50 protein-coding genes (1 of these 50 running past the window's edge) are annotated in these 57,671 nt (G+C 68.6%); 27 read left to right on the forward strand and 23 right to left on the reverse strand.

The window, feature by feature from the left end; genetic code table 11:
- Positions 1-169 precede the first annotated feature (169 nt).
- Positions 170-1,234, forward strand: a complete 1,065-nt coding sequence (gene dapE / locus K883_RS15165; protein WP_008254596.1) for a succinyl-diaminopimelate desuccinylase — start codon at positions 170-172, stop codon at positions 1,232-1,234.
- Here dapE and K883_RS15170 read toward each other — a convergent pair.
- A complete protein-coding gene (locus tag K883_RS15170; protein ID WP_036454856.1) occupies positions 1,231-3,348 on the reverse strand; it encodes an ATPase AAA in 2,118 nt (705 codons plus the stop codon). The two genes, dapE and K883_RS15170, sit on opposite strands and share 4 nt — an antisense overlap.
- Positions 3,349-3,435: 87 nt before the next feature.
- Here K883_RS15170 and K883_RS15175 point away from each other — a divergent pair, with 87 nt between their 5' ends.
- The 7 genes from K883_RS15175 to K883_RS26840 all read left to right on the forward strand — a co-directional run bounded on the left by K883_RS15175 (position 3,436) and on the right by K883_RS26840 (position 9,197).
- On the forward strand, positions 3,436-3,999 hold the full coding sequence (locus K883_RS15175) for a TIGR00730 family Rossman fold protein (RefSeq protein ID WP_008254600.1): 564 nt from the start codon (positions 3,436-3,438) through the stop codon (positions 3,997-3,999).
- 75 nt (positions 4,000-4,074) lie between these two features.
- Positions 4,075-5,853, forward strand: coding sequence for a long-chain-acyl-CoA synthetase FadD6 (gene fadD6 / locus K883_RS15180; RefSeq protein ID WP_008254603.1), 1,779 nt, complete (start codon positions 4,075-4,077; stop codon positions 5,851-5,853).
- 178 nt (positions 5,854-6,031) lie between these two features.
- Positions 6,032-6,856 carry a dihydropteroate synthase gene (gene folP, locus K883_RS15185; RefSeq protein ID WP_225325637.1) on the forward strand — a complete coding sequence of 275 codons (825 nt, stop codon included), beginning with the start codon at positions 6,032-6,034 and terminating at the stop codon, positions 6,854-6,856.
- Positions 6,853-7,851: a glucosyl-3-phosphoglycerate synthase gene (locus K883_RS15190; RefSeq protein ID WP_014379457.1), complete on the forward strand. Its 999-nt coding sequence runs from the start codon at positions 6,853-6,855 to the stop codon at positions 7,849-7,851. The genes folP and K883_RS15190 overlap by 4 nt, the downstream gene beginning before the upstream one ends.
- Positions 7,852-7,910: 59 nt before the next feature.
- Entirely contained in the window at positions 7,911-8,273 is a 363-nt protein-coding gene (locus tag K883_RS15195; RefSeq protein ID WP_008254608.1) for a DivIVA domain-containing protein, read from the forward strand.
- A gap of 2 nt (positions 8,274-8,275) precedes the next feature.
- Entirely contained in the window at positions 8,276-8,857 is a 582-nt protein-coding gene (locus tag K883_RS15200) for a DNA-3-methyladenine glycosylase I (RefSeq protein ID WP_020821914.1), read from the forward strand.
- Between the two features lie 166 nt (positions 8,858-9,023).
- Positions 9,024-9,197, forward strand: a complete 174-nt coding sequence (locus K883_RS26840; RefSeq protein WP_003878471.1) for a DUF3117 domain-containing protein — start codon at positions 9,024-9,026, stop codon at positions 9,195-9,197.
- A gap of 27 nt (positions 9,198-9,224) precedes the next feature.
- On the opposite strand, the gene glgA is transcribed toward K883_RS26840, so the two are convergent.
- Positions 9,225-10,397 (reverse strand): glycogen synthase, encoded by a 1,173-nt coding sequence (glgA, locus tag K883_RS15205; protein WP_020821915.1) that lies wholly within the window; start codon positions 10,395-10,397, stop codon positions 9,225-9,227.
- A gap of 156 nt (positions 10,398-10,553) precedes the next feature.
- Between glgA and glgC the strand changes: the two genes are divergently transcribed.
- Complete coding sequence (gene glgC, locus K883_RS15210) at positions 10,554-11,768, forward strand: glucose-1-phosphate adenylyltransferase (protein WP_008254617.1); 1,215 nt, start codon at positions 10,554-10,556, stop codon at positions 11,766-11,768.
- A gap of 113 nt (positions 11,769-11,881) precedes the next feature.
- Here the strand turns inward: glgC and K883_RS15215 are convergent, their stop codons facing one another.
- From K883_RS15215 to K883_RS15235, 5 genes are all read right to left on the reverse strand, one after another.
- Positions 11,882-12,556 carry a methyltransferase family protein gene (locus K883_RS15215; RefSeq protein ID WP_009956312.1) on the reverse strand — a complete coding sequence of 225 codons (675 nt, stop codon included), beginning with the start codon at positions 12,554-12,556 and terminating at the stop codon, positions 11,882-11,884.
- 7 nt (positions 12,557-12,563) lie between these two features.
- Positions 12,564-14,207: an ABC transporter permease gene (locus tag K883_RS15220; RefSeq protein ID WP_020821916.1), complete on the reverse strand. Its 1,644-nt coding sequence runs from the start codon at positions 14,205-14,207 to the stop codon at positions 12,564-12,566.
- Positions 14,204-15,169: an ABC transporter ATP-binding protein gene (locus K883_RS15225; protein ID WP_014941451.1), complete on the reverse strand. Its 966-nt coding sequence runs from the start codon at positions 15,167-15,169 to the stop codon at positions 14,204-14,206. Before K883_RS15225 ends, K883_RS15220 begins: the two co-directional genes overlap by 4 nt.
- On the reverse strand, positions 15,159-15,797 hold the full coding sequence (locus K883_RS15230) for a TetR/AcrR family transcriptional regulator (RefSeq protein ID WP_009956308.1): 639 nt from the start codon (positions 15,795-15,797) through the stop codon (positions 15,159-15,161). The genes K883_RS15225 and K883_RS15230 overlap by 11 nt, the downstream gene beginning before the upstream one ends.
- A gap of 72 nt (positions 15,798-15,869) precedes the next feature.
- Complete coding sequence (locus tag K883_RS15235; RefSeq protein ID WP_009956306.1) at positions 15,870-16,538, reverse strand: O-methyltransferase; 669 nt, start codon at positions 16,536-16,538, stop codon at positions 15,870-15,872.
- Between the two features lie 201 nt (positions 16,539-16,739).
- Between K883_RS15235 and sigE the strand changes: the two genes are divergently transcribed.
- The 4 genes from sigE (at position 16,740) to tatB (ending at position 20,121) form a co-directional block, all read left to right on the forward strand.
- Positions 16,740-17,495, forward strand: a complete 756-nt coding sequence (sigE, locus tag K883_RS15240) for an RNA polymerase sigma factor SigE (RefSeq protein ID WP_014384063.1) — start codon at positions 16,740-16,742, stop codon at positions 17,493-17,495.
- A gap of 141 nt (positions 17,496-17,636) precedes the next feature.
- Complete coding sequence (gene rseA, locus K883_RS15245) at positions 17,637-18,032, forward strand: anti-sigma E factor RseA (protein ID WP_020821917.1); 396 nt, start codon at positions 17,637-17,639, stop codon at positions 18,030-18,032.
- Between the two features lie 154 nt (positions 18,033-18,186).
- Positions 18,187-19,701, forward strand: coding sequence for a serine protease HtrA (locus K883_RS15250; protein ID WP_014384064.1), 1,515 nt, complete (start codon positions 18,187-18,189; stop codon positions 19,699-19,701).
- Complete coding sequence (tatB, locus tag K883_RS15255; protein ID WP_020821919.1) at positions 19,702-20,121, forward strand: Sec-independent protein translocase protein TatB; 420 nt, start codon at positions 19,702-19,704, stop codon at positions 20,119-20,121.
- 7 nt (positions 20,122-20,128) lie between these two features.
- Here the strand turns inward: tatB and K883_RS15260 are convergent, their stop codons facing one another.
- The 5 genes from K883_RS15260 to K883_RS15280 all read right to left on the reverse strand — a co-directional run bounded on the left by K883_RS15260 (position 20,129) and on the right by K883_RS15280 (position 25,363).
- Positions 20,129-21,283 carry an Mrp/NBP35 family ATP-binding protein gene (locus tag K883_RS15260; RefSeq protein WP_008254633.1) on the reverse strand — a complete coding sequence of 385 codons (1,155 nt, stop codon included), beginning with the start codon at positions 21,281-21,283 and terminating at the stop codon, positions 20,129-20,131.
- Between the two features lie 167 nt (positions 21,284-21,450).
- Entirely contained in the window at positions 21,451-22,773 is a 1,323-nt protein-coding gene (locus tag K883_RS15265) for a lytic transglycosylase domain-containing protein (RefSeq protein WP_179945071.1), read from the reverse strand.
- 104 nt (positions 22,774-22,877) lie between these two features.
- Positions 22,878-23,420 (reverse strand): DUF1003 domain-containing protein, encoded by a 543-nt coding sequence (locus K883_RS15270; protein WP_008254638.1) that lies wholly within the window; start codon positions 23,418-23,420, stop codon positions 22,878-22,880.
- Positions 23,417-24,724, reverse strand: a complete 1,308-nt coding sequence (locus K883_RS15275) for a magnesium transporter MgtE N-terminal domain-containing protein (RefSeq protein WP_020821921.1) — start codon at positions 24,722-24,724, stop codon at positions 23,417-23,419. Before K883_RS15275 ends, K883_RS15270 begins: the two co-directional genes overlap by 4 nt.
- A 60-nt stretch (positions 24,725-24,784) precedes the next feature.
- The gene (locus K883_RS15280; RefSeq protein ID WP_036454862.1) at positions 24,785-25,363 is read right to left on the reverse strand and encodes a DUF4190 domain-containing protein; all 579 of its coding nucleotides are present in this window, start codon (positions 25,361-25,363) and stop codon (positions 24,785-24,787) included.
- Between the two features lie 183 nt (positions 25,364-25,546).
- Between K883_RS15280 and K883_RS15285 the strand changes: the two genes are divergently transcribed.
- From K883_RS15285 to K883_RS15310, 6 genes are read left to right on the forward strand one after another with little or no spacing between them, the layout of a single operon-like run.
- On the forward strand, positions 25,547-26,074 hold the full coding sequence (locus tag K883_RS15285; protein WP_008254647.1) for a YflT domain-containing protein: 528 nt from the start codon (positions 25,547-25,549) through the stop codon (positions 26,072-26,074).
- 23 nt (positions 26,075-26,097) lie between these two features.
- Entirely contained in the window at positions 26,098-27,510 is a 1,413-nt protein-coding gene (locus K883_RS15290; protein WP_020821923.1) for an extracellular solute-binding protein, read from the forward strand.
- Between the two features lie 50 nt (positions 27,511-27,560).
- On the forward strand, positions 27,561-28,445 hold the full coding sequence (locus K883_RS15295; protein WP_020821924.1) for a carbohydrate ABC transporter permease: 885 nt from the start codon (positions 27,561-27,563) through the stop codon (positions 28,443-28,445).
- The gene (locus K883_RS15300) at positions 28,435-29,274 is read left to right on the forward strand and encodes a carbohydrate ABC transporter permease (protein WP_014711072.1); all 840 of its coding nucleotides are present in this window, start codon (positions 28,435-28,437) and stop codon (positions 29,272-29,274) included. The genes K883_RS15295 and K883_RS15300 overlap by 11 nt, the downstream gene beginning before the upstream one ends.
- Positions 29,275-29,278: 4 nt before the next feature.
- A complete protein-coding gene (locus K883_RS15305; protein WP_020821925.1) occupies positions 29,279-30,457 on the forward strand; it encodes an ABC transporter ATP-binding protein in 1,179 nt (392 codons plus the stop codon).
- Positions 30,454-31,047, forward strand: a complete 594-nt coding sequence (locus K883_RS15310; RefSeq protein WP_020821926.1) for a suppressor of fused domain protein — start codon at positions 30,454-30,456, stop codon at positions 31,045-31,047. Before K883_RS15305 ends, K883_RS15310 begins: the two co-directional genes overlap by 4 nt.
- 82 nt (positions 31,048-31,129) lie before the next feature.
- On the opposite strand, the gene K883_RS15315 is transcribed toward K883_RS15310, so the two are convergent.
- Positions 31,130-32,023: a type IV toxin-antitoxin system AbiEi family antitoxin domain-containing protein gene (locus K883_RS15315; RefSeq protein WP_008254658.1), complete on the reverse strand. Its 894-nt coding sequence runs from the start codon at positions 32,021-32,023 to the stop codon at positions 31,130-31,132.
- 136 nt (positions 32,024-32,159) lie between these two features.
- On the reverse strand, positions 32,160-33,254 hold the full coding sequence (gene corA, locus K883_RS15320) for a magnesium/cobalt transporter CorA (RefSeq protein WP_036455550.1): 1,095 nt from the start codon (positions 33,252-33,254) through the stop codon (positions 32,160-32,162).
- 180 nt (positions 33,255-33,434) lie between these two features.
- On the opposite strand from corA, the gene K883_RS15325 reads away from it, so the two are divergent.
- From K883_RS15325 to K883_RS15335, 3 genes are all read left to right on the forward strand, one after another.
- Positions 33,435-34,424: a malate dehydrogenase gene (locus K883_RS15325; protein WP_014711077.1), complete on the forward strand. Its 990-nt coding sequence runs from the start codon at positions 33,435-33,437 to the stop codon at positions 34,422-34,424.
- Between the two features lie 74 nt (positions 34,425-34,498).
- Positions 34,499-35,698: an NAD(P)-dependent malic enzyme gene (locus tag K883_RS15330; protein ID WP_020821929.1), complete on the forward strand. Its 1,200-nt coding sequence runs from the start codon at positions 34,499-34,501 to the stop codon at positions 35,696-35,698.
- Complete coding sequence (locus tag K883_RS15335; protein ID WP_020821930.1) at positions 35,695-36,567, forward strand: glycine betaine ABC transporter substrate-binding protein; 873 nt, start codon at positions 35,695-35,697, stop codon at positions 36,565-36,567. Before K883_RS15330 ends, K883_RS15335 begins: the two co-directional genes overlap by 4 nt.
- Before the next feature lie 5 nt (positions 36,568-36,572).
- Here the strand turns inward: K883_RS15335 and K883_RS15340 are convergent, their stop codons facing one another.
- The 4 genes from K883_RS15340 to K883_RS15355 form a co-directional block, all read right to left on the reverse strand.
- On the reverse strand, positions 36,573-37,424 hold the full coding sequence (locus K883_RS15340) for an SDR family NAD(P)-dependent oxidoreductase (RefSeq protein WP_020821931.1): 852 nt from the start codon (positions 37,422-37,424) through the stop codon (positions 36,573-36,575).
- 111 nt (positions 37,425-37,535) lie between these two features.
- The gene (locus K883_RS15345) at positions 37,536-38,363 is read right to left on the reverse strand and encodes an SDR family NAD(P)-dependent oxidoreductase (protein ID WP_014711081.1); all 828 of its coding nucleotides are present in this window, start codon (positions 38,361-38,363) and stop codon (positions 37,536-37,538) included.
- An 81-nt stretch (positions 38,364-38,444) separates the two neighbouring features.
- A complete protein-coding gene (locus tag K883_RS15350; RefSeq protein WP_036454866.1) occupies positions 38,445-42,167 on the reverse strand; it encodes a multifunctional oxoglutarate decarboxylase/oxoglutarate dehydrogenase thiamine pyrophosphate-binding subunit/dihydrolipoyllysine-residue succinyltransferase subunit in 3,723 nt (1,240 codons plus the stop codon).
- Between the two features lie 292 nt (positions 42,168-42,459).
- Positions 42,460-43,239, reverse strand: coding sequence for a hypothetical protein (locus K883_RS15355; protein WP_029385054.1), 780 nt, complete (start codon positions 43,237-43,239; stop codon positions 42,460-42,462).
- Positions 43,240-43,512: 273 nt separating this feature from the next.
- Between K883_RS15355 and K883_RS15360 the strand changes: the two genes are divergently transcribed.
- Entirely contained in the window at positions 43,513-45,525 is a 2,013-nt protein-coding gene (locus K883_RS15360) for an MFS transporter (protein ID WP_170320557.1), read from the forward strand.
- 5 nt (positions 45,526-45,530) lie between these two features.
- Here the strand turns inward: K883_RS15360 and K883_RS15365 are convergent, their stop codons facing one another.
- Together K883_RS15365 and K883_RS15370 are read right to left on the reverse strand one after the other, a co-directional pair.
- On the reverse strand, positions 45,531-48,953 hold the full coding sequence (locus K883_RS15365) for a TM0106 family RecB-like putative nuclease (RefSeq protein WP_008254681.1): 3,423 nt from the start codon (positions 48,951-48,953) through the stop codon (positions 45,531-45,533).
- Positions 48,954-49,013: 60 nt separating this feature from the next.
- On the reverse strand, positions 49,014-49,616 hold the full coding sequence (locus K883_RS15370) for an LppP/LprE family lipoprotein (RefSeq protein WP_036429163.1): 603 nt from the start codon (positions 49,614-49,616) through the stop codon (positions 49,014-49,016).
- Positions 49,617-49,715: 99 nt separating this feature from the next.
- On the opposite strand from K883_RS15370, the gene K883_RS15375 reads away from it, so the two are divergent.
- Both K883_RS15375 and K883_RS15380 read left to right on the forward strand, forming a co-directional pair.
- Entirely contained in the window at positions 49,716-51,419 is a 1,704-nt protein-coding gene (locus K883_RS15375) for a DEAD/DEAH box helicase (protein ID WP_008254685.1), read from the forward strand.
- Positions 51,416-52,555, forward strand: coding sequence for an acyltransferase family protein (locus K883_RS15380; protein ID WP_008254687.1), 1,140 nt, complete (start codon positions 51,416-51,418; stop codon positions 52,553-52,555). Before K883_RS15375 ends, K883_RS15380 begins: the two co-directional genes overlap by 4 nt.
- 200 nt (positions 52,556-52,755) lie before the next feature.
- On the opposite strand, the gene K883_RS15385 is transcribed toward K883_RS15380, so the two are convergent.
- The 3 genes from K883_RS15385 to K883_RS15395 all read right to left on the reverse strand — a co-directional run bounded on the left by K883_RS15385 (position 52,756) and on the right by K883_RS15395 (position 56,060).
- Entirely contained in the window at positions 52,756-53,337 is a 582-nt protein-coding gene (locus K883_RS15385) for a TetR/AcrR family transcriptional regulator (RefSeq protein ID WP_020821934.1), read from the reverse strand.
- Complete coding sequence (locus tag K883_RS15390; RefSeq protein ID WP_162143677.1) at positions 53,337-54,578, reverse strand: cytochrome P450; 1,242 nt, start codon at positions 54,576-54,578, stop codon at positions 53,337-53,339. Before K883_RS15390 ends, K883_RS15385 begins: the two co-directional genes overlap by 1 nt.
- Positions 54,579-54,692: 114 nt before the next feature.
- Entirely contained in the window at positions 54,693-56,060 is a 1,368-nt protein-coding gene (locus K883_RS15395) for an FAD-binding oxidoreductase (protein ID WP_008254690.1), read from the reverse strand.
- Positions 56,061-56,125: 65 nt separating this feature from the next.
- Here K883_RS15395 and K883_RS15400 point away from each other — a divergent pair, with 65 nt between their 5' ends.
- Together K883_RS15400 and K883_RS15405 are read left to right on the forward strand one after the other, a co-directional pair.
- A complete protein-coding gene (locus tag K883_RS15400) occupies positions 56,126-56,962 on the forward strand; it encodes a uracil-DNA glycosylase (RefSeq protein ID WP_014379570.1) in 837 nt (278 codons plus the stop codon).
- Positions 56,959-57,671, forward strand: partial view of an FAD-binding protein gene (locus K883_RS15405; protein ID WP_020821936.1) — the 5' portion only. The gene runs 418 nt beyond the window's last position; only the first 713 of its 1,131 coding nucleotides appear in the window; the start codon lies at positions 56,959-56,961; the stop codon falls past the right edge of the window. Before K883_RS15400 ends, K883_RS15405 begins: the two co-directional genes overlap by 4 nt.

Here is a 57,671-nt window from a genome sequence, read left to right on the forward strand (position 1 = left end):
GTGGCGACCCGCCGCGCCCGGCTCCGCCGCGCTTGCGATCGCCACTGGGTCAGATGGTGGCGACCCGCCGCGCCCGGCTCCGCCGCGCTTGCGATCGCCACTGGGTCAGATGGTGGCGACCCGCCGCGCCCGGCTCCGCCGCGCTTGCGATCGCCACTACCCTGAGACCGTGCTGGACTTACGCGGGGATCCGATCGCGCTGACCGCGGCGCTGGTCGACATCCCCAGCGAATCGAGGAACGAGGCGCGCCTGGCCGACGAGGTCGAGGCCGCGCTGCGCGCTCAGACCTCCGGCTTCGAGATCGTCCGCAACGGCAACGCCGTGTTGGCGCGAACCCGACACCAGCGGCCGTCGCGGGTGCTGCTGGCCGGCCACCTGGACACCGTCCCGGTGGCCGGAAACCTGCCCAGCCGTCACGAGGGCGGCGAGCTGCACGGCTGCGGCACCGCCGACATGAAATCCGGGGACGCCGTGTTCCTCCATCTCGCCGCCACCGTCGCCGAACCCGTGCACGATCTGACGCTGGTGATGTACGACTGCGAGGAAATCGATGCGGCGGCAAACGGTTTGGGCCGCATCGAACGGGAACTGCCGGACTGGCTGGCCGCCGACGTGGCCATCCTGGGCGAACCGACGGGCGGCTACATCGAAGCCGGTTGCCAGGGCACCCTGCGCGTGGTCGTCAGCGCCACCGGGACCCGCGCCCACTCGGCGCGATCCTGGTTGGGGGACAACGCCATTCACAAACTGGGTGCCGTGCTCGAACGGCTGGCCGCATACCAGGCGCGCAGCGTGGACATCGACGGCTGCACATACCGCGAGGGCTTGTCGGCCGTGCGCATCGACGGCGGGGTGGCGGGCAACGTCATTCCCGATGCGGCCGCGGTGACGGTCAACTTCCGCTTTGCCCCGGACCGGTCGGCGCCCGACGCGCTGCAACACGTGCACGACGTGCTCGCCGGACTGGACGTGCACATCGAACAGACCGACGCCGCGGCCGGGGCGATGCCCGGGCTGTCCCAGCCCGCCGCCAAGGCGTTGGTCGAGGCGGCGGGCGGCAACGTGCGGGCCAAGTACGGCTGGACCGACGTCGCGCGGTTCGCCGCGCTGGGTATACCGGCGGTCAACTTCGGCCCCGGCGACCCGAATTTGGCGCACCGGCGCGACGAACGCGTGGCGGTCGCCAACATCACCGCGGCGGTGGACATGCTGCGCCGCTACCTGGCCGGCTAGCCGCCGCAGCGTCGAGCCTGCGCGGCGGCGTCGGCGGCGGCCGCGTGCATCCCGATCGAGGTCAGCTCGTCCGACACCGCCCGCAACGCCTCGGCATCGCCCGCAGTGAGCGCGCGGGCGTGGGCCAACGCGATTCTGCCCACGACACAATCGATCTCGTCGCAGAGCCGGGCCAACGGATCGCCGGCCCGGCTGTCGCCCAACCGCACGGCCTCGTGCCAGACGCGCACCGCCACGGCCCGCTGACCGCCGCGCTCGGCCGCGCGGGCGGCCTCGCGCGCGGCGGCCACCGCGCCGTGCGAGTCGCGCAGCAACGCCAGCCGCCACGCGCGCGCCACCCCGAGCTCGGGGGCGAACAATGCCGACTTGGTTCCGTGCCGGGATTCGGCCCTGCTCAACGCTTTTGCCGCGGCGGCGGTATCTCCGAGCTGGGACAGCGCGGTGGCCAGCAGCGTCAGCGACAGCGGCCCCCACGAATAGCCGGTGCGTTCCAGGGTGGCGGTCGCCGGGATCAAAATATCTGCCGCGGAAGCGAATTCGCCGCCGGCAAGCAGCACATGCGCCAGCAGCACCTCGCCGATCGCGCGGCCCGGCTGCTGCAGTTCGGCGAAATCGGTGAACTGCCGGGCCAATTGGCGGGCCTCGTCGAGCCTGCCCGCCATCAACAACGTGGTCGTCTGGCCCAGCCCGATGGTGAAGCGCAGCAGCCCGGGATGTTCGGCTCCCAGGGCGCGCTGCGCCAACGGCTCGACGTCACCGAACCGGCCCCGCCGCGCCGCGCACAACGCGGCCGCGCTGCCGGCCCAGGCCACCGCCTGGTCGTCGGCCGACGCCGAGGCCAGCACCTCCTCGGCGACCTTGACCGCGTGCCCGACGTTGCCCGCGTTCATCGCGAAGGTCGCGCTCAGCGCGTCCAGCGTGGTCCGCGGCCCGGCATCCGCGACGCGATTGCGGACGGTCCGCAAGAACGCCGTCGCACGCTCCGGCTCGCTCAGCATCCAGAACTGGTTCGCCGCCCGCAGCAACGCCCACTCCATCAGGGCGGCTTCGGTCAATCCGGCGGAGTCGACGTCGGCCAACAGCGCATCGGCCTCGCGGCCGCGGCCCTGCCATCCCAGCGCGTGCGCGAGCGCGAGCCGCGCCGCCAGCCCGCCGGAGCGCTCGAGCGCCGAGCGGGCCAGCCGCTCGCCCAGCGCCATGTCACCCAGCCTCAGCGCCTGCTGCGCGGCGGCGACGACGTCGGCGGGCCGTCGGCGCGCGTCGCTGTCCAGCGCCAACGACATCACCCGCAGCCGGTCGCTGAGATGCTCGGATGGACGCTGCGACAGCAACGTGACCAGCTCGGTGCGTCGTTGTCGCGCGTCGTCGGGGTCCAGCGCGGCCAGCGTCCGCTCGGCGAACAGCGGGTGGGCCGTGTAGACGACGGGGTCCTCGGAGGCCCCGCCCCGCACCCGGGTCTCGGCGGCGCCCCACTTGACCGCCTCGGCCACCGCGCCGTCGCCGGCCAGCACGGTCAGGTCGGCGAGCGACAGCGGCTCGCACACGGCGAGATACTCCAGCACCGACCGGGCCGGCGCGGGCAACTCGGCGAGGAAGGCGTCCACCTCCGCGGGCGGCGTCGTCCCGCCGGGCGGCTCGATATCCATCCGGTCGAGCAGGCCGTCGCTCCACAGCGCGGCGATCGCATCGGGGGAGGCGTCGGCGCGGGCGGTGACGATCAGCCGCACCGCCCCGGCCCGCGCCAGCTGGTAGACGAGCGTGGCCGACAGCACGTCCAGGTGGTGGGCATCGTCGACGACGAGCAGCAGGTCGTCGCCGCCCAGCGAGGCGCGCGCGGCCCGCAGCAGCGCGGCCGGCTTGCCGATGTCGGCGATCTGCACCAGGTGGCTGAAGGCCCCGAAGGGCACCGCGCGTTCGGTCGGGGTGCCGGTGACCCAGCGGACGAGCGTGTCGGGATGTTGACCGGCGAAGTGCTCGGCGGCCACGCGGGCCAAGGTGGATTTGCCGACGCCGTCGGGCCCCAACACCGCCGCTCCCCGGCCCCCCGCGGCCAACGCCGCATCCAGCCGCTCTGAGGCCGTCGCATGTTGGGGGACGTTCCATCGAATCGGCACTGCCGGATTTTATGGCGCGCGGGCCCGCCGGCACGGCGAAAGCCCCACATATGAGCGGTGATCGCAATTGGTCTACCTTTGGCGGATATGCCCGGGGAACGCGATTCAGCCCGCGAGTGGGCGGTGTGTGTGTACTGCGCGTCCGGTCCGCAGCATCCCGAATTGCTCGGTGTCGCTGCAGAACTCGGCGAGTCGATCGCGGAGCGCGGCTGGACGCTGGTGTGGGGCGGTGGCCGCGTTTCGGCGATGGGCGCGGTGGCGAGCGCGGCGCGGGCCCGCGGGGGCCGGACCGTCGGCGTCATCCCCCAGGTCTTGATGCGGCGCGAGATCGCCGACGCGGACGCCGACGAGCTGATCGTCAGCGACACCCTGCACGAGCGCAAGCAGATCATGGAAGACCGCGCCGACGCGTTCATCGCGCTGCCGGGCGGCATCGGCACCCTCGACGAGTTGCTCGACACCTGGACGACGGCCTACCTCGGTCTCCACGACAAACCCATCGTGCTGCTGGACCCCGTCGGCCACTACGAGGGGCTGTGGACGTGGTTGTGCGGCTTGCTCGACACCGGTTACGTCTCCCAGGTGGCGATGGACCGATTGGTGCTGGTCGACAAGGTGGGCGCGGCGCTGGACGCGTGCGCGCCCGGCTGAGCCCGCCGGCCGGTCCCAGCCCCTACTAGGCTGTCCGCCGAGCTTGACTTTTTCCAAACGAATCGAGGGGATCACGTGTCCGATCGTGACGGGGGAGCGCGCACGGCGGTCAAACTGACCGACATCGCATCTCGGGTGCCGGCCGTGCTGGCCGACCTGCCGGTGATCGCGCGCGGCGTGCTGACCGGGCTGGCGGCCCAGCCGGGGTCCAAGAAATCGATCGGCACGGTGTTCGCCGACCGGGCCGCCCGCTACGGCGACCGGATCTTTTTGCGCTTCGGCGACCAGCAACTGACCTACCGCGACGCCAACGCGGCCGCCAACCGGTACGCCGCGGTGCTGGCCGCCCGCGGCGTCGGCCACGGCGACGTCGTCGCCATCATGCTGCGCAACTCGCCCAACGCCGTGCTGGCCATGCTGGCCGCGGTCAAGTGCGGTGCGGTCGCCGGCATGCTCAACTACCACCAGCGCGGCGAGGTCCTCGCGCACAGCCTCGGCCTGCTGGAGGCCAAGGTGCTCATCGCCGAGACCGATCTGGTCAGCGCCGTGGCGGACTGCGGGGGCTCGGGCGGCACCCAGACGCTGACCGTCGAAGACCTCGAACGGTTCGCGGCGAGCGCCCCGGCCACCAACCCGGCGTCGGCGTCGGCCGTGCACGCCCGGGACACCGCGTTCTACATCTTCACCTCGGGCACAACCGGTTTCCCGAAGGCCAGCGTCATGACGCACCTGCGCTGGCTGAAGGCGCTCGCGGCGTTCGGCGGCATCGGGTTGCGGCTCAAGAGCTCGGACACCCTCTACTGCTGCCTGCCGCTGTACCACAACAACGCGCTGACGGTCGCGTTGTCGTCGGTGATCACGTCGGGAGCGACGCTGGCGCTCGGCAAGTCGTTCTCGGCGTCGAAGTTCTGGGACGAGGTCATCGCCAACGACGCGACGGCGTTCATCTACATCGGCGAGGTGTGCCGGTATCTGCTCAACCAACCGGCCAAGCCGACGGACCGAGCGCACAAGGTCAGGGTGATCGCCGGGAACGGCCTGCGCCCGGAGATCTGGGACGAGTTCACGAAACGGTTCGGCATCGCGCGCGTCTGCGAGTTCTACGCCTCCAGCGAGGGCAACGCCGCGTTCATCAACGTCTTCAACGTGCCCCGCTCCACCGGTGTCTTCCCGATGCCGTTGGCCTACGTCGAGTACGACCCCGACACCGGTGCCCCGCTGCGCGGCGACGACGGGCGCGTGCGCCGGGTGCCGGCCGGGGAGCCGGGCCTGTTGCTCAGCCCGGTCAACCGGCTGCAGCCGTTCGACGGCTACACCGATCCGGAGTCCAGCGAAAAAAAGTTGGTGCGCAACGCTTTTCGTGAGGGCGACTGCTGGTTCAACACCGGCGACGTGATGAGCCCGCAGGGCATGGGACACGCGGCGTTCGTCGACCGGCTGGGCGACACGTTCCGCTGGAAAGGCGAAAACGTGGCCACCACCCAGGTCGAGGCCGCACTGGCATCCGATGACTCCGTCGAGGACTGCACGGTCTTCGGGGTCGAGGTGCCGCGCACCGGCGGTCGCGCCGGGATGGCCGCGGTCAAGCTGCGCGACGGCGCCGAGTTCGACGGGCAGTCGTTGGCCCGCGCCGTCTACGAGCAGCTGCCCGGCTACGCGCTGCCGCTGTTCGTGCGCGTGGTCGAGTCGATCGAGCAGACCACGACCTTCAAGAGCCGCAAGGTGGAGTTGCGCGAGCAGGCCTACGGTCCCGACGTCGAGGACCCGCTCTACGTGCTGGCCGGACGCGACGAGGGCTACGTGCCGTTCTACGACGAGTACCCCGACGAGGTGGCCGAGGGTAAACGCCCGTAGGGCCGGCCGCGCCGATCGGTCGGTCGCGAGCGTAACCACACTGCGAGAGGGCGAGTCGGATTTCACGGTGCCGTCACGCTCGCGACCTGGCACTGCACGCTGTTCGGCGACCAGGCACCATAGACGCGTGCAATCGTCGTTCTGCGGCCGTCCCGTGTCAGCCGATCGCGCGCTGATCATGGCGATCGTCAACCGCACCCCGGACTCGTTCTACGACAGGGGCGCGACCTTCAGCGACGAGGCCGCCCGGGCGGCCGTGCACCGGGCCGTGGCCGACGGCGCCGACGTCATCGACGTGGGCGGCGTCAAGGCCGGCCCGGGCCAAGAGGTCGACGCCGACACCGAGATCGCCCGGCTGGTGCCGTTCATCGAATGGTTGCGCGACGCCTATCCCGACCACGTGATCAGCGCCGATACCTGGCGCTCCGAGGTCGCCAAGGTGGCCTGCGCGGCCGGGGCGGACCTGATCAACGACACCTGGGCCGGCGTCGACCCCGCCCTACCGGAGGTGGCCGCGGAGTTCGGGGCGGGTCTGGTCTGTTCGCACACCGGCAACGCGCAGCCGCGCACGCGCCCGTTCCGGGTGAACTACGGAACCGCCACGCGCGGCGTCGTCGACGACGTGATCGCCCAGGTCACCGCCGCCGCCGAGCGGGCGGTCGCGTGCGGGGTGGCGCGCGACCGAGTACTGATCGACCCGACCCACGACTTCGGCAAGAACACCTTCCACGGGCTGCTGCTGTTGCGGCACGTCGGCGATCTCGTCGATACCGGGTGGCCGGTGCTGATGGCTTTGAGTAACAAGGACTTCGTCGGGGAGACTCTGGGTGTGGAATTGACGGAGCGGCTCGAGGGAACGTTGGCGGCCACCGCGCTGGCCGCGGCCGCCGGTGCGCGGATGTTTCGCGTGCACGAGGTCGCCGCCACCCGCCGGGTGCTGGAAATGGTGGCGTCGATCCAGGGGACGCGCCCGCCGACCCGCACGGTGAGGGGGCTCGCATGACGATGTCGGACCTGGTCGCCGGCGATCTGGCCAGCGACGGGATGCTCGCCGCGAGGCCGGGGGACACCTGGCTGGGCGACCGCAGCTGGAACCGTCCGAGCTGGACCGTCGCCGAGCTGGAGGCGGCCAAGGCCGGGCGGACCATCTCGGTGGTGCTGCCGGCCCTCGACGAGGAAGACACCATCGAGTCGGTGATCGACAGCATCTCACCGCTGGTTGATGGGCTGGTCGACGAGCTGATCGTGTTGGACTCCGGCTCCACCGACGACACCGAGATCCGGGCGGTCGCCGCCGGCGCCCGCGTGGTCAGCCGCGAGCAGGCGCTGCCCGAGGTGCCGATACGGCCCGGCAAGGGCGAGGCGTTGTGGCGGTCGCTGGCGGCCACCCGCGGCGACATCGTGGTGTTCGTCGACTCCGACCTGATCAACCCGCACCCGATGTTCGTGCCGTGGCTCGTCGGCCCCCTGCTCACCTGCCCACCCTCCCGCGGGATTCACCTGGTCAAGAGCTTCTACCGGCGGCCCCTCAACGTCGCCGACGTGGGCGGCAGCGCGGGCGCGACCGGCGGCGGGCGGGTCACCGAGCTGGTGGCCCGGCCGTTGCTCGCGGCGCTGCGCCCCGAGCTGGGCGCAGTGCTGCAGCCGCTGGGTGGCGAATACGCGGCCACCCGCGAATTGCTGACGTCGGTGCCGTTCGCCCCGGGCTACGGCGTGGAGATCGGACTGCTGGTGGACACCTTCGACCGGCTGGGGCTGGACGCGATCGCCCAGGTCAACCTGGGCGTGCGGGAGCACCGCAACCGACCGCTGGCCGAGCTGGGCGCGATGAGCCGCCAGGTCATCGCGACCCTGCTGTCGCGCTGCGGGATCCCCGACTCCGGGGTCGGCCTGACCCAGTTCGTGGCCCACGGGCCCGACGGAGAGGGCTACACCCAGCACACCTCGCCGGTGTCGCTGGCGGACCGGCCGCCGATGCAGGCGATCAGGCCCCGATAGCCGCCGACGCCGTCACGTTGCGCATCGCCGTGTCGGCGGCATAGGGCAGTATCGATCTCGTGGCGTTGGTGTTGCTGTACCTGGTGGTCCTGGTGCTGGTGGCGATCGTCCTGTTCGGCGCGGCCAGCCTGTTGTTCGGTCGCGGCGAGCAGCTGCCGCCCCTGCCCCGGGGGACGACGGCGACCGTGCTGCCGGCCTACGGGGTGACCGGCTCCGACGTCGACGCCGTCAAGTTCACCCAGACGCTGCGCGGATACAAGACCAGCGAGGTGGACTGGGTGCTGGACCGCCTCGCCCGCGAGCTGGAGGCCCTGCGCGGCCAGCTGGCCTCGGTCGTGGAGGCGCACGCCGCGCCCGCCGCCGACCAGGACACCGAGGACGATTCGGCGGAACCCGGCGAGGGCGAGGATCGTCAGGACTGAATGTGAGCGAAGACGAGCTGGTTCGGTGCAGCTGGCCGGCCATTCGGCCCGGGCCGGACTTCGAGATGTACCGCGATTACCACGACCAGGAATGGGGCCGCCCGCTGCACGACGGGGTGGCCCTGTTCGAACGGATGAGCCTGGAGGCCTTTCAGAGCGGCCTGTCGTGGCTGATCATCCTGCGCAAGCGGGAGAATTTCCGGCGCGCGTTCTCCGGGTTCGACATCACGACGGTCGCCGAGTACGGCGACGGCGACGTGCAGCGGCTGATGGCCGATCAGGGAATCGTGCGCAACCGCGCCAAGATTGACGCGACGATCGCCAACGCGCGCGCGGCCGCGGAGCTGGGTACTCCGGCGGACCTGGCGGAGCTGCTGTGGTCGTTTGCGCCGTCGCCCCGGTCACGCCCGGCCGACGCATCCGAAATTCCCTCGGCCACTGACGAATCGAAGGCCATGGCCCGTGAACTCAAGCGGCGCGGGTTCCGCTTCGTCGGTCCGACCACCGCCTACGCGTTGATGCAGGCAACCGGCATGGTCGACGACCATATCAGGGGTTGCTGGGTGCCCGCGACCGCCCGCTGAGCACACAGTTGTGGGTCTTTGTACGAGCGGTGACCTGGATAGGGAACAATGGAGGGGTGATAAGTCAGTTCGTGGCCGGGCATGGCTTGAAGTTCGCTGGCCGGGCGTGCTCGGTGCCGACCAGGTCCGCGCGGGCGGGCCAGCTCGAACCTGGAGGGAGCACTCGATGGCGGCGATGAAGCCCCGGACCGGAGACGGTCCTCTTGAAGCAACGAAGGAGGGGCGCGGCATCGTGATGCGGGTACCACTTGAAGGTGGAGGTCGACTGGTCGTCGAGCTGACGCCCGACGAAGCCGCTGCCCTCGGTGACGAACTCAAGGGCGTCACAAGCTCCAGCTAGGGCTTGCCGCCGAACGATTCGGCGGTGCTACGCACACACCTTCCGATAGATCTCCAGGGTCTGCTCGGCGACGTGGGCCCACGAGAACTCCTCGACGCAGCGTTGGCGTCCTGCCTTGCCGTAGCGCTGCGCTTTTCCGCGGTCGGCGACGAGCTCGTTGACCGCCTCGGCCAGTCCGGCCCGATAGCCCGCCACATCGCCGGGGTCGTAATGCACCAAAGTCCCGGTGACCCCGTCGGCGACCACCTCCGGGATCCCGCCCACATCCGAGGCCACCACCGCGGCCCCGCAGGCCATCGCCTCCAGATTCACGATGCCCAACGGCTCATACACCGACGGGCACACGAAAACCGATGCGGCCGACAAGATTTCGCGCAACTCGCCGATGGGAAGCATTTCCCGGATCCAGAAGACGCCGGTGCGTGCGCGGGCCAGGCCGGCGACCGCATCCCGAATCTCCTCGGCGATCTCCGGGGTGTCGGGCGCCCCGGCGCACAGCAGCACCTGCGCCTCCGGGCTGAACCGGTGGGCGGCCGCCACCAGGTGTGCGACGCCCTTCTGCCGGGTGATGCGGCCCACGAACACCACCAGGGGACGGTCCGGATCGACACCCAGTGCGGCCAGCATCGACTCGCCCTGCGATGGGGCCGCCGGGCACCACACGTCGGTGTCGACGCCGTTGCGGATGACGTGCACGGCTCCGGGATCCAGCGCGGGGTAGACGCGCAGGATGTCCTCGCGCATCGCGGAGCTCACCGCGATGACCGCGTCGGCGGCCAGCGCCGCGGTGTGTTCGACCCAGGTCGAGATCCGGTAGCCCCCGCCGAGTTGTTCGGCCTTCCACGGGCGCAGCGGCTCGAGCGAATGCGCGGTCAACACGTGCGGGACGTCATAGAGCAGCGCGGCCAGGTGCCCGGCCATGCCGGTGTACCAGGTGTGTGAATGCACCACGGTGGCCGCCGACGCCGCGTTGGCCATCAGCAGGTCGGCGGACAGCGTCGTCATCGCCGCGTTGGCGCCCTGCAACCGCGGGTCGGGCTGGTGCACCTGCACGCCCTGGGCGCCCGGCCGGGGTGCCCCCATGCAATGCACGTCCACCGCGCACAGCCGGCGCAATTGGCTGACGAGTTCGGTGACGTGTACGCCCGCCCCTCCGTAGACCTCTGGGGGGTATTCCCGAGTCATCATCGCCACCCGCATACCCGCACGGTAGTTCCGCGACGGGGAGGGCCGCGAGCCGGGCGGCACCCTCGGTGCGCCCGCGCAGCCAAATACCTTGACGGACAGCCCCACAGAACGCGGGCAATAGCCCCTTCCCCCTGGCAGCGTTTCGCGGCGGCCGATAGGTTTGACACCATGAGGGAAGCACCACACGTGCTGGGCATCGTCCTGGCCGGCGGTGAGGGCAAGCGGCTGTATCCGCTGACCGCGGATCGCGCGAAGCCCGCGGTTCCCTTCGGGGGCGCCTATCGGCTGATCGACTTCGTGCTGTCCAACCTCGTCAACGCCCGCTATTTGCGGATCTGCGTTCTGACGCAGTACAAGTCGCATTCACTGGACCGACACATTTCACAGAACTGGCGGTTGTCCGGCTTGGCCGGTGAGTACATCACCCCGGTGCCCGCGCAGCAGCGGCTCGGTCCGCGCTGGTACACCGGTTCGGCCGACGCGATCTACCAGTCGCTCAATCTGATCTACGACGAAGACCCCGACTACATAGTGGTTTTCGGCGCCGACCACGTGTACCGGATGGATCCCGAGCAGATGGTCCGGTTCCACATCGACAGCGGGGCGGGCGCGACCGTCGCCGGCATCCGGGTGCCGCGCAGCGAGGCCACCGCGTTCGGGTGTATCGACTCCGACGAGTCCGGGCGCATCCGCCAATTCGTGGAGAAGCCGCTGGATCCGCCCGGCACCCCGGACGACCCCGAGACGACGTTCGTGTCGATGGGCAATTACATCTTCACCACCAAGGTGCTCATCGACGCGATCCGCGCGGACGCCGACGACGACCATTCCGATCACGACATGGGTGGTGACATCATCCCGCGACTGGTCGACGACGGGATGGCCGCGGTGTACGACTTCAGCGACAACGAGGTGCCCGGCGCGACCGACCGTGACCGGGCCTACTGGCGTGACGTCGGAACGCTCGACGCGTTCTACGACGCACACATGGACCTGGTGTCGGTGCATCCGGTGTTCAACCTCTACAACAAGCGCTGGCCGATCCGCGGCGAGTCGGAGAACCTGGCGCCGGCCAAGTTCGTCAACGGCGGTTCCGCGCAGGAGTCGGTGGTGGGCGCCGGCAGCATCATCTCGGCGGCCTCGGTGCGCAACTCGGTGCTTTCGTCCAACGTCGTGGTCGACGACGGCGCGATCGTGGAGGGCAGCGTGATCATGCCCGGCGCTCGCGTCGGCCGTGGCGCGGTGGTGCGCCACGCGATCCTGGACAAGAACGTCGTCGTGGGGCCGGGCGAGATGGTCGGGGTGGACCTGGAGAAGGACCGCGAGCGCTTCGCGATCAGCGCCGGCGGTGTGGTCGCGGTGGGCAAGGGCGTCTGGATCTAGCTCGGTCAGGCACCGCGAACCGTGCTTCGGCGCCGACATTGCGAAAGTTGTTGATCCGCAACATCGTCGCGCCTGGTGGCGCCGACGCCGGGCTAATACCCTCGGCGCGCCGGCTACCAGAGGTAGGGAACCAACCGGTAGCGCACGCGCTCGGCGTATTCGCGGTACCCGGGCAATTCGTCGAAGAGGAGCTTCTCTTCGTCGAACATGCGCAGCGCGAGCACGATGGTGCCGGGGATGACGAAGAGCAGCCCCCAATACGAGTCGAGCGCCAGGGGGATACCGATCATCATGATCACGTTTCCGACGTACATCGGATGGCGCACGAATCGATACAGGCCACCGGACACCAAGGTCTGGTCCGCTTCCACCGTGACCGTGGCGCCGGCATAGTTGTTCTGGACGATCACCAGCATGGCGATGCCGAGCCCGGTCGCCACCAGCAGATCGCCGAGCAGCGACAGCCAGACCGGTACCGACGACCAGCCGAACCGATGATCGAGCGCGCTGAACACCATCGTCGCGAAGAGACCCAGGAACGAGGCGGTGATGATGAACTTCTGCGAGGTTCGGGGTTCGGCCCGCGGGCCGGCACGCATGCGCCGCTGCAGGGCCGCGGGGTTGGCCCTGCTCAGGTAGACCGTGGGCACGATGGTCGCCACCGTGAACACGGCGATGAAAACCCACGCCTGCCAGTAGTGCAGCGTGCCCGCCGGCAAGAGCAGGATCAACACCCACGAGAGAATGCCTCCGAGGGATGTCGTCGTCACGCGGATCCCGGTTTTCATCTCGCTCCTAGCAGCGTAGATCGCGGCGCCGAAAAGCCAGGGCGCCCAGAATTACCAACCCTACGTCGATGGCCAGTAGGCATAGCAAGGGCACGGCGGTGAAATCGGCGCCAATTCTCGGGATGTGCCCGAACGGTTCCACGTCGAGCAACCACTGCGGGAACCGGGCCAACGATCCGATCAGGTACAGAGCGATGAAACCGATCAGCACGCCCCAGGCCACCGGTGTGAACCGCGGCGCGACGCCGAATACGCAGACCGTCACGGCCGACAACAGCCAGACGGCCGGGAGTTGGACCGCCGCGCTTGCGACGACCATCGCGAGTTTGCCGCCCACATCGCCGGCCGCGATGCCGTAGACAACTCCGGCGGTTACCCCGCAGGCCAGCATCGCGAGCGCGGATCCGCCCAGCGCGGTCACCAAATGGCTCGCGAGCCAACGAGTTCGCGACACCGCGCCGGCCAGCACCGTTTCGGCTCGCTGGCTGGATTCTTCCTGGTGCAACCGCAACGTGAGCGAAACGGCGAACGCGGCGGCCACCATGCCCATCATGGCGAAAGCCACGGCGATGAAGGCCTGCTCGAGGGCGCTGGTGCCGCCCATCCGCGCGACGATATCGCGGGCCGGACCGCTGTCGCCCAGCTCGTCACCGATGCCGTGCACCACGCTGCCCACCAGCAACCCGTATAGGCACAGTCCGACCGTCCACAACAGCAGCGCGGCCCGGTCGAGACGCCACGTCAGCCCGAACGCGTTGCCCAGCGCCGGCGCGGCGGTCGCGGGACCGGGCCGCTCCGCGATGAGCCCCGCGCCGACGTCACGGCCGGCGAGCAGCCAATACGCCACCATGGTCAACGCGGACGCCGTGACCAGGTGCAGCAGCAGCACCCACCAGCGATCACCCGCATACGGTTTGACCAGTAGCGACCACCCCAGCGGAGACAGCCACGACAGTGTGCCCGACCCGGCGTCGCCGACGGCGCGCAGCGTGAACGCGGTTCCCAGGACGGCGAACGCGGCACCGCGGGCGAACCTGGCGCTGGGCGACAACTGCGCGGTCACCGCGGCGACCGCGGTGAACACCAGGCCGGAGCAGGCCAGCGCCGCACCGAACGCCAGTGACCCGGCCGCCGGGACGTCGGTGCTCAGCAGGCCGGCCGCGCCGATCGCGCCGGTGCCGAGCGAGGCCCCGAAAGACAGCAGCAGCGCCGCGCTCAGGCTGGCGTAGCGACCGATCGCGGTCGAGTCCACCAACTCGGTCCGTCCGTTCTCCTCGTCGGCGCGGGTGTGCCGGATCATCGTGAGGATGACGGCCACCGCGATCAGCACGTGGAACATCCCGGCCTTCCAAATCCCCACGGCGCCAAGGCTGTCGCTGTAGACCTGGCCATACAGCGCACGCTGGGCCGGGCTGGCCATGATGGAGGCGGCGAACCCGGCACGGGCGGCCTCGGTGGGGTAGATCTTTTCGATGCTGCCGACGTACACCGTCGCCAGCGGCACCGACAGCAGAAACACCCACAGCGGCAACGAGAGCCGATCCCGGCGCAGGTATAGCCGCAACATCGCAAGCGTTCCGGAGAAGTTCGAACTGCGCTGGGGCGCAGGCGATGCCGACGCGTGAGGCCGGTCCAGTGTGGTCGCGCTCATGACAACGACACCTTTTGCGCATCGCGCCCGTGCCGGCCGTCGCCGCCGGACGCGTCTCCGGACGTGTCATAGTGGCGCAAGAAGAGCTCTTCGAGCGTCGGCGGCTGGCTGACGAGACTGCTCACGCCGGCGTCACCGAGCACGCGGATGAGCTCACCCAGGCTTTCGCTATCGACCTGGGCGCGCAGCGTATTACCCTCGACGCTGATGTCCTCGACGCCCTTGATCCGCCTGAGATCGCCCGGATCGCCGATCATTTCGGCCCTGATCGAGGTGCGGCTCAGATGCCGCATGGAGCTCAGCGAACCACTTTCGATGGTCTTGCCCGCCCGGATGATCGTCACGCGTTCGCACAACGCTTCCGTTTCGGCCAGGATGTGGCTGGACAACAACACCGTCGTGCCCCGGTCACGGGCCTGCGCCACGCACTGTTGAAACACGTTCTCCATCAGCGGGTCCAGTCCACTGCTGGGCTCGTCCAGGAGCAACAGCCTGGCATGGGACGAGAACGCCGAGATGAGGGAGACCTTCTGGCGGTTGCCCTTCGAATACGTGCGGGCCTTCTTGTGCGGGTCCAAATCGAAGCGCTCGATCAGCTCCGCGCGGCGCCGCTTGTCGATGCCGCCGCGCATGCGGGCCAGCAGGTCGATGGTCTCTCCACCTGTCAGCGACGGCCACAGCGTCACATCACCAGGAACGTAAGCGATTTGACGATGCAGCGCAACGGATTGGGTCCAGGGATCACCGCCCAGCAACCGCACGCTACCGCTGTCGGCCTTCACCAGGCCCAGCAGGATGCGGATCGTGGTGGACTTCCCGGCGCCGTTGGGGCCGAGGAATCCGTGGACCTCCCCCTCTCGCACAGTGAGATCGAGGCCGTCCAGCGCCTGCACCGCGCCGAATCTCTTGGTGAGGCCCCGGATTTCGACAGGGGCGGAGCCGACTGAATTTTCAGGTGCCATGGAATTCTCCTTGATCTTCGGCAGCCAGGAACGCGTCGTACATGGTCCGGTCGGTCAGCAGCCCTTCGGTATAGACCTCGAGGGCGGGCAGGATCATGTCGCGCGAGTAGTCGCGCAGCACCGCGCGCAGATCCGTTGGTGTGTCGTGCATTTGGATGTAGAGCAGGAATCCGCCGCCTCCGGTGATCGCCAGATACTTGGCCCGGGCCTGGGGATCGCGGCTGGGTTTGATCGTCCCTGCGCGCACGCCCTCTTCCATGTACCCTTCCGTGTTGTCAATCATCCTGCGCCACATCATGTTCGCTAGATCGCCGCCGGTCTGCATGCTGCGCACCAGGTATGCCATCAGTGGTGCGTAGTCCTCGATCTCTGCCAACTGGGCGAACCAGGTGGCCGGGTCGTTGGACTGGATAGCCTCGGACTTGGTGTTGCGGATCTTTTCGGCGATGTAGTCCTCGCAGGCCTTGCGCAGGCCCTCCTTGGAGCCGAAGTGGTGGATCACCAGCGCGGCACTCACGCCCGCCGCTTCGGCGATGGCGCGAAGCCCGACACCGAACCCGTGCTCGCCGAACTGCTCGATGGCCGCATCGCGGATCCGGGCGGCGGCCGTCAGGTCGGCTGAACGCATGTTCAGTACACTAAACATGCGTTCAGCCCGCGGTCAAGGACGACCCGCGTCAAGAATTCGTAAAAGTGCGAATCAGTCGCGAACGGCGGCCAGGATGCCGTCGCCGAGCGGCACCAGCGCCGGGGTGAGCCGCTCGTCCTCGGCGATGAGGCGGGCCGCCTCGCGCACCGCCACCACCTCGGCGTCGCGGGCGGTCGGATCGCCGGCCCGCCCGCCCAGTGCGGCCCGGTGCACCACGATCACGCCGCCCGGGCGCAGCAACCGGACGCCCTCGACGACGTAGTCCGGCTGATCGATCGGGTCGGCGTCGATGAACACCAGGTCATAGGACTCGTCGGCGAGCCGGGTGAGCACCTCTTGGGCGCGGCCGCCGATCAGCCGGCTGCGCGACGGTCCGATGCCCGCCTCGCTGAACGCCTGCTTGGCCAGCCGCAGGTATTCGGGCTCGATGTCGATCGTGGTCAAGACGCCGTCGTCGCTCATGCCCGACAGCAACCACAAGCCGCTGACGCCGGCGCCGGTGCCCACTTCGGCGACGGCCTTGCCGCCGCTCAGCTTCGTAAGCATGCTCAACAACGCCCCGACGGCCGGCGTCACCGCGCCCGCCCCGATGTCGACGGCCCGCTCCCGGGCGGCGGCCAGCAGCGCGTCCTCCGATATCGATCCCTCGGCGTGGGCAAACAGCGATTCGGCCCGGCTGGGCGCCGTGTGGCCAGGGGCTTCTGCGTCGGTGCCGTCCATGCCCGCAGCGTATTCCAATTCATCGCACGAACGGACAGGCGCGCCTGAACCGCACGCTGGCGACACGCCCAAGAGGCCCGGCGCGTTTAAGGTCACCGCGCGGTGGATATTTCCTGCACAACGCAGGGCAAGAAACGGTTTCTCAGGCGCAGCTCAGATTGTTCATATACCGCACATACGCCGATACGCGACGGTGTCCGTATGGATCGCGGAGCGCGTTGGACGGGGAATACCGAATGGCAGCTGCCTGTTGCCGTCAATGACGAAGTGCCACTGGGTGGCGCACCCGATTCGGAGGAATTGATTATCACCACTCTTCTCAGTCCGTCCAGCATGTCGCACGCGCAAGAGCGCCCCACCGACGAGTGGGTGGAGCCCTCGGACGTCCCGCAGGGGACCGCAGTTTTCGACGCGACCGGGGACAAGGCGGCCATGCCGTCGTGGGACGAGCTGGTACGCCAGCACGCCGACCGGGTGTACCGGCTGGCCTACCGGCTTTCCGGCAATCAGCACGACGCCGAGGACCTCACCCAGGAGACCTTCATCCGGGTCTTCCGGTCCGTGCAGAACTATCAGCCGGGAACGTTCGAAGGGTGGCTGCACCGCATCACCACCAACCTCTTCCTCGACATGGTGCGCCGACGCGCGCGCATCCGGATGGAGGCGCTGCCCGAGGATTACGAGCGGGTGCCCGCCGACGAGCCCAACCCCGAGCAGATCTATCACGATTCACGGCTGGGGCCCGATTTGCAGGCCGCGCTCGATTCGCTGCCGCCGGAATTTCGCGCGGCCGTCGTCCTGTGCGACATCGAAGGCCTGTCCTACGAGGAGATCGGTGCCACCCTGGGCGTGAAGCTCGGGACCGTCCGCAGCCGCATCCACCGCGGACGCCAAGCCTTGCGGGACTACCTGGCCGCCCACTCCGGTCGGCAGGAACTGCGCGCCCAGTCGGCGTAGGCAGCGTCGCCCGCCTGTTTCGGCAGCGGAGCGATCAGGTAGATATTCAGCGGCTTTGCGCCCGTAGCTGCGGTATTGCGCACCGGCTCGCGCTACATTCGAGAGGAGGCGGCAATGAGAATGAGTGGCAAGGAGCTGGTAATGCCCGATCGAGGACATGTGTTCCGCCGCGCGTTCTCCTGGCTTCCCGCCCAGTTCGCCTCCCAGAGCGACGCGCCCGTGGGCGCACCCCGCCAGTTCGGTTCCACCGAGCACCTGTCCGTCGAAGCAATCGCCGCGTTCGTCGACGGCGAGTTGCGGATGAACGCTCACCTGCGGGCCGCGCATCACCTGTCGATGTGCCCCCAGTGCGCGGCCGAGGTCGACGATCAGAGTCGGACGCGCGCGGCGCTGCGCGACTCCCACCCCATCCGCATCCCCAGCACGCTGCTCGGCATGCTGGCCGAAATTCCCTACGACTCGCGCGACGACTCGACCGCGCCGGCCTCCGACCCCTTCGCCGACCGCGAGGCCCGCGAGCGGCGCAAGCGCCGATAGTCGGACCCGCTGCGCACTCGCCCCACACGCTCGTTCATGTCGCCCTACGGCGCGCCGTGGATACTAGGGTGGACACGGACAACGCCGGTGCCGCGTATCTCGGCCGGTAAAGGCCCGTCTCGCGCGCTCAAGTAGAGGATCCAAAAGGGATAACGTGACGTCCGACCAAGGCTTCGACCGAAGCAATGACAGCGGCAACCGCCTGGCGCCGCGCCCCGTCTCGCGTCCGCCGGTCGACCCCGCATCGCGTCGGGAGTTCAGTCGTCCCGACGGGTTGCGCGGGTCGTTCGTGGCCGAGCGCGTCCGCCCGCAGAAGTACCGGGACCAGGCCGAATTCCGGCCGAGCGATCGTCCGGCCGACCCCGTCCTCGAGGAGGCGTTCCACCGGCCGGAGGGCAGCTCCGATTCGCTGCAACGCCACCCCGTGGACGTGGGCGCGCTGGCCGCCGAGAAAAACGGCGGGGAGCCCGACGAGCTGGACGACCCCTGGCGGGACCCGGGGGCCGCGGCGGCCCTAGGAACGCCGGCGGTCGCGCCATCGACGTCGCGCTCCGCCCTGGGCTACGGCGGCAAACTGGGCGTGCGCGACGTGCTGTTCGGCGGCCGGGTGTCCTACCTCGCGCTGCTCGTGTTGGCGCTCATCGCGTTGGTCATCGGCCTCGTCGGCGGGGTGGTGGGCCGCAAGACGGCCGAGGTCGCCGAGGCGTTCACCACCTCCAAGGTGACGCTGTCGACCAACGGCAACGGGGAAGGCCCGGCCGGGCGCTTCGCCAAGGTGGCGTCGGCGACCGCGAACTCCGTGGTGACCATCGAGTCCAAGAGTGACCAGGAGGGCATGCAGGGCTCCGGCGTCGTCATCGACGGGCGTGGCTACATCGTCACCAACAACCACGTCATCTCCGAAGCGGCGAACAACCCCAGCCAGTTCAAGACCACCGTGGTGTTCAACGACGGCAAGGAAGTGCCCGCCAACCTGGTCGGGCGCGACCCCAAGACCGACCTGGCGGTGATCAAGGTCGACAACGTCGACAACCTGAGCGTGGCGCGCCTGGGCGATTCCGACAAGGTGCGGGTGGGTGACGAGGTCCTCGCCGCGGGTGCGCCGCTGGGGCTGCGCAGCACCGTGACGCACGGCATCATCAGCGCGCTGCACCGGCCGGTTCCGCTGTCCGGGGAGGGCTCGGACACCGACACGGTGATCGACGCCCTGCAGACCGACGCGTCGATCAACCACGGCAACTCGGGTGGCCCGCTGATCGACATGGATTCCCAGGTGATCGGCATCGACACCGCGGGTAAGTCGTTGTCGGACAGCGCAAGTGGGCTCGGCTTCGCGATCCCGATCAACGAGGCCAAGGAAGTCGCCCAGACCTTGATCCGGGACGGAAAGATCGTGCATCCGACGCTGGGCGTCAGCACCCGCTCGGTGAGCAACGCGATCGCCTCCGGCGCCCAGGTCGCCAACGTGAAGGCGGGAAGTCCGGCGCAGAAGGGCGGCGTCCTGGAAAACGACGTCGTCGTCAAGGTGGGTAACCGCAAGGTTGCCGACGCCGACGAGTTCGTGGTCGCGGTGCGGCAGCTGACCATCGGCCAGGATTCCCCGATCGAGGTGGTCCGCGATGGCCGCCACGTCACCCTGACGGTGAAACCGGACCCGGATAACGGCTAGATGTTCGCCAACGTCGGCTGGGGAGAGATGCTCGTCCTCGTCGTGGTCGGGTTGGTGGTCCTCGGCCCCGAACGGCTCCCCGGCGCCATCCGATGGTCGGCCAACGCGCTGCGTCAGGCGCGCGATTACCTCAGCGGTGTGACCAGTCAGCTGCGCGAGGACCTCGGGCCCGAGTTCGACGACCTGCGGGGCCCGCTCAGCGAATTGCAGAAGCTGCGCGGCATGACCCCCCGCGCCGCGCTCACCAAGCACCTGCTGGACGGCGACGACTCGTTTCTGACCGGAAACTTCGACAAGCCGGTGAACGGCGCCCCGCCGGAGACGCCGCCACCCGCGCCTCCCACGCCGGCGAACGGCCAGACGCGTGGGGCGGAACAGCAGACGGGCGACCGCACGCCGTTCGACACCGACGCGACCTGAACCGGTTTCAGCGGCCTTTGGGATCGAGCCCGAGCGATACGCCGGCCAGCCCGCGCCGACGTGAGGACAAACTGTCGGCCACCCCGCGCAGCGCCTTGCCCACCGGCGAATCCGGCGCACTCAGTACCAGCGGAACGCCGGAATCGCCCGCGGCCACCAGCTCGGGATCCAGCGGGATCTGGCCCAGCAGCGGCACATCGGCGCCGACCGCGCGCGACAACCGCTCGGCCACCTGCTCGCCGCCGCCCTCACCGAACACCTTCAGCGTCGAGCCGTCCGGCAACGTGAGCCCGGACATGTTCTCCACGACGCCGGCGAGGCGTTGGCGCGTCTGCAGCGCGATGCTGCCGGCCCGCTCGGCGACCTCGGCCGCCGCCAGCTGTGGCGTCGTCACCACCAGAATCTCCGCGTTGGGGATCAGCTGAGCCACCGAGATGGCGATGTCGCCGGTCCCCGGCGGCAGATCGAGCAGCAGCACGTCCAGGTCGCCCCAGTAGACGTCGGCCAGGAACTGCTGTAGCGCGCGGTGCAGCATCGGTCCGCGCCACACCACCGGAGTGTTGCCCTCGGTGAACTGAGCGATCGAGATGACCCGCACCTCGTGCGCGATGGGCGGCAGGATCATCGACTCGACCTGGGTGGGCCGGTCGGTGGTGCCCATCATCCGGGGGATGGAATGGCCGTGGATGTCGGCGTCCAGCAGCCCGACGGACAGGCCGCGGGCCGCCATCGCCGCGGCCAGGTTGACCGTGACGGTGGACTTGCCGACCCCGCCCTTCCCGGACGCCACCGCATAGACCCGCGTCAGCGAATTCGGTTGTGCGAACGGGATAATCGGCTCGCGGGCGTCACCGCGCAGCTGCTTGCGCAGCTCGGTGCGCTGTTCGTCGCTCATCACGTCCAGGGTGACCTTCACCGCGCCGGTGCCCGGGACGTCGGAGACCGCCTGGCTGACCCGGTCGCTGATCTCGTTCTTCTTCGGACAGCTGGCGGTGGTCAGATAGATCGCGACGTGAACCGAGCCGTCGGGTTCGGTGTCGATGCTTTTGACCATCCCGAGATCGGTGATGGGGCGCCGCAGTTCGGGGTCGATCACCTTCCCCAGTGCGGTGCGAATCGCCGCGCTCAGGTCGGCTGCGTCAGAAGAGTCGTGGCTGGACATCACCGCCGAGTGTAGGCGTGCGCGACGGAGCGGTTGGGCGGCGACCCGCTCAGGATCGTTTGGCGGCGACCCGCTGCGCCCGGCCTTGCCGCGCTTGCGATCGCCGCGGGGTCAGTTGGCGGCGACCCGCTGCGCCCGGCTTCGCCGCGCTTGCGATCGCCGCGGGGTCAGTTGGCCGGGCCCGGCGTGGGCTTAAGCGGCGCTGACGCGTTCGGCGCCGCCGGGGGAGCGGCCGGCTTGGGCGACGGTGCGGCTTGCGGCGCAACCGGGGGTGCCGGCGGCGCGATCGGTGCCGGGGGCGTGACGACATCCGGGGGCGGCGGAGCGAACGGCGGCTGCGCGAAGGGCGCAGGCGGCGCGAACGGTGGCGGGGGCCCCGCGGGCGCCGCGCTTTGGGTGCCGATGCAGATCACGGTGCACCCGGGAAGTTGGGTCGGCGCCTGCTGAGGCGTGGGAGACATCCAGGGGAACATCGGCGGCGGACTGACCATCGCCGGGCTGCTCAGGTCGATCAGCGGCACGCGCGCCAGCGGGTCGTCCATCGGCAGGCCGTTGATGTTCATCGGCAGGTTGGGTCCGAGCCCCTCGGGATGCTCGAGGTGCGCGTCGCCCAGCGGCGGCGGCGGTCCGGTCATCGGCGGCAGGTCGACCGGGACGACGCCCGTGGCGTAGGCTGCCGCCCAGCCCAGCACGTTCTGCGCGTAGGGCATCGAGTTGTTGTAGCGCAGAATCGCGGCCAGCACCTGCGACTGATCACGCAGGTTCAGCCCGCCGCTGCACAAGTACCGGGCGGCCGCGAGCGTCGAGTCGAACAGGTTCTGCGGGTCGGCCACGCCGTCGCCCTTGCCGTCGGAGGCGTAGCGCGCCCAGGTCCCCGGCAAGAACTGCATCGGTCCCATCGCGCGGGCGTAGGTGACGCGACTGCCGGCGCTGCTCTGGATGATGACCTCGTTGCCGGGCAGCGTGCCGTCCAGCGACGGGCCGTAGATCGGGTTGATCGCGGTTCCGCGTGCATCCACCGCACCGCCGCCCGCGTGGCCCGATTCGATGCGCCCGATGCCGGCCAGCAAATTCCAGCTGACGCCGCAACCCGGGGCGGCGACGGCCATCTTCTGCTCCGCATTGCGGTAGGCGGCCAATGCGATGCTCGGAATGCCCAGTGCGCCACGCGCATTGACGATCATCGCCGGCGGCGGCGCGGACAGCGCGGGCTCGGCGACGTGAAAGGCGGTGGGGCTGCGGTCGATTGGGACGATGGCGGGCCCGGAGAGGTCCGGGAAGGAGGGCGAGACCGCGGCCACCGGAGTGACGGCGGCGTGGACCGGCGGCATGTGCGCCGGAAGTTCAGGAGCCGCCCCGCTGACGGCGCCCGCGAAGACCAATGGAGTAATCATGGCGACGCCGAATATCGGCTTGCGCGTGTTCCGAAGTGCTCGCTGCCGCACAGTCGCGGCGGCCGGGCTCGCACCCCGGCTTCCCCCTATGCGCACTCGACCGTCCTAGTGTGAGCTGGGCGTACTTTCTGTTAGCTCGGTGAACCAGATCACCATACATAACTCTTGTGACACGAGTGGCGCAATGGTTGAAGAGGTTCTCACCTGGATTTCTTAGCCGCGCGCTCCAAGTTGTCGCCCTGCCGCGGAGGCCCCGAGTCCGGGGTCCCGGGCTGCAGATTGGCCAGCCTTTCGCGCAGGTCATCCAGCTCGTGGCGCAGGTATTCACGCGTCACCACCTCGCCGACGGCCAGGCGTAACGCGGCCAGTTCGCGGGCCAGGTACTCGGTGTCGGCCTTGGTCTGGGCGGCGCGACGGCGGTCCTCTTCGAGCGTGACGCGGTCGCGGTTCTCCTGCCGGTTCTGCGCCAGCAGGATCAGCGGGGCCGCGTAGGCGGCCTGGGTCGAGAACGCCAGGTTCAGCAGGATGAACGGGTAGGGGTCCCAGCGCACCGTCACCGCGAACAGGTTCAATGCAATCCACACGAACACCACGACCGTCTGCAGCAAAAGGTAGCGGCCGGTGCCGAAGAACCGCGCGATGGACTCGGTGAATTGCCCGACGGTCTCGGGGTCCAGCCGCGGCGAGTATCTGCGCGATGTCCGCGGGGTGTACAGCCCTCGCGGAGCCGTGGATTTGCTCACGAGGATCCTCCCAGTCCTTCGAACCGGCCGGCGGTGTCGAGTTCTTGCATGTCCACGCGCCAGTCGTGCGGCAGCAGGTGATCGAGCAGGTCGTCCACCGTGACCGCGCCCAACAGGTGGTTCTGGTCGTCGACGACGGGACCGCACACGAGGTTGTACGCGGCGAGGTAGCGGGTCACGGCGACCAGCGGAGTCTCCGGTGTCAGCGTGAGCAACTCGCTGTCGACGATCCCGCCGACCAGCTCGGCCGGCGCCTCGCGCAGCAGCCGCTGCAAGTGCACACAGCCCAGGTAGCGGCCCGTCGGCGTCGCCGTCGGCGGCCGCGCGACAAAAACCATCGACGACAGGGCGGTGCTCAGGTCCGGATCGCGGACCCGTGCCAGCGCCTCCGCGACCGACGTGTCGGGGGTGAGCACCACCGGATTGGAGGTCATCAGGCCGCCCGCGGTGTCCGGCGAATGCGTCAGCAGCCGGCGCACGGGGGCGGACTCGTCGGGGTCCATCCGGGTCAGCAGCATCTCGGCGTCGGTGGGGTTCAGCATGCCGAGCAGGTCGGCGGCGTCGTCGGGATCCATCTCCTCGAGCACGTCGGCCGATCGCTCGGTGCCCAGCTGCGAGAGGACCTCGGCCTGATCCTGTTCCGGCAACTCCTGCAGGATGTCGGCCAGCCGGTCGTCGTTGAGCGCCCTGAGCACCTCGTAGCGGCGCTTGGCCGGCAGTCCGCGGATCGCGTCGGCCACATCGACCGGCTTGCGCCCTTCGAACTGGCCCAGCAGCTGCGCCACGCCCTGCCCCGGCAAGGCCAGGGCCGACGGGGTCAAACCCTGCACGCTCTGCCAGGCCACGACGTGCACGGGACCGCGCCGTCCGAGCCGCCGATGGGTGCGCACGGCGACCCGGCTCACCATCCAGTCGCGCGTCCGGTTCTGTTCGATGCCCAGGTCGGTGACCACCACGTCGAGGCCGGCCAGCTCCGGCAGTTCGGGGTCGTTGACCTTGACCTGAGTGTCCAGCACCTGACCGATCGCCAGCACCTCCCCGGGTCGCTGCACGAAGTGGCGTAGGGACACGTTGCCGGTGCTCAGCGTCACGGCGTTGGGCTCGATGGACGCGACCCGCAGGATCGGGATGAAGATGCTGCGCCGGGTCGCGAGATCGACGACCAGTCCCAGGACCCGCGGCTGCTGGCGGACGATGCTGATGCTGACGACCACGTCGCGGATCCGACCGACGGATTCCCCGAGCGGACCCAACACCAACATTCGCGCGAGCCGCGCGATGTACACCCTGTTGACCGATCCCATGGAAGTAGAGCCTAGGCAGCCGCCGGCCCGATGGCAGACCGGCCGGGGGCGGTCAGGCCGTTAATGCGTGCGCAGTGTGAAGAGCACGACCACCAAAATCACCACCAGCGTGGCGATTCCGATGACGATGCCGGCGACCGCCAGGCCGAAGCCCTCCTGCCGGGTCCGCTTGATCTGATCCAGGGCGATCGCGCCCAGCACTATGGCGACGATTGAGCCCAGCCCGCACAACAGGCCGGTGAACGACGCGATGAGCGAGGCGATCGCCAGCGCGTTGGTTCCGGTCACAGCGGCTTGAGTGGGATAGCCGCCCTGGTAGTCCGGTGGCGGGTAATAGCCCGGATATCCGTGCGCCCCGTAGGGGGGCGGGCCGCCGTACGGCGGTGGCGCCATCGGGTAGGGCGGTCCGAAGTAGCCGGGCGGTTGTTCGTACCCAGGGGGCGGTGGGACGGGCGGGGGATACGACGGCGGGTACCCGGCCGGGTGGTCGGTGGGACCCGGCGGCGGGTACGCCGGGGGCGCCGAATCGGCGGCGGGGGACTCCCAGGGGGCGGGCTCGGAGGCTTCGCCGCCGGTGGGGGGCGAGTCGGTGTTGTCGTCGTGGCCGCCCTCGCCGAAGCCGCCGCCGGGAGCTGTCATGGTGTTCAACCTAACCCATGCGCCGCCGGTGGCCGTGGGGGCGAAACGTCAGCGCGCCACGGGCGCCCGGGACGGTTCCCGCCACCCCGTGCACCGTGTTTTCGCAGGTGGCGGAAGGCCGGCGGTTAGGCTGGGGAGGGCCTGAGATGAAACCATCCCCAAGGCGGAGGACAATGAACGGCGATGACTAATCCTTACCAGCCTGGGCAGGTTCCCGGCGCGACACCAGGAAACGCGACGGGGCGTGGACGAGGCGCGCCCGGACTGCCGACGCCGCCCAGGGGCTGGCCGGTCGGGTCCTATCCCACCTACGCCGAGGCGCAGCGCGCCGTCGACTATCTGTCCGAGCAGCAGTTCCCGGTCCAGCAGGTGACGATCGTCGGGGTCGACCTGATGCAGGTGGAGCGGGTCACCGGCCGGTTGACGTGGCCTAAGGTGCTCGGTGGAGGCGTGCTGAGCGGGGCGTGGCTGGGCCTGTTCATCGGCTTGGTGCTGGGTTTCTTCAGTCCCAATCCCTGGGGTGCGCTGATCACGGGCCTGGTCGCGGGTGTCTTCTTTGGGCTGATCACTTCGGCCGTTCCGTACTCAATGGCCCGTGGCACAAGGGATTTCAGTTCGACCATGCAGTTGGTGGCCGGCCGTTACGACGTGCTGTGTGACCCGCAAAACGCAGAGAAGGCGCGGGACCTGTTGGCGCGCTTGGCGATCTGAGGCGCCCGCGAGAGGTGTGATCGGTGGTGAGTCGTCGTGGGCGCGTACGCCGGGCAGGCGCGATCGCGCTGGCGACGCTCACCATCGCCGCGGCGGCACCCGCGTGCGCTTCGGGAACCCGCGGGCTGGTAATCAGCTTCTACACCACGGCCGCCGACGGCGCGACGTTCACCGCGGTCGCTCAGGATTGCACGAAGCAGTTCGATGGCCGCTTCGCCATTCAACAGATCAGTCTGCCCAGAGCCCCCGGCGAGCAGCGTTTGCAGCTGGCGCGGCGCCTGACCGGTCGCGACCGCACGCTGGACGTGATGTCGCTCGATGTGGTGTGGACGGCCGAGTTCGCCGAGGCGGGCTGGGCGCTACCGCTGTCCGACGATCCCGCGGGGCGCGCCGAACCCGACGCGACCGCCGACGTCCTGCCGGGCCCGCTGTCGACCGCGCGCTGGGAAGGCAAGTTGTTCGCGGCCCCCATCACAACGAACACCCAATTGCTTTGGTATCGGCCCGATTTGGTGCGTCAGCCGCCGCGAACCTGGGATGGGATGGTGCGCGAGGCCACCAGATTGCACGCCGCGGGGCAGCCCAGCTGGATCGCCGTGCAGGCCAATGAGGGCGAAGGCCTGGTGGTCTGGTTCAACACGCTGCTGGCCAGCGGGGGCGTCCAGGTCCTCTCGGAGGACGGCCGCCGCGTCACGTTGACCGACACGCCGGCGCACCGGGCCGCCACCGTCGGTGCGCTGCGGACCCTCAAATCCGTGGCGACCGCGCCCGGGGCCGATCCGTCGATCACCCGCACCGACGAGGGCACCGCGCGGTTGGCGGTCGAACAGGGCAGGGCCGCACTCGCGGTCAACTGGCCGTATGCGCTGGCATCCATGCTGGAGAACGCGGTGAAAGGCGGTGTGCCCGTTCTGCCGCTCAACCACGATCCGCGGCTGGCCGGCAGCATCAACGACGTCGGGACGTTCGTGCCCAGCGACGAGCAATTCCGCATCGCCTATCAGGCCAGCCAGAAAGTCTTCGGCTTCGCGCCGTATCCCGGTGTGGCGCCGGGCCATCCGGCCAAGGTGACCATCGGCGGGGCGAACCTGGCGGTGGCCAGCACCACCCGCCACCGCGCCGAGGCGTTCGAGGCCATCCGCTGCCTGCGCAGCCTGCAACATCAGAAGTACGTGTCGATCGCAGGCGGCCTACCCCCGGTGCGCACGTCGCTGTATTCCGATCCGCAGTTCCAGGCCAAGTACCCGATGTACACGATCATCCGCCGGCAACTCACCGACGCCGCGGTGCGCCCGGCCACGCCGGTCTACCAGGCGGTGGCCATCCGATTGGCCGCGACGCTGAGCCCGATCACCGAGATCGACCCGGAGCGGACCGCCGACGAACTCAGCGCCGAGGTGCAGAAGGCGATCGACGGGAAGGGGCTGTTGCCGTGACGGCCACCGCCCCCGCAAGGCGCGCCCGGCCGTCTTCCGTCGCACCGCATTTGCGGACCCGAAACCGGCTCTCCGAACAGCGCTTGGCCTTGTTGCTCGTCGCCCCGGCGGCGCTTCTGATGCTGACGGTGACGGCCTATCCGATCGGTTACGCCGTGTGGTTGAGCCTGCAGCGCAACAACCTTGCCGTCCCCGGCGACACCGCGTTCATCGGCCTGGGCAATTACGTGACGATCCTGACCGATCGGTATTGGTGGACCGCGCTGGCGGTCACGCTGGGCATCACCGTCGTGTCGGTGTCCCTCGAATTCGTCCTGGGCCTGACACTGGCGCTGGTGATGCACCGCACCCTCGTCGGAAAAGGCTTGGTACGCACCGCGATTCTGATCCCGTACGGCATCGTCACCGTGGTCGCGTCGTACAGCTGGTACTACGCATGGACGCCCGGGACGGGCTACCTGGCCAACCTGCTGCCGCATGGCAGCGCACCGCTGACTTCGCAGATCCCGTCGCTGGCGATCGTCGTGGTCGCCGAGGTCTGGAAGACGACGCCGTTCATGTCGCTGCTGCTGTTGGCCGGGCTGGCACTGGTGCCAGAGGAGCTGCTGAAGGCCGCCCAGGTCGACGGCGCCGGCCCCTGGCGCCGGCTGACCGGCGTCATCCTGCCGATCATCAAGCCGGCCGTGGTGGTCGCCCTGCTGTTCCGAACCCTGGACGCGTTCCGCATCTTCGACAACATCTACGTCTTGACCAACGGCGCCAACAACACCGATTCGGTGTCGATCCTGGGCTACGACAACCTGTTCAAGGGGTTCAACGTCGGGCTCGGCTCGGCGATCAGCGTGCTGATCTTCGTGTGCGTGGGCCTCATCGCCCTACTGTTCATCAAGGTCTTCGGCGCGGCGACGCCCGGTGGTGACGTCGATGGCCGCTGACCGGCAGGACGCGCGGCGCACCGCGATCTGGGCCGTAATCGACACGGTGGTCGTGGTGTACGCGCTGCTGCCGGTGTTGTGGATCTTCAGCCTCTCGCTGAAGCCGACGTCAACGGTCAAGGACGGCAAGCTGATTCCGTCGTCGGTATCCCTGGACAACTATCGCGGCATCTTTCGCGGCGACATCTTCAGCTCGGCGCTGATCAACTCCGTCGGGATCGGGTTGATCACCACCGCGATCGCGGTGACCCTCGGGGCGATGGCCGGCTACGCGATCGCGCGCCTGAATTTTCCGGGCAAGCGGGCGCTGGTCGGCGCCACCCTGCTGATCACGATGTTTCCTGCGATCTCGTTGGTCACACCGTTGTTCAACATCGAACGCTTCGTCGGCCTGTTCGACACCTGGCCGGGCCTGATCCTGCCCTACATCACCTTCGCGCTGCCGCTCGCGATCTACACGTTGTCGGCGTTTTTCCGCGAGATCCCCTGGGATTTGGAGAAGGCGGCGAAAATGGACGGCGCTTCACCGGCGCAGGCGTTCCGCAAGGTGATCGTCCCCCTGGCGGCGCCGGGCGTGGTGACCGCCGCGATCCTGGTGTTCATCTTCGCCTGGAACGATCTGCTGCTGGCGCTGACCCTGACCGCTACCAAGGCGGCGATCACCGCGCCGGTGGCGATCGTGAACTTCAGTGGCAGTTCACAGTTCGAGGAGCCGACCGGATCGATCGCGGCCGGCGCCGTGGTGATCACCGTTCCCATCATCGCTTTTGTTCTAATCTTCCAACGACGAATCGTCGCCGGGTTGACCTCCGGCGCCGTGAAGGGATGACGCGATGGCCGAGATTGTGCTGGACCATGTCAGCAAGAGTTATCCCGACGGCGCCGTGGCGGTGCAGGACCTGAACATCACCATCGCCGACGGCGAATTTTTGATCCTGGTCGGCCCGTCGGGCTGCGGTAAGACCACGACGCTGAACATGATTGCCGGGCTTGAAGATATCTCCTCGGGTGAGCTGCGCATCGGCGGCGAACGGGTGAACGAGAAGGCGCCCAAAGACCGCGACATCGCGATGGTGTTCCAGTCCTATGCGCTGTACCCGCACATGACGGTGCGGCAAAACATCGCGTTCCCGTTGACGCTGGCGAAGATGCCGAAGCCCGAGATCGCGCAAAAGGTCGCCGAGACCGCCAAAACCCTTGACCTGACCGACTTTCTGGACCGCAAGCCCTCCCAGCTGTCCGGGGGACAGCGGCAGCGGGTGGCGATGGGCCGCGCGATCGTGCGCCATCCCAAGGCGTTTCTGATGGACGAGCCCTTGTCCAACCTGGATGCCAAACTGCGCGTCCAGATGCGTGGCGAGATCGCCAGGCTGCAAAAGCGGCTGGGCACGACGACCGTTTACGTCACCCACGATCAGACCGAGGCCATGACGCTGGGCGACCGGGTGGTGGTGATGCATTCGGGCGTCGCACAGCAAATCGGCACCCCCGATGAGCTTTACGAGCACCCGGCCAACCTGTTCGTCGCGGGCTTCATCGGCTCGCCGGCGATGAATTTCTTCCCGGCCACGTTGACGCCGATCGGGCTGACGCTGCCCTTCGGGGAGGTGATGCTCACACCGGACGTCCAAGAGGTGATCGCCCAGCACCCCACGCCGGGCAACGTCATCGTGGGCGTGCGGCCCGAGCATCTGTCCGACGCCGCGTTGATCGACGGTTACCAGCGCATCAGGGCGTTGACCTTCGAGGTGAAGGTCGACCTGGTCGAATCGCTGGGCGCCGACAAGTACGTGTACTTCTCCACGGCGGCATGGGCCGCGCACTCGGCGCAACTGGACGATCTGGCCGCCGAGGGAGACGCGCACGAAAACCAGTTCGTGGCACGGGTTCCCGCCGAATCCAAGGCGGTCATCGGGCAGTCGATCGAGTTGGCGTTCGACACGACACGGCTCGTGGTCTTCGACGCCGACTCCGGGGCCAACCTGACCATCGCGCCGTCGGACGCGCGGTGACGCAGCCGTTGGACCAGGTCCGTGCGCATGTACGCGCCCACTTCGGCGACCTCGAACCCGATTCGGCGAGCGTGACATTCCTCGGCACCGAAACCATCGAAGTGCTGCGATTCCGCGAGGCAAGCGGGCTGGTGCACTACGTCTCCCTGGGCTGCTCGCGCCACCCCATGACCGAACCGACCCTCGATATCGCCGACCCGGTGCGCGGGCCGCGGGCCGAAATCGTCCTGCAGTTGCGCGATCCCGGCCCGATCACCGGCATCGCCCGCAGCATCGCGATACTGGCGGCAACTCCCGCCGTCGAGGGCGCCGTGCTGAGTGCCGATGCGCTGATCGACCTCGGCTCGCCGCTGTGGGCGTCGCCGTCGCGGAAGGTGCCGTTCACCGCGGTGTTGCTGGGCCGCAGCGAGATCGCGGATCTGCCGCTGGAACCGCCCCGCGACCCGGTGCGCTTCCTGTCGGCGACCCCCATCACCGCGACCGAGGCGGCGTGGGTGCGGTTGAAAGGCGCCGAGGCGATGCGGCAAGCGTGGGATAACGACGGCGTCGATGTGCTGAACACGAATCGCCCCGCCGCACAACCCAACTGATTCTTGCCGAGCAGACGCAAAAGCACCCGACACGCCGAATAGTTGGGTGTTTTTGTGTCTGCTCGCGAGGGTTTGCGTGGGCTCAGCCCGCCATGCGGGGCGTCGTCAGATGACTGTTGATCCGCGCAATCAGGCCGACCGGATCTCGTCGGATGTCGTCAACTGTCATCGGAATACATGTCCAGCCGCACTCCTGTAGTCGCGCCGTTTTCAGTCGGTCGTGCAATAGGGCGTCGCGACCTACGTGCCATTCCACGCTGTCGTATTCGACGACGACCATGGCGTCTGGCCAGGCAAAGTCGGCGCGCCATAGTTTGCCGTGGCGGTCCAGGATGTTGTATTGCAGCTCTGGCGCGGGCAGTCCGCTGTCGATGAAAAGGAGCCGCGCTTCACTTTCCATGGGCGATTCGGCGCGGCCGTCGGCGTAGTCGACTAACTTGCGAACCTTCACGATCCCACGACGGCCCCGCTGCTTGCGGCATGCCGCGGTCAATTCCACTGCGGTGCAAGCGCCTGTGTGCAGGGCGGCATCAAGCGTCGCCAAAGCGCGCGACGGCCGTAGCGCTCGCGCTATTTCGATTGCCGTCCATGCGGGTGCCGTCGCAAGGCGACCGTTGACGTGTCGCAGCGGCGCACCGATTCGCTGATGCACCATGACCCCCGGCGACGGACGCATCCTGACGCCCGGATCGAGGACATGGAGCCGATAGGTGCTTTCGGTGTCGAAGCCGTACAGCCCGGCGGCGGTACCCAGACAGGCCACGACCGGCTGCCCAACCGCCAGGTCAAGCGCGGACAGCATGCCAGCTGTATCGGGCTCATGGCCGGAATAGACGCCGTGACATACCCGAATAAGCTTGCCGGACTTGATAAGTCCGGCCAAGCGTGTGCGAGACACCACAGTCAAAAGCTGGGCGGTCGTCGCCAGCCCGCCACCGTCGAAGAGCACGCGTTCGATGTCCACAGCTGTAAACATGCGGCAAAGCGCGCCATCCAAGTAGTCAGGCGCCCACGAGATGTAGACAGCTCTGCGACTGTGGATACGACCACCAGACGCAAAAGCACCCAACACGCCCAAGAACTAGGTGCTTTTGTGTCTGGTCGGCGAACCGTCAGAGCCAGTTGCGGTTGCGGAACTGGAAATACAGGACCAGGCAGACGACGACCATCACCGCCATCACCCCGGGGTAGCCCCACGTCCAAGTCAGCTCGGGCATGAAACGGAAGTTCATCCCGTAGATGGCGGCGACCATGGTGGGCACCGCCAGGATGCCGGCCCAGGCCGCCATCTTGCGCATGTCGTTGTTCTGCTGCATCCCGACGCGAGCCAACGCGGCCTGGATCAACGAGTTGAGGGTGTCGTCGTAGCTGGCGATCTGGTCGGCGGCCTCGGAGTGGTGGTCGGCGACGTCGCGCAGATAGCGCCGCAACTCCTTGGAGATCACGTCCTTGTTCTCCACCTGGATCCGGTGGAACGCGGCCGACAACGGGTTGACGCACCGGCGGAGCTCGACGACCTCGCGTTTGAGCAGATAGATCGGCTCGACGTCGATCTTGCTGCCCGGCGCAAAGGCCAAACCCTCGATGCTGTCGATGTCGGACAACATCAAACTGCTCACCTCGAGGTAGTGGTCCACCACGTGGTCGGCGATCGCGTGCATCACCGCGAAGGGGCCCAGCCGCATCTGCTCGGGGTCGCCGTCCATCCGCTTGCGCACCTCGGACAGTCCGCCGTGTTCACCGTGGCGGACCGTGACCACGAAGTCGCGGCCGACGAAGACCATGATCTCGCCGGTCTCGACGATCTCGCGGGCCAGCACCACCGATTCGTGCCGGACGTAATTGACGGTCTTGAGGACGAGGAACAGGGTGTCGTCGTACCGCTCCACCTTGGGCCGCTGATGGGCGCACACCGCGTCTTCCACGGCCAGCGGATGCAGGCCGAAAACGTCGGCCACCTCCTGCATCTGGGCCTGGCTGGGTTCGCGCAGGCCCACCCAGACGAAGCCTTCGTGCCCCTGCGCTTCGATCTCGCGCACCTTGTCCAGGGAGGCGGCGTAACCGATCTTGCCGGGCAGCCGGTGGCCGTCGGCGTAGACGGCGCAGTCGACGAGCGTCTCCTTGGCCGGTCGCGCGCTCGGCTGCGGTTCGGGTTCCTGCGCGAGGGGCCGAAGCGCTTCGGGCAGTGCGTCGAATCCTTGGAACACATCCACCTCCCTAGCAGCGCAGGTACCGACCAGGCGGTGCTCCATGCTACGCGTCCCGGCTGTTCAAAGCCTGACGATCTGCCCTGGTAGCGGACCGGAGAATGCGATCGAAAAAGGGTGCGCTAGTTTCGAGCCGAAACCTCAAATCCGCACGACCTTCTCCACAAGGAGTACATCGACGTGAGCGCAAGTCCTCTCAAGGTCGCCGTCACCGGTGCCGCCGGCCAGATCGGCTACAGCCTGTTGTTCCGCCTGGCCAGTGGATCGCTGCTGGGCCCCGACCGCCCGATCGAGCTGCGTCTCCTGGAGATCGAGCCCGCGCTCAAGGCGCTCGAGGGTGTCGTGATGGAGCTCGACGACTGCGCCTTCCCGCTGCTGTCCGGCGTCGAGATCGGCGCGGACGCGAACAAGATCTTCGACGGCGTCAACCTGGCCCTGCTGGTCGGGGCGCGGCCGCGCGGCCCGGGCATGGAGCGCAGCGACCTGCTGGAGGCCAACGGAGCGATCTTCACCGCCCAGGGCAAGGCGCTCAACGAGGTTGCCGCCGACGACGTCCGCATCGGCGTGACCGGCAACCCGGCGAACACCAACGCGCTGATCGCGCTGAGCAACGCCCCCGACATCCCCAAGGAGCGGTTCTCGGCGCTCACCCGGCTGGACCACAACCGGGCTATCTCGCAGCTGGCCCAAAAGACCGGCGCCAAGGTCACCGACATCAAGAAGATGACGATCTGGGGCAACCACTCCGCGACCCAGTACCCCGACATCTTCCACGCCGAGATCGGCGGCAAGAACGCCGCCGAGGTGGTCAACGACCAGGCCTGGATCGAGAACGACTTCATCCCGACCGTCGCCAAGCGCGGAGCGGCCATCATCGACGCCCGCGGCGCGTCCTCGGCCGCGTCGGCCGCCTCGGCCACCGTCGATGCCGCCCGCTCCTGGCTGCTCGGCAGCCCGGAGGGTGACTGGGTGTCGATGGCCGTCTACTCCGACGGCTCCTACGGCGTGCCCGAGGGCATCGTGTCGTCGTTCCCGGTGACCACCAAGGACGGCAACTGGTCGATCGTGCAGGGCCTGGAGATCGACGAGTTCTCCCAGGGGCGCATTGACAAGACCACCGCCGAGTTGGTCGAGGAGCGCACCGCGGTCACCGAGCTCAAGCTGATCTGAGCCTGGGCGCGAGGCCGGGTATGACCCAGCTCACCAATTAGGGCTACTAACGGGTAGTCAGTACCCTGAACCCCGTGTCCGAATTGCTTGAATCGATACAGACGCAGGCCGAGGATGGCGCCATCACCGACGCCGAGATCTTCGACGCACACGTAGGCGGCAAGCTTTCGGTCAGCCTGACGTCCCCGCTGGACACCCAGCGCGCGCTGTCGATCGCCTATACGCCCGGCGTGGCGCAGGTCAGCCGTGCGATCGCCGCCGACCACGCTCAAGCGGCCCGCTACACCTGGGCGAACCGGCTGGTGGCGGTGGTCAGCGACGGCAGCGCGGTGCTCGGCCTGGGTGACATCGGGCCGGCGGCGTCGTTGCCGGTCATGGAGGGCAAGTGCGCCCTGTTTCAGGCGTACGGCGGGCTGAACGCCATCCCGATCGTGCTCGACACCAAGGATCCCGACGAGATCGTCGAAACCCTGGTGCGCCTGCGCCCGACGTTCGGCGCCGTCAACCTCGAGGACATCTCCGCGCCGCGCTGCTTCGAGATCGAACGCCGGGCCATCGAGGCGCTGGACTGCCCGGTGATGCACGACGACCAGCACGGCACGGCCATCGTGGTGCTGGCCGCGCTCATGGGCGCCAGCAAGCTGCTGGGCCGGGACATGAACTCGCTGAAGATGGTGGTGTCCGGGGCCGGCGCCGCCGGTGTCGCGTGCACCAATCTCCTTATGGTGATGGGTGTTTCGGACATCACCGTCCTCGACTCGCGCGGAATCCTGCACACCGCTCGGGACGACATGAACGACGTCAAGGCGGCCCTGGCGCGGCGCACCAATCCCGACGGCCTGACCGGCAGCGCGGCGGAAGCCCTCCGCGGCGCGGACGTGTTCCTCGGCCTGTCGGGCGGCGTGGTCCCCGAAGAGATGATCGCCACGATGGCACCCAACGGGATCGTATTCGCCCTGTCCAACCCCGATCCGGAGATCCACCCCCAGATCGCGGCCAAATACGCCTCGGTGGTGGCCACCGGCCGCAGCGACTTCCCGAACCAGATCAACAACGTGCTGGCATTCCCCGGGGTGTTCCGCGGCGCGCTGGAGGCGGGTGCCCGCCGGATCACCGAGAAGATGATGGTCGCCGCGGCCGAGGCGATCTTCTCCGTCGTCAGCGACGACCTTGCCCCCGACCGGATCGTCCCCAGCCCGCTGGACCTGCGCGTCGGGGAGGCGGTTGCCGCGGCCGTGGCGATCGCCGCCGACACTTCCGTCTCCGCGGGGTGAAAATCGGCAGGCTGGCGGCACCGCTGCTCGCCGCCATACTCGCCGTTTCCGGTTGCGCGACCGACACCGGCGGCGATCCTCGCGCCCGCGCGGAGGTCGTGGTCGGGTCCCGGACTGATGCCGAATCGGCGCTGCTGGCCGGCATCTACGTGGCCGCCTTGCGGTCCTACGGATTCGGCGCGCGGTTCCAGCCGACCACCGACCCGAAGGCCCAATTGGATTCGGGCGCAATCACCGTCGTTCCCGCCTTCACCGGCCGGGTGTTGCAACGCCTGCAGCCCAGCGCCACGGCGATGTCCGACAAAGACGTCTACCGAGCGATGATCGCCGCCTTACCCGAGGGCATCGTGGCGGGCGACTACACGACCGCCGCCGAGGACAAACCCGTGCTGCTGGTGAGCCGGGCCACCGCCAAGGCATGGGGCGGCAGCGACGTCAGCGCGGACTTGAACACGCTGCCGCGGCACTGCGCCGATCTCGTCCTCGGGACCGTCGCCGGCCACCGCGCGCCGTCGGCCATCGGCCCCTGCCGCCTTCCGGACCCGCGTGAATTCCCGGATGGCGCAACGATGTTCGCGGCGGTCGCGTCCGGACGGCTGACCGCGGCATGGACGACCACCGCCGACCCCGGCGTCCCCGCCGACCTGGTCGCGCTGGCCGACACCAAGCCCACGCTGATCCGGGCCGAGAACGTGGTGCCGCTCTATCGGCGCAACGCGCTCAGCGAACGGCAAGTGCTGGCGATCAACGAGGTGGCCGGCGTGCTCGACACCGCGGCCCTGGTTGACATGCGCCGGCAGGTGGGTGCCGGCGCCGACCCGCAGGCGGTGGCGGCGGGCTGGTTAGCCGAACACCCGCTGGGGCGCTGAACAAATCAGCGCTTGGGCAGCAGCCGGTGCACAACCTGCTGAAGCCGGCTCATCACCGGCCCGCCCAGCAGCAGCTCCGGCCGCGAACCCGTCAGCCGCACGACCAGGTCCATCGCCTTGACGTCCGGCCCCACCAGCACCCGGGCCTTGTTCTTGCGCACCCCTTCGAGGATGAGCTGAGCAGCCCGCTGCGGGGTGGTCTTGGCCTGCTGCTCCTCGAACAGGCTGGCCAGCTCGGCGTGGTCGAGCCCCTCGACGCCGGTGGCGTTGCGGGCGAACGCGGTTTTGATGCCGCCCGGATGCACGGTCGTCACCCGCACCGGGTGACCGGCGCGCGCCATCTCCTGGTGCAGCGCCTCGGTGAACCCGCGGACGGCGAACTTGGCCGAGACGTACGCCGCCTGGCCGGGCGCGGAAAACAGGCCGAGCGCGCTCGAGATGTTGATGACGTGTCCGTCCCCGGAGGCGATCAGGTGCGGGAGGAACGCCTTGGTGCCGTTGACCACGCCCCAGTAGTCGACGTCGATGACGCGTTCGATGTCCTTGAAACGGCTGTCCTCGATAGAACCGATGAACGTGATGCCGGCGTTGTTGTAGATCTGGTTGACCGCGCCGAAGTGCTCGTTGACCGCGTCGGCGTAAGCGAGGAAGGCGCTGCGCTCGGTCACGTCGAGCTGGTCGGATTTGACCGGCGCGCCGATCGCCGCCAGTTGCTCAGCGGTCTGCGCCAGCCCTGCGGTGTCTACGTCGCTGATCGCGACCTTGGCGCCGGCGCGACCGAGCTCGACCGCCAGCGCCTGGCCGATGCCCGAGCCCGCGCCCGTGACCACGGCGACCTTGCCGGCGAACCCATCCATGCAACACTCCCTCGACCAGGCTTGACCGCGTTGAGGCTAATCGTTACCAGCGATGGTGGCTAGCGCAGGGCGAAACGGTGAACGCGCGCGCCCGTCACACTGAGAGATCGATCACTGCTTCGGCAGCAGCCGGCCCATGACGGGGCCGAACAGCTGCTGATACCCCGAACCCGTCAGGCGCACCAAGATGTCCAACACCTTGGCGTCCACGCCGACGAGCACCCGCGCCTTCTTCTTGCGCACCGCGTCGAGGATGATCTGGGCCGCGCGCTGCGGGGTGGTCTTGGCCAGCCGCTTGTCGAACAACTTGGCCAGCTCGGCCTGGTCGAGGCCCTCGGCGGTGGTGGCGTTGCGGGCGATCGCGGTCTTGATGCCGCCCGGATGCACCGTGGTCACCGCGACCGGGTGGCCGGCGGCCACCATCTCCTGGCGCAGCGCCTCGGTGAAGCCGCGGACGGCGAACTTCGCCGAGTTGTAGGCCGCCTGCCCCGGCACCGAAAAGAGCCCGAACACGCTGGAGACGTTGATGACGTGCCCGTCGCCGGACGCGATCAGGTGCGGGAGGAACGCCTTGGTGCCGTTGACCACGCCCCAGAAGTCGACGTCCATCACGCGTTCGATGTCCTTGAACTGGCTGACTTCGACGTCGCCGGTGAAGGCGATCCCGGCGTTGTTGTAGATCTGGTTGACCGTGCCGAAGTGCTCTTTGACCGCGTCGGCGTAGGCCAGGAACGCTTCGCGTTCGGTCACGTCGAGGCGATCCGCCTTGACCTGGGCGCCGATCGCCTTCAGCTGCTCCTCGGTCTGGGCCAGGCCCTCGAGGTCGACGTCGCTGATGGCCACCTTGGCCCCCGAGCGCCCCAACTCGACGGCCAGCGCCTGCCCGATACCCGAACCCGCGCCCGTCACCACCGCGACCTTGCCGGCGAATCCTTGCATGAGCACCCTTCCTAGTCGGCCCGTTTGCGTCGAGGCTAGCCGGTACCGGCGGTCCCACTCTCTTCGGGTGTGAACGGCGAATCAGCCGAAGGCCGTGTCGATGATCTCCTGCTGCTCGACGGCGTGCACCTTCGACGAGCCCGACGACGGGGCCGACATCGCCCGGCGGGAAATCCGCTTGAGCCCGGTCAGCTTGTCGGGCAGCAGCTCGGGCAATTCCAGGCCGAAGCGCGGCCATGCGCCCTGGTTGGCCGGCTCTTCCTGGACCCAGAAGTACCCCTGGACGCTCGGGTAGCGGTCCAGCGTTTCGCCCAGCCGGCGCTTCGGCAGCGGGGCGAGCTGCTCGATCCGCACGATCGCCACGTCGTCCCGGTTGTCCTTGGCCTTGCGGGCCACCAACTCGTAATAGAGCTTGCCGCTGGTCAGCAGGACCCTGCTGACCTTGCCGCGATCGCCGATGCCGTCCTCGTAGGTCGGCTCTTCGAGCACCGAGCGGAACTTGATCTCGGTGAAGTCCTTGACGTCGCTGACCACCGCCTTGTTGCGCAGCATCGACTTGGGCGTGAACACGATCAGCGGGCGCTGCACGCCGTCGAGTGCGTGCCGGCGCAACAAGTGGAAATAGTTGGACGGTGTGGACGGCATCGCGATCGTCATCGAACCCTCCGCCCACAGCTGCAGGAAGCGCTCGATGCGGCCGGAGGTGTGGTCGGGACCCTGCCCTTCGTGGCCGTGCGGGAGCAGCAGCACCACGTTGGACAGCTGGCCCCACTTGGCCTCGCCGGAGCTGATGAACTCGTCGATGATCGACTGCGCGCCGTTGACGAAGTCCCCGAATTGGGCTTCCCACAGGACGAGCGCGTCCGGGTTGCCCACGGTGTAGCCGTACTCGAAGCCGACGGCCGCGTATTCCGACAGCGGGGAATCGTAGACCAGGAACTTGCCGCCGGTGGGGGTGCCGTCAGGGTTGGTCGCCAGCAGCTGCAGCGGCGTGAACTCCTCGCCGGTGTTGCGGTCGATGATCACCGAGTGGCGCTGCGAGAAGGTGCCGCGCCGGGTGTCTTGCCCCGATAGGCGCACCAGCTTGCCCTCGGCCACCAGCGAGCCGAGCGCCAGCAGTTCGGCGAAGGCCCAGTCGATCTTGCCCTCGTACGCCATCTCCCGGCGCTTCTCCAGGACCGGCTGCACCCGCGGGTGCGCCGTGAAGCCCTCGGGTAGCGCCAGGAACGCGTCACCGATGCGGGCCAGCAGCGCCTTGTCCACTGCGGTGGACAGGCCCGCGGGCAGCATCTGGTCGGCCTCCACCGATTCGCTGGGCAGCGCGCCGTGCTTCTCCAGCTCGCGGACCTCGTTGAACACCCGCTCGAGCTGGCCCTGGTAGTCGCGCAGGGCGTCCTCGGCTTCCTTCATCGAGATGTCGCCGCGGCCGATCAGGGCTTCGGTGTAGCTCTTGCGGACCCCGCGCTTGATGTCGACGACGTCGTACATGGCGGGGTTGGTCATCGACGGGTCATCGCCTTCGTTGTGCCCGCGCTTGCGGTAGCACAGCATGTCGATGACGACGTCCTTCTTGAACTCCTGCCGGAAGTCGACGGCCAGCTTTGCCACCCACGCGCACGCCTCCGGGTCGTCGCCGTTGACGTGGAAGATCGGCGCCCCGATCATCTTCGCGACGTCGGTGCAGTACTCGCTGGATCGTGAGTACTCCGGCGCGGTGGTGAAGCCGATCTGGTTGTTGGCGATGATGTGGATGGTGCCGCCGACGCGGTAACCGGGCAGGTGGGTCAGGTTGAGGGTCTCGGCGACCACGCCCTGACCGGCGAACGCCGCGTCGCCGTGCAGCATCATCGGCACCACCGAGAAGGCCTTGTCGTCCCCCTGGTCCTCGGCGCGCCGGTCCAGCAGGTCCTGCTTGGCGCGCACCAGGCCCTCCAGCACCGGGTCGACGGCTTCCAGGTGCGACGGGTTGGCGGTCAGCGACACCTGGATGTCGTTGTCGCCGAACATCTGTAGGTACACGCCGGTGGCGCCCAGGTGGTATTTGACGTCGCCGGAGCCGTGCGCCTGCGCCGGGTTGAGGTTGCCCTCGAACTCCGAAAAGATCTGTGAGTACGGCTTGCCGACGATGTTGGCCAGCACGTTGAGCCGGCCACGGTGCGGCATCCCGATGACCACCTCGTCGAGCCCGTGCTCGGCGCACTGGTCGATCGCCGCGTCCATCATCGGAATGATGCTTTCCGCGCCCTCGAGTGAAAACCGTTTCTGCCCAACGTATTTGGTCTGCAGGAAGGTCTCGAAGGCCTCGGCCGCGTTCAGTTTGCTCAGGATGAACTTCTGCTCGGCCACCGTCGGTTTGACGTGCTTGGTCTCGACGCGCTGCTGCAGCCACTCCTGCTGCTCGGGATCGAGGATGTGGGTGTACTCCACGCCGATGTGGCGGCAGTAGGCATCGCGCAGCAGGCCCAGCACATCGCGCAGCTTCTTGTACTCGGAACCGGCGAAGCCGTTGACTTTGAACACCCGATCGAGATCCCACAGCGTCAGGCCGTGGTTGAGGATCTCGAGGTCGGGGTGGCTGCGGAACCGGCTGCCGTCCAAGCGCAGCGGGTCGATGTCGGCCATCAGGTGGCCGCGATTGCGGTATGCCGCAATCAATTCCATCACCCGGGCGGTCTTGTCGACGATCGAGTCCGGATTGTCGGTGCTCCAGCGCACCGGCAGATACGGGTTGCCCAGCTCGCGGAAGATCTCGTCCCAGAACGCATCCGAGAGCAGCATCTCGTGGATCGTGCGCAAGAAGTCGCCGGATTCCGCGCCCTGGATGATGCGGTGGTCATAGGTCGAGGTCAGCGTGATCAGCTTGCCGATCCCCAGCTCGGCGATGCGTTCCTCGCTGGCGCCCTGGAACTCGGCGGGGTACTCCATGGCGCCGACGCCGATGATGGCGCCCTGGCCGTTCATCAGCCGCGGCACCGAGTGCACGGTGCCGATGGTGCCCGGGTTGGTCAGCGAAATCGTCACGCCGGCAAAGTCTTCGGCGGTCAGCTTGCCGTCGCGGGCCCGCCGCACGATGTCTTCGTAGGCGGTGACGAACTGCGCGAACCGCATGGTCTCGCAGCCCTTGATGCCGGCCACCACCAAGGAACGCTTGCCGTCCTTGCCCTGCAGGTCGATAGCCAGCCCCAGGTTGGTGTGCGCCGGGGTGACGGCGGTGGGTTTGCCGTCGACCTCGGCGTAGTGCCGATTCATGTTCGGGAACTTCTTGATCGCCTGCACCAGCGCGTACCCGAGCAGGTGGGTGAATGAGATCTTGCCGCCGCGCGTGCGCTTGAGTTGGTTGTTGATGACGATCCGGTTGTCGATCAGCAGCTTGGCGGGAACGGCGCGCACGCTGGTCGCCGTCGGCACCTCCAGCGACGCCGACATGTTCTTGACGACGGCCGCCGCGGCGCCGCGCAGCGTCTGCAACTCGTCGCCTTCGGCCGGCGGGGGGGCGGCGGCCTTCGCGGGGCGCGCCGGGACCCCGTTGCCGGCGGCCGTGCTGACGGGGGGCGCCGTGCTGGCGGGGGGCGCGGGCTTGGGGCTTTCGGGGGCCGCCGGGGCCGGCTTGGCGGGGGCCGCGGCCTGCCGGCCATCGCCCGTGGTCGGGGTGGCCGTCGCCGCCTCGCCCGTCGGCTCGGGGTTGTAGTCGACGAGGAACTCGTGCCAGCTCGGATCCACCGACGAGGGGTCATCGCGGAACTTGCGGTACATCTCCTCGACCAGCCATTCGTTTTGACCGAATGGTGAACTTATGTTGCTCACGACCGCAGTTCGCCTCAATCCCTTTGTCCTACAGGGCCACCGCAGCTATCGCGCGGTGCCTGCACCCTCGTCTGCCCGGCGCGCCGAGCACCTCATATCCATGGCGGTACCCATTGCTGCCGCCCTATAAAGGCTAACCTCTCGCCACCAATCCGCCAGGGCGACCGGGGGCCTCGGGGCGGGGGCTAGCCCGACGGCGGCGACCCGCCGCGCCCGGCTGGGACTATGCGGCGACCCGCTGCGCCCGGCTACGCCGCGCTGGCGATCGCCCCGGCCGCGCTTGCGATCGCCGCTAGCCGGCTTCGTGGATCGGGGGCACCAGATGCAGCGCGCGGGGCCAGCGCCCGGGTGGGGGGCCGAAGGCCCGGTTGGCGTTGCGGACCATCTTCTTGCCGGCGAGGTAGTTGCCGACCGCTCCCACCACTACCCCGATCCCGACCGGCAGCAGTTTGCCGAACAACAGGGCGCCCCTCCGCACCGTGTACTTCCTGACCCACGACTTGAGCAGCCGCGAGTTCAGTCCCGACATCGACGACAGCGGAAGCGCGGCCAGGCTCTCGGAGATCCAGCCGCCGTTGGTGCGCCGCGGACCGATCAACTGCGTGACGGCTTGCTCGCTGTTGTCACCGACGAGCACCGCCAGCACCAGGGCGCGGCGCCGTTCCCGGTGATCGGCCGGAATGTCGTGGACCACCGCGACCGCCAACACGAAGAACGCGGTGGCCTCGAGGAACGTCACCGTTTCCGCCGCCGCCGCGGACAGGGCACTCAACGTGCCGATTCCGGGGACGGTCGCCGCGGCTCCCACCGCAACACCGCCGGCCGTCACCATGGCCACGTAGCGCTTCTGCAGCTTGGCCAGGATCTCGGCCGGGCTGGCATCGGGATCGGCGTTGCGCAGCCGGGTCACATAGGCCTCGGCGGCGGGGCCCTGTATCCGCGAGCTGCGCTCGATGACCTGCGCCAACGCCCGCGCGGACATCTTGGGTCGACCGTTCTTGCCGGTCGGCGCCTCTCCCGCGTTGGCCATGGTGAATAACCGCTTCGGCGACCTGTTCCGTCGGGCCCGCATAGTGTCTCTCCTGCAAATGGGGTTCTTTCAGGCTAACGTGCCCGCGGCAAATCCTGACGCCGTTATCGACGCCCACCGGATCCGTGGCTGCCGGCCCTCTTGCGCCGCCGGGAATAATGCAGGCTGGATGTCTGCGACGGCCGTGCCGCCGGCCGGTCGTCGTGGTGAACGGTTCGCCGCGCGCGCGGTCGATGACCTGGGAGTTCAGGCCGATCGACCGGACGGGCCGATGCGGCGTAACGGCATCGTCGGGAGCGAAACGAGGTGGGGTGGATGACCACGGCTGCGCCCCGCATGCCCGGGGGTGAGCGGCGTGCGGGTTCCGGGCCGACGCGGGCCGCCCATCGTTGGGATTTCATCACCCGCAGCTCGCCGCACTCGCAGAATCCCTGGAACCCGCTTTGGGCGATGATGATCGGCTTCTTCATGATCATGGTCGACTCGACCATCGTCGCGATCGCAAACCCGACCATCATGGCCAACCTGCACATCGGCTACGACACCGTGGTCTGGGTGACCAGCGCCTACCTGCTGGGTTACGCCGTCGTGCTGCTCGTGGCGGGCCGCCTCGGCGACCGGTTCGGCCCCAAGAACCTGTACCTGATCGGCCTGGTGGTCTTCACCGTCTCCTCGGTGTGGTGCGGGCTGTCGGGCAGCGCCGCCATGCTGATCGCGGCCCGCGTCGCGCAAGGTGTCGGAGCCGGCGTGCTCACCCCGCAAACCCTGTCGACGATCACCCGGATCTTCCCGCCGCAGCGGCGCGGCATCGCGGTGAGCCTGTGGGGGGCCACCGCGGGAGCCGCCAGCCTGGTGGGCCCGCTGGCCGGCGGTGTGCTGGTCGACGGGCTGGGCTGGCAGTGGATCTTCTTCGTCAACGTCCCGGTCGGCGTGATCGGGCTGGCGTTGGCGTACTGGCTGATCCCGGTGCTGCCCACCCAGTCACACCGGTTCGATCTGATCGGGGTCGGGCTGTCCGGGGTGGGCATGTTCTTGATCGTGTTCGGGCTGCAACAGGGGCAGGCCGCGCATTGGGAGCCGTGGATCTGGGCGTTGATCGTCGCGGGCTTCGGGTTCATGACGGTGTTCGTGTTCTGGCAGTCGGTGAACCCCCACGAGCCGCTGATCCCGTTGGTGATCTTCGGTGACCGCGACTTCAGCCTGTGCAACGTCGGGGTGGCCATCGTCTCGTTCGCCGCGACGGCCATGATGCTGCCGCTGACGTTCTACGCCCAAGCCGTCTGCGGGCTGTCGCCGACGCGCTCGGCCTTGCTGATCGCGCCGATGGCGATCGCCAACGGGGTGTTCGCGCCGTTCGTCGGCAAGATCGTCGACAACTACCATCCCCGGCCGGTGCTCGGCTTCGGCTTTTCGGTGCTGGCGATCGCGCTGACCTGGCTGACCTTCGACATGTCGCCGACGACCCCGATCTGGCGGCTGGTCTTGCCGTTCTTCGCGATGGGCGTCGGCATGGCGTTCGTGTGGTCGCCGCTGACGGCGACCGCGACGCGCAACCTGCCGGCGCACCTGGCCGGTGCGGGCTCTGCGGTGTACAACTCCGTGCGCCAGCTCGGCGCGGTGCTCGGCAGCGCCGGCATGGCCGCGTTCATGACCTGGCGGATCACCGCCGAGATGCCGCGGCGGCCCGCCGGTGGGGGCATCGACGAGGACGCCGTCACGTTGCAGCTGCCGCGGTTTCTGCGCGAACCGTTCGCCGCCGCGATGTCGCAGTCGGTGCTGCTGCCGGCGTTCATCGCGTTGTTCGGGATCATTGCCGCCCTGTTCTTGGTGGGCTTCGCGCCCTGGTCCCGCACCGGCCGGGGCGGCGACCCCTTCGGGCCCGACGAGGATGACATCGTCGACGACGACTACGACGACGACGAATACGTCGAGTTCGTCCTCGTGCGCGAACCCGATGTCGGGCGCGGCAACCGGCCGTCAGGGGAGCGTGCTCATGCGGCGGCCCCGCCACCCGCCGCGGTGCGGCATCGGGGCCCGGACGATTCGTGGCACCGTGTGTTCGACGAGCCGGTTGCGCGGGCACAGCCAATTGGATTTGCCCACAACGGGTCTCATCTGGACAGCGGAAAGCGCCTCCGTCAGGTGCCGGTGCGGCGCTCGGTCAAGCCCAGCCCGCCGGTCGACCGGCTCACCCGACCGCCGCGCCGCCCCCACCGGGGTCCGTCGGGCCACCACTTCACCGACGGCGACCCGCTGCGGGGCCAGCACCACCGCCCCGATCCCGACGACGATCCCACCGGTCACGGCCGGCACTCGTCGGGCAATTAGGCGCCTCAGCGCAGATCGGGTTGGGTGAGCGCCAAGAACGCGCCCAGATCGATCAGCCCCGCGGGTGTGGCGGGCAGGTACTCCGTCAACGACGGCGACCGCGCGATCACCGCTGCATATTGGGCCCGGCTGACCGCCACGTTGAGTCGATTCCTGTTGAGCAGGAAGGAGATTCCGCGCGGTACCACGTCCATGGAGGACACCGTCATCGAGATGAACACCATGGGCGCCTGTCCGCCCTGGAACTTGTCGACGGTCCCCACCCGCACCCCGCCGAGCCCGGCGGAGCTCAACCGGCGACGCAGCAGTGCCACCTGGGCGTTGTAGGGCGCCAGCACCAGCACATCGGCGGCCGTCAACGCCCGGCGGCCGTGCTCATCGGTCCACGACGCGCCGAGCAGTCGCCCGATCTCGGCGGCGATCGCGTCGGCCTCCTCGGGACTTTCGGTCGAATTGCCCTGGTGCTCAACCGAAAGCAGCTGCACGCCCGGCCGATGCCCGTCCAGGCGGCGGGCGGCGGTGCATTCGTGGGAGCGCAGCCTGCCCTCGTAGGACAGCGCCGAGACCGCGGCGCAGACGGCCGGGTGCATCCGGTAGGAGAGGTCCAGGAAGTAGCCACGTTCGTCGGGCAGGGTGCGCCGTCCGTCGACCAGCCAGTCCAGCGCCGAGGTGTCCACCGGCTCGGGATGGGTGCCCTGGCTGACTTGCGGCAACTGCTGAGGGTCTCCGAGCAGCAGCAGGTTCGCGGCGGCCGGGGCCACGGCGATGGTATTGGCCAGACAGAATTGGCCGGCCTCGTCGATCACCAGAAGATCCAAACTCCCCGGCGGTATCCGGTTGGCGTTGGCGAAATCCCATGCGGTGCCGCCGATCACACAGCCCGGCGTATCGGCGAGGAAGGCCGCGTACGCGCCGCCGTCGATCTCCTGCCAGCGCGGAGCCTGGTGGTCGTAACGCTTCTTCGCGACGCGGTGCGGATCCAGGCCGGCATCGATCACGCAGTCCAACAGGTTTTCCACCGTGGCGTGCGATTGCGCGACGACACCGACGCGCCAGCGGTGCTGGGTGACCAGGTGCTGGATCACCCGCGCGGCCGTATGCGTCTTGCCGGTGCCGGGCGGCCCGTGCACCGCCAGGTACGACGAATCCAGATCGAGCAGCGCGGCGGTGATGTCGGCTGTGATGTTCGAGGTGCCGCCGCCGCGCGGCAGCGCAGCGCCGCTGCGCGTGCGGGGCGCGCGGCGCAGCAGGACGTCGACGATGGCGCTGTCGGGCAGGCGCGGCAACCCGGCGCCGACCGCGGCCGCGGTCGCCTGGATCGACTCCCGCAGGGCCGTGGTCGGAATGGGCGGGCCCGGCGTCAGCGCGAAGGGCAGCTGGTGAAATGGCTTGCCGTCGCCGCCGACTCGTTCGAGGACGACCACCGTGGTGGGCACCGCCGGGTCGTCGGCCTCGACGACCGTGGCCCGTCCGGCCGCCCGCCGGTCCGGGCTGTCGGTCATGCCGGGCGGCGCCGGCGGTTTGTACAGCGCAAAGACGTCGCTCTTGAGATCGCCGCGCGCCAACTCGCCGCGCAGCTCGAGCCGTCGCTGAGGTTTGCGCGCGCGGGGCGGCGTGTGCCAGTCGACGCTGACGGACGCCTCGTGGGCGACGAAAACGTCGGTGTTGTCCGCCCATTCGTCGACCGGGAAGTTCAACCGGTCGAAATGCGCCCACCAGAAGGGCTTGTCCTCGCGACGGTGATAGCCGTGCGCGGCGGCCACCAGCGCCACCGCCGTCTGCTCCGGGGTGCGCTCGTCGATGCCGGCGGCCCCGGTGAACGCCGCCAGGGTCACCGCCAGTTCGTCGCGGTCCTCGACGGTGTTGCCGTCGCCGACGGGCTGGGCGCCGATCGGTACGACACCGGATTCATAGGCGCGCAACATCAGCCAGTTACGCAGTTCCTGTGTCGACCGGCAGTCGTAGTGGTTGTAGTCCTCGATCTCCTTGAGCACGGAGGCGGCCTCGTCGCCGCGGCCCTCCGCGCGCAGTTCGCAATAGCGCGCGTAGGAGGTGATCGAACCGGTCGCCGTGGTCACGTCGCCCGCGCGCAGTCGGGACCCCATGTAGAGCGGTTCGAGCGCCTTGAGGCTGAATGACTCCGCGCCCACGCGAATGCTCCTGCGCACCAACGGATAAAGGTCGACCAGCGTGCCGCTGCGCAGCAGTTCGTCGACCTCGTCCTCGCCGACGCCGTAGCGCCCGGCGAGCCGCAGCAACGCGGTCTTCTCGTAGGGCGCGTAGTGGTAGATGTGCATGTTGGGGCGGCGCCTGCGGCGCTTGGCCACCATCGTCAAGAAATCGGTCAGCGCCTTGCGTTCGTCTGCCCGGTTGTGCGCCCACAGCGGGCGAAACCGGCCCGTAGGCCCGGCCTCCAAGACGCCGAACAGATATTCCAGGCCCCACTCGCGGCCGTCGGCGGTCCACAGCGGGTCGCCTTCGAAGTCGAAGAACAAATCACCGGGGTCCGGCTCGGGGAGCAGCGCCAGCGGCTGCGTGTCGATGACCTGGACCTGCGGAACGCCCGTATCGCGTTGGCGCACTTGCAGTTTCGCCTGGGTGGTCAAGGCGGTGACGACACCCGCGGCCAGCTCGGGAACCGGCCCGCTGTGGGCGGCAAGTTCGGTGACGGTGGTGATGCCGGCCTTGAACAGCTTGTCCCGCTGGCTTACCCGCAGGCCGGCGACCAACAGCACGTCGTCGGCGGCGCGCAGCTGCTCGATGCACGACGGGCAATGAAAACAGGCGGCCACGCTTTCGTCGTCCCACCGCACCGCGGCGCCGCTCGCATGGTGGTCGTCGAGCAGCCGCTGCAGCCGCACCCGCTGCAATCGGTAGACCGGGACCAGGTCGCTGACGCGGTGCCGCACGGCCGTCCCGTCGCCGAGCCGCAGTTCGGCCTCGGGCGCGACGGGCACACCCGAGGCCGCCAGCACGTCGGCGTAGGCGGCCAGTTGCAACAGCGCGGTCACCTTTTCGGAGTGGGCCAGCTTGGTGTCGACAACCCGATACTGCTCGCCGTCGCGGACCAGAAAGTCGGCGAATCCGAGGAAGCGGCCGTCGAACATCGCGGCCTGATACACCGCGGGGGCGTGGTCGGCGACGGCGCGCAGCGTCGCGTCGGTGGCCGCCGCCAGCCCGGCGGGTGTGTAGGCCGGGCGGCCGATGACCGCGACGGCATCGCCGAATCGCTCGCGCAATCGGGCGAGCTCGCGCCGCTCATGCTCGTCGCCGAGGGTGGCTGTCCGCGTGAGCAGTTCGTCCTCGATCGCGGTCGCCGGCCCGCGGCCGAGTTTGGCGTCGAAGTCCCGCAGCAGCGCGAATTCGCAGCGGGCGGCGGCGGCAAGGTCCGACGCGCTGTAAACGATGCTGTCGCCGGTCACGAACACTGGAGCCACTGTAGGACAGGGCTCCGACACGATGGTCGCGCCGGGCGGGCGTGCCCGGGATCAATGCGCGGGCGTATTGCCGATCAGTTCGACGGCGTTGCCGTTCCAATGAAACTTCACGTGGGTGTTGAGGCCCTGGATCCCGCCCGGATAGGTCAGCGCCACCGTGTCGCCCGTGGTTTGCGCCGGGTCGATGCCGCTGAAGCCGTAGGTGTCGGGGACGCCCTGCGGGATGAATTGGCCGAGGTGGAACAGCACCGCGCGGGTGGTGGGGCTGACCGCATTGGTGTTGGCCTTGATGATCACCGCCGACAGCTGCGCGCACTGGTTGTAGTTGCCGGCCAGCGGCTCGGGATTCCACGGCTGCTGGCTGCGCGGGTCGCGTGGCAGTTCGGACACCACCTTCGCGATGGTGGGCGAGGCGAGGTTGACCGCGCATGGATCGGCCGGTGGCGCGTTGCCGGGCTGGGCGGCCGGCAATGGCGTGGCCGGGGCCGTGATCGACGGGGTCTCAGAAGTCCTTGCCTGCGGTGTCTTTGCGACTGTGGAATCTCCTGAACCGCAGCCGGTCAACGTGGCGGCGATCAATGCAACAGCGGCCGAGCAGGTCAGTGGCTCGGTACGACACGGTAGCGACCACACATCGACGCACCGTACCGTCATCGGCGCCGCGGGTGTGGCAGGCGTGGCCGAGGCCCGCTCGGCTGTGCTGATGATCACGCGGACCGCCGGACAGCCGGTCACCACTAGACTTCTTGGGCGATGACCCTCTCAGACAGCTCGACCGGGGCTGCCTCTACGACGTTTGCCGACCTGCAGATCCACCCCTCGGTGCTGCGGGCGGTTGCCGACGTCGGCTACGAATCACCCACCGGCATCCAGGCCGCGACGATCCCGGCGCTGATGGCGGGCTCCGACGTGGTCGGGCTGGCGCAGACCGGCACCGGCAAGACCGCCGCGTTCGCCATCCCCATCCTTTCCAAGATCGACGTCACCAGCACCGCCACCCAAGCCCTGGTGCTCGCCCCGACCCGGGAACTGGCCCTGCAGGTCGCCGAGGCGTTCAGCCGGTACGGTGCCCACCTGCCCAAGATCAACGTGCTGCCGATCTACGGCGGCTCGTCCTACAGCGTGCAGTTGGCCGGGCTGCGGCGCGGGGCGCACGTGGTGGTCGGCACGCCCGGCCGGGTGATCGACCACCTCGAACGGGGGACGCTGGACCTGTCCCACGTCGACTACCTGGTGCTCGACGAGGCCGACGAGATGCTCACCATGGGCTTCGCCGAAGAGGTCGATCGCATCCTGTCGGAGACCCCGGAATACAAGCAGGTGGCACTGTTCTCCGCGACGATGCCGCCCGCGATCCGCAAGCTCACCACCAAGTACCTGCACGACCCGCTCGAGGTCAGTACCAAGGCGAAAACCGCGACCGCCGAGAACATTTCGCAGCGCTACATCCAGGTCGCCGGTCCCCGCAAGATGGACGCGCTGACCCGGGTCCTCGAGGTCGAGCCGTTCGAGGCGATGATCGTCTTCGTCAGAACCAAACAGGCCACCGAGGAAGTCGCCGAAAAGCTAAGGGCGCGAGGTTTCTCCGCCGCAGCCATCAACGGGGACATCCCGCAGGGCCAGCGCGAGCGGACCGTCGCCGCCTTGAAGGACGGCAGCATCGACATCCTGGTCGCCACCGACGTGGCCGCGCGCGGACTCGACGTGGAGCGGATCTCGCACGTGCTCAACTACGACATCCCGCACGACACCGAGTCGTACGTGCACCGGATCGGGCGCACCGGCAGGGCCGGACGTTCGGGCACCGCGCTGCTCTTCGTGTCGCCGCGAGAGCGCCACCTGCTCAAGGCGATCGAAAAGGCCACGCGGCAAACGCTCACCGAAACCGCCTTGCCCACCGTCGAGGACGTCAACGCGCAACGGGTGGCCAAGTTCGCCGATTCAATCACCACCGCGCTCGGGGCCCCCGGCATCGACCTGTTCCGCAAGCTGGTCCAGGACTACGAACGCGAGCACGACACCCCGATGGCCGATATCGCCGCCGCGCTGGCCCTGCAATCCCGCGACGGCGAGGAATTCCTGATGGCGCCCGAACCTCCGCCCGAGCGTCGCGAGCGGCGCACCGAACGCCGCGATCGCCCCGAAAAGCCAAGGTCTACACGGCCGTTCGCCACCTATCGCATCGCGGTGGGCAAGCGCCACAAGATCGGTCCGGGCGCCATCGTGGGCGCCATCGCCAACGAGGGAGGGCTGCATCGCAGCGACTTCGGCCACATCGCGATCGGCCCGGACTTCTCGTTGGTGGAACTGCCGGCCAAGTTGCCCAAGTCGACGTTCAAAAGGCTTGAGCAGACCCGCATCTCGGGGGTGTTGATCAACCTTCAGCCGGACAGGTCCTCAGCCAAGGCCCGCGGCGGCCGGGACGGCGGGAAACCGCGCAGGAAACACGGCGAATGACGCTGTCCGAAGAACAGGACGCCCAGGGCGGGCTCGAGCAGACCTCGCGCGTCGACCGCGTCGCCTCGCTGACGGGCGTCCGCGCCGTCGCCGCGCTGCTCGTCGTCGGCACCCACGCGGCCTACACCACCGGCAAATACACCCACGGCTATTGGGGCCTGGTCGGTTCCCGGATGGAGATCGGGGTGCCGATCTTCTTCGTGCTCTCCGGTTACCTGCTGTTCCGTCCGTGGGTGAAGTCCGCCGCAACCGGCGGCCCGCCGCCGTCGCTGAGTCGCTATGCGTGGCACCGGGTTCGGCGCATCATGCCCGCGTACGTCGTCACGGTGTTGTTCGCCTACGTGCTGTACCACTTCCGCGAGGCGGGGCCCAACCCCGGGCACTCGTGGCTGGGGTTGGCGCGCAACCTGACGCTGACCCAGATCTACTGCAACGGCTACCTGGGCAAGTATCTGCACCAGGGGCTGACCCAGATGTGGAGCCTGGCCGTGGAGGCCTCGTTCTACGTCATCCTCCCGCTGCTGGCCTACCTGCTGCTGGTGTTGATATGCCGGCGGCAATGGCAGCCGAAGCTGGTGCTGGGCGCCCTGGCGGGGATGGCGTTGATCAGCCCGGCGTGGTTGGTTCTCGTGCACACCGATCACTGGTTTCCCGACGGCGCCCGGCTGTGGCTGCCCACCTACCTGGCCTGGTTCCTCGCCGGCATGATGCTCACGGTGTTGCAGGAGATGGGTGTGCGCGCGTACGGGTTTGTGGCCATCCCGCTGGCGATCATCAGCTATTTCATCGCGTCCACGCCCATCGCCGGCGCGCCCACCACCTCCCCGGCGACGCTGAGCGAGGCGTTGTTCAAGACCTGTTTTTACGCGGTGATCGCCGCACTGGCGGTGGCGCCATTGGCGCTGGGTGATCACGGATGGTATTCGCGGCTGTTGGCCAGCCGCCCCATGGTATGGCTGGGGGAGATCTCCTACGAGATCTTCCTGATCCACCTGATCACCATGGAATTCGCGATGGACTACGTGGTGGGCGCGCGCGTGTACACCGGTCCGATGCTGTATCTGTTCGTCGCGACGCTGGCGCTGACGATCCCGTTGGCGTGGCTGCTGCACCGATTCACGCGCGTGCGCGACTGAGCCACCGACGTCGCGGTTGCGAGCGGCCGCCGCCGCGCACCATTAGCAACACCGGCCCGGTTAGTCTCTGCGCGGATGGAGAGGTCATTTGCCCGCCTCCCAGCGACAACCTCTTTTGAGCCTCTGACCAGCAGAAACGCGTTGTCGCTCGGAGGTGGGCAGTTCCAACAGTGGTTGCGCGCCGCCCGGCGTGACGGCGCCTAGCCGCAGGCGGACACCGGCGCCACGATCGGGACGACGAATTCCTCGATCATCGCCCTCTCGTCGGCTTCGTCGCGGCCCGGGAACAGCAGCATCGACACGATAACCCGGACCACCCAGCGCGCCCGGCGCTCCACGACCGCGGGGTCATCGGCTCCCAACGAGTTCAGGAACGCCGCCGCCAGGGCCGCGATCACGTCGGACTGGCCCGCCAACTCGCCGCCGACCGGCGGGCGGGTCGTGGCGAACCATGACGCCAGCGCGGGACTGTCGCGCACCATTTGCAAGGTGACCAGGATGCTCGCGACCAGCCTTTCGTGCGGGTCCTCGATGCCGCCGGTGCGCGCGAGGATGGCGCGGCCGAGCCGGTGGGTCTCGCGGTGCACGTAGGCGGTGCGCAATGCCTCGCGATTCTCGAAATACCGGTACAGCGTCGCGCGGGAACACCCTGCGGCCCTAGCGATTTCGTTCATGCCGATCGAATCCGAGTCGCGCTGGGTATAGAGTTCCTCGGCCGCGTCGAGTATCCGGTCGGCGGCCGCTTCGCTGCGCCGCGCGGAAAGCCAGTCGTTTCCCGGCATCAGGAGCCCAGTCGAATCGGCACCGACAGCGGCCGCCGCACGTAATTGCCCCCGGCCCAGGCGATCCCTGATTCGTCGACCTCGAAGTCGGGGCATCGGGCCAGCAGCTCGGTGAGCGCCACCCGGGACTGCATCCGGGCCGCGGCGGCGCCCAGGCAGTGGTGCGCGCCGTGGCTGAACGTCAAAATGTTGCGCGGGCACCGGGTCACGTCGAGTTCGGCCGCGTCGGGCCCGTATTGGCGTTCGTCGCGGTTGGCCGAACCGTACAGCAGCAGCGCCCTGCGCCCGGCGGGAATGGTGGTGTCGCCGATCGTCACGTCGCGGGTGGTCGTGCGCGCCAACCCCTGGACCGGTGAGGTCATCCGCAGCAGCTCCTCGACAGCGTCGGTGATCAATTCGGGGTTGTCCACCAATAACTTTCGCTGATCGGGACGCTCGTGCAGCAGCGGCATCGAGCCGCCGAGCATGCCCGTGACGGTGTCGTTGCCGCCGGTCACCATTGTGAATGTGAACGCCAGGATCGACAGCGTGCCGGCGACGTCACCGTCGGCGCCCACCCCCGCGGTCACCAGGTGGGAGATCGTGTCGTCCTCGGGGTCGGTGCGACGACGTTCGATCAGGCCGGTGAAGTAGGCCATCATCGACCCGACCGCATCGCCGACGGTCTCCAGCGCCCCCGCGACGCCGCCGTCGGCGGTGTTGGCCGCGACGATCGCCTGGGTCCAGCCGTCGAACTGCACCCAGTCCTCTTCGGGCACACCGAGATAATGCGCGACCACCATCGACGGCAGCGGTTTGAACAGCTCGGTGACGATGTCACCGCCGCCGGCCGCGCGCAACCCCTCGATGCGCTCGACGACGAATTCCCGCACCTTGGGTTCCACCGCCTCGACCTGTCGCGGCGTGAACCCGCGCGACACCAGCTTGCGGAACTGGGTGTGCACCGGCGGATCCTGCATCACGAACGGTGGATTGTCTTGCAGCCCAATCAGTTCCAGATCGTCATAGTTGACGGTCAGGCCCTTCGCCGAGGAGAAGGTTTCGTGGTCGCGGGCCGCCGCCCACACGTCGGCGTGCCGCGACAACACGTAGTAGTCATGCTCGGGCGAATTCGGCGGAACGACGTGGTGCACGGGGTCGTGGTCGCGCAGAGCGCGGTACATCGGCCATGGGTTCGACCAGGTGGCGGCGGTCGCGAGCTGGAAGGCGACCGGTGCGTTCTGAGACATAACAGCAGCCATGTCTTATTCGTACGACAGCAGCCGAGATATGTCAACCGCCCGGCGACGCCAGTGCTCGGCCAGCCGGGCAGTCGACATCGATTTCCCGGCCAGCCGGGCGCTCAGCAGCCAGAACTAAATGCCCGACCCGGGGTTGAGGATGCCCTTCGGATCCAACGCCTGCTTGATGCGCCGGTTGAGGTCCATCACCTCGGGCCCGAGATAGCCAGCCAGCCAGGGCCGCTTCAACCGGCCCACCCCGTGCTCGCCGGTGATCGTGCCGCCGAGACCGACGGCCAGGTCCATGATCTCGCCGAATGCCAGGTGGGCGCGTTCGGTCATGTCGGCATCGGCGGGGTCGTAGACGATCAACGGGTGGGTGTTGCCGTCGCCGGCGTGGGCGATCACCGAGATCATCAGGTCGCGTTCGGCGGCGATGCCGGCGATCCCGGTGACCAGCCGGCCCAGCGCCGGAAGCGGCACGCCGACGTCCTCGAGCAACAGCGATCCCTTGGCTTCGACGGCCGGGATGCAAAACCGCCGCGCGACGACGAATGCTTCGCCCTCGTCGGGATCGTCGGTCGAAAATACTTCCGTCGCAGCGTTTTCCGCCAAGACCTTGGCCATGATCTCGGCGTCCTCGCTACCGGCGCGGCCGCGCTCGTCGGACCCGGCCACCAGCATGGCCGCCGCCCCGCGGTCCAGGTCCATGCGCAGGGTGTCCTCGACGGCGTTGATCGCCACCGAGTCCATGAACTCCAGCATCGAGGGGCGAAGCCGGGCGGTGACCCCGAGCACCGCGTCGACCGCGTCCTGCACCGAGGCGAAGGTGGCGACGACGACGCTGGACGCGTTCTGCTTGGGTACCAGCCGCAGCGTCACCTCCGTGACGACGCCCAGCGTGCCTTCGCTGCCGACGAAGAGTTTGGTCAGCGACAGGCCCGCGACGTCCTTGAGCCGCGGCCCGCCCAGCCGGACCGCGGTCCCGTCGGCCAGCACCACCTGCATGCCCAGCACATAGTCGGTGGTGACGCCGTACTTCACGCAGCACAGCCCCCCGGCGTTGGTGGCGATGTTGCCGCCGATGCTGCAGATCTCGAACGAGGACGGATCCGGCGGATACCACAGGCCGTGTTCGGCTGCGGCCTTTTTCACCTCGGCGTTGAACAGCCCGGGCTGGCATACGGCGGTCCGCGTCACCGGGTCGACCGAGATGTCTCGCATCTTCTCGGTCGAGAGCACGATGCAGTTGTCCAGGGCGGTCGCCCCGCCGGACAGGCCGCTCCCGGCGCCCCGGGGCACGACGGGCACCCGATTAGCGGTGGCCCAGCGCAGCACGGTCTGCACCTCTTCGGTGCGCCGCGGTCGCACCACGGCCAGCGGTTTGCCGGCCGACGGGTCGAACGCGCGGTCTTGGCGATAGCCCTCGGTCACGGTGGGATCGGTGACGACCATCCCGTCGGGCAGGTCGGCGATCAGGCTGGCCAGGGCGTCAGAGCTCACGGCCCGATAGTAAGCCCGTGTCGCGGCCCCGGACGGTGCCCGGGTCTGCACGACGTGGCCACTGAATGCAGGATGTTCATGTGCTCGACCACCCGCGTACCGGCCAGCCGTTCGACTCTCCGGTTGGCGCGGGCACCGGATGGCCGGGTGACCCGGCCACGCCGCAGACCCCGGTGGCGGCCGATGCCGCTCGGGTCGTCGCCCTCGCGGAACAGGCCACCTCGATCCCCGAGCTCGACGCCCTGGTCAGCGTGTGCCGGGCCTGTCCGCGGCTGGTCGACTGGCGCGAGGAGGTGGCGAGGGTCAAACGGCGGGCCTTCGCCGACCAACCGTATTGGGGCCGGCCCGTACCCAGCTGGGGAGCGGCGCGGCCGCGGCTGCTCATCGTCGGGCTGGCGCCCGCCGCCCACGGCGCCAACCGCACCGGCCGGATGTTCACCGGCGACCGCTCGGGCGACCAGTTGTACGCGGCGCTGTACCGGGCCGGCCTGGTGAACCAACCGACCAGCGTCGACGCCGCGGATGGGTTGCGGACCAACCAGATTCGCATCGTCGCGCCGGTGCGGTGTGCGCCTCCGGCCAACGCCCCGACCCCCGCCGAGCGGGACACCTGCTGGCCCTGGCTGCAGGCCGAATGGCAGCTGGTGGCCGACCACGTCCGCGTGGTCGTGGCCCTCGGCGGATTCGGCTGGCAGATCGCGCTGCGACTGCCGGGCACCTCCGGTAGAGCCGCGAGACCCAAGCCCCGGTTCGGCCACGGCGCCGTTGCCGACCTCGCCCCCGGGGTGCGGTTGCTCGGCTGCTACCACCCGAGCCAGCAAAACATGTTCACCGGTAGGTTGACACCAGCAATGCTCGACGACATCTTCCGCGACGCGAAAGAACTGGCAGGGATCAAGTGAGCGAGATTCTCGTTTCCGGCGCCAGCGTGGCGGGCACGGCGGCCGCGTTTTGGCTTGGGCGGCACGGCCATTCGGTGACCGTGGTGGAGCGCCATCGCGGGCCGCGGCCGGGCGGCCAGGCGATCGACGTGCGCGGCCCGGCGCTGACCGTGCTCGACCGCATGGGGCTGCTGGCCGCCGCCGAGAAGCGCAAGACGCAAATCCGCGGCTCCTCTGTCGTCGACCGTGACGGCAATGAAGTGTCCCGCGACACCGAATCGACACCGACCGGCGGGCGCATCGACAGCCCCGACATCGAACTGCTGCGCGACGACTTGGTCGAATTGCTTTACGGCGCAAGCCAATGGACGACCGATTACCTTTTCGACGACACCATCACCGCGTTGGAGGCCGATGGTGCGGCCGTCCGCGTCACCTTCGAGCGTGCCGCACCACGGGAATTCGACCTCGTCGTCGGCGCCGACGGATTGCACTCCAACGTGCGGCGATTGGTGTTCGGGCCGGAGGAGGATTTCATCGAACGGCTGGGCACGCACGCGGCGATCTTCACCGTGCCCAATTTCTTGGACCTGGACCACTGGCAGATGTGGCACTACGGCGACTCCACCATGGCGGGGATCTACAGCGCGCGTCACAACGCCGAGGCCCGGGCCATGTTGGGTTTCATGGACCCGGAGCTGCGGATCGACTACCGCAACACCGAGGCCCA

This window comes from Mycobacterium sp. TKK-01-0059 (assembly GCF_000709305.1).
Taxonomy (GTDB): domain Bacteria; phylum Actinomycetota; class Actinomycetes; order Mycobacteriales; family Mycobacteriaceae; genus Mycobacterium; species Mycobacterium intracellulare.

Bases quoted from the DNA above. Each gene is read 5' to 3' on its own strand.
- K883_RS15175 (WP_008254600.1), top strand. From the start codon at position 3,436: ATGCCCGGGGAACGCGATTCAGCCCGCGAGTGGGCGGTGTGTGTGTAC.
- folP (WP_225325637.1), top strand. From the start codon at position 6,032: ATGGCGATCGTCAACCGCACCCCGGACTCGTTCTACGACAGGGGCGCG.
- K883_RS15190 (WP_014379457.1), top strand. From the start codon at position 6,853: ATGACGATGTCGGACCTGGTCGCCGGCGATCTGGCCAGCGACGGGATG.
- K883_RS26840 (WP_003878471.1), top strand. From the start codon at position 9,024: ATGGCGGCGATGAAGCCCCGGACCGGAGACGGTCCTCTTGAAGCAACG.
- glgA (WP_020821915.1), bottom strand. From the start codon at position 10,397: ATGCGGGTGGCGATGATGACTCGGGAATACCCCCCAGAGGTCTACGGA.
- glgC (WP_008254617.1), top strand. From the start codon at position 10,554: ATGAGGGAAGCACCACACGTGCTGGGCATCGTCCTGGCCGGCGGTGAG.
- K883_RS15215 (WP_009956312.1), bottom strand. From the start codon at position 12,556: ATGAAAACCGGGATCCGCGTGACGACGACATCCCTCGGAGGCATTCTC.
- K883_RS15220 (WP_020821916.1), bottom strand. From the start codon at position 14,207: ATGAGCGCGACCACACTGGACCGGCCTCACGCGTCGGCATCGCCTGCG.
- K883_RS15225 (WP_014941451.1), bottom strand. From the start codon at position 15,169: ATGGCACCTGAAAATTCAGTCGGCTCCGCCCCTGTCGAAATCCGGGGC.
- K883_RS15230 (WP_009956308.1), bottom strand. From the start codon at position 15,797: ATGCGTTCAGCCGACCTGACGGCCGCCGCCCGGATCCGCGATGCGGCC.
- K883_RS15235 (WP_009956306.1), bottom strand. From the start codon at position 16,538: ATGGACGGCACCGACGCAGAAGCCCCTGGCCACACGGCGCCCAGCCGG.
- sigE (WP_014384063.1), top strand. From the start codon at position 16,740: ATGGATCGCGGAGCGCGTTGGACGGGGAATACCGAATGGCAGCTGCCT.
- rseA (WP_020821917.1), top strand. From the start codon at position 17,637: ATGCCCGATCGAGGACATGTGTTCCGCCGCGCGTTCTCCTGGCTTCCC.
- tatB (WP_020821919.1), top strand. From the start codon at position 19,702: ATGTTCGCCAACGTCGGCTGGGGAGAGATGCTCGTCCTCGTCGTGGTC.
- K883_RS15260 (WP_008254633.1), bottom strand. From the start codon at position 21,283: ATGTCCAGCCACGACTCTTCTGACGCAGCCGACCTGAGCGCGGCGATT.
- K883_RS15275 (WP_020821921.1), bottom strand. From the start codon at position 24,724: ATGGGATCGGTCAACAGGGTGTACATCGCGCGGCTCGCGCGAATGTTG.
- K883_RS15280 (WP_036454862.1), bottom strand. From the start codon at position 25,363: ATGACAGCTCCCGGCGGCGGCTTCGGCGAGGGCGGCCACGACGACAAC.
- K883_RS15285 (WP_008254647.1), top strand. From the start codon at position 25,547: ATGACTAATCCTTACCAGCCTGGGCAGGTTCCCGGCGCGACACCAGGA.
- K883_RS15300 (WP_014711072.1), top strand. From the start codon at position 28,435: ATGGCCGCTGACCGGCAGGACGCGCGGCGCACCGCGATCTGGGCCGTA.
- K883_RS15305 (WP_020821925.1), top strand. From the start codon at position 29,279: ATGGCCGAGATTGTGCTGGACCATGTCAGCAAGAGTTATCCCGACGGC.
- K883_RS15315 (WP_008254658.1), bottom strand. From the start codon at position 32,023: ATGTTTACAGCTGTGGACATCGAACGCGTGCTCTTCGACGGTGGCGGG.
- K883_RS15340 (WP_020821931.1), bottom strand. From the start codon at position 37,424: ATGGATGGGTTCGCCGGCAAGGTCGCCGTGGTCACGGGCGCGGGCTCG.
- K883_RS15345 (WP_014711081.1), bottom strand. From the start codon at position 38,363: ATGCAAGGATTCGCCGGCAAGGTCGCGGTGGTGACGGGCGCGGGTTCG.
- K883_RS15355 (WP_029385054.1), bottom strand. From the start codon at position 43,239: ATGCGGGCCCGACGGAACAGGTCGCCGAAGCGGTTATTCACCATGGCC.
- K883_RS15360 (WP_170320557.1), top strand. From the start codon at position 43,513: ATGACCACGGCTGCGCCCCGCATGCCCGGGGGTGAGCGGCGTGCGGGT.
- K883_RS15370 (WP_036429163.1), bottom strand. From the start codon at position 49,616: ATGACGGTACGGTGCGTCGATGTGTGGTCGCTACCGTGTCGTACCGAG.
- K883_RS15375 (WP_008254685.1), top strand. From the start codon at position 49,716: ATGACCCTCTCAGACAGCTCGACCGGGGCTGCCTCTACGACGTTTGCC.
- K883_RS15380 (WP_008254687.1), top strand. From the start codon at position 51,416: ATGACGCTGTCCGAAGAACAGGACGCCCAGGGCGGGCTCGAGCAGACC.
- K883_RS15385 (WP_020821934.1), bottom strand. From the start codon at position 53,337: ATGCCGGGAAACGACTGGCTTTCCGCGCGGCGCAGCGAAGCGGCCGCC.
- K883_RS15390 (WP_162143677.1), bottom strand. From the start codon at position 54,578: ATGGCTGCTGTTATGTCTCAGAACGCACCGGTCGCCTTCCAGCTCGCG.
- K883_RS15400 (WP_014379570.1), top strand. From the start codon at position 56,126: ATGCAGGATGTTCATGTGCTCGACCACCCGCGTACCGGCCAGCCGTTC.